Source organism: Microbacterium sp. NPDC089189 (genome assembly GCF_040685095.1).
In the GTDB taxonomy this organism is placed as follows: domain Bacteria; phylum Actinomycetota; class Actinomycetes; order Actinomycetales; family Microbacteriaceae; genus Microbacterium.
In genome coordinates, this window is sequence record NZ_JBFBHG010000017.1 from 1 (window position 1) to 56,574 (window position 56,574).

Annotated in this window: 48 protein-coding genes (1 of these 48 only partly in view); 21 read left to right on the forward strand and 27 right to left on the reverse strand. The window is 72.0% G+C overall.

What is annotated here, in order from left to right:
- Positions 1-76: 76 nt before the first annotated feature.
- The 3 genes from treZ to AB0N73_RS10910 all read left to right on the forward strand — a co-directional run bounded on the left by treZ (position 77) and on the right by AB0N73_RS10910 (position 4,225).
- Positions 77-1,870 carry a malto-oligosyltrehalose trehalohydrolase gene (gene treZ / locus AB0N73_RS10900; protein WP_363563299.1) on the forward strand — a complete coding sequence of 598 codons (1,794 nt, stop codon included), beginning with the start codon at positions 77-79 and terminating at the stop codon, positions 1,868-1,870.
- A gap of 286 nt (positions 1,871-2,156) precedes the next feature.
- A complete protein-coding gene (locus AB0N73_RS10905; RefSeq protein ID WP_363563301.1) occupies positions 2,157-3,200 on the forward strand; it encodes a 2-oxoglutarate and iron-dependent oxygenase domain-containing protein in 1,044 nt (347 codons plus the stop codon).
- Positions 3,201-3,430: 230 nt separating this feature from the next.
- Positions 3,431-4,225 carry a tryptophan-rich sensory protein gene (locus tag AB0N73_RS10910; protein ID WP_363563303.1) on the forward strand — a complete coding sequence of 265 codons (795 nt, stop codon included), beginning with the start codon at positions 3,431-3,433 and terminating at the stop codon, positions 4,223-4,225.
- 7 nt (positions 4,226-4,232) lie between these two features.
- On the opposite strand, the gene AB0N73_RS10915 is transcribed toward AB0N73_RS10910, so the two are convergent.
- From AB0N73_RS10915 to AB0N73_RS10935, 5 genes are read right to left on the reverse strand one after another with little or no spacing between them, the layout of a single operon-like run.
- Complete coding sequence (locus tag AB0N73_RS10915) at positions 4,233-4,961, reverse strand: GMP synthase (protein WP_363563305.1); 729 nt, start codon at positions 4,959-4,961, stop codon at positions 4,233-4,235.
- Positions 4,962-4,970: 9 nt separating this feature from the next.
- On the reverse strand, positions 4,971-6,896 hold the full coding sequence (locus AB0N73_RS10920; RefSeq protein ID WP_363563307.1) for a glycogen debranching N-terminal domain-containing protein: 1,926 nt from the start codon (positions 6,894-6,896) through the stop codon (positions 4,971-4,973).
- Positions 6,893-7,762, reverse strand: a complete 870-nt coding sequence (locus AB0N73_RS10925) for a carbohydrate ABC transporter permease (protein WP_363563309.1) — start codon at positions 7,760-7,762, stop codon at positions 6,893-6,895. Before AB0N73_RS10925 ends, AB0N73_RS10920 begins: the two co-directional genes overlap by 4 nt.
- Complete coding sequence (locus AB0N73_RS10930; RefSeq protein WP_363563311.1) at positions 7,759-8,859, reverse strand: sugar ABC transporter permease; 1,101 nt, start codon at positions 8,857-8,859, stop codon at positions 7,759-7,761. Before AB0N73_RS10930 ends, AB0N73_RS10925 begins: the two co-directional genes overlap by 4 nt.
- Positions 8,860-8,862: 3 nt before the next feature.
- On the reverse strand, positions 8,863-10,113 hold the full coding sequence (locus AB0N73_RS10935) for an extracellular solute-binding protein (protein ID WP_363563313.1): 1,251 nt from the start codon (positions 10,111-10,113) through the stop codon (positions 8,863-8,865).
- 158 nt (positions 10,114-10,271) lie between these two features.
- Here AB0N73_RS10935 and AB0N73_RS10940 point away from each other — a divergent pair, with 158 nt between their 5' ends.
- The gene (locus tag AB0N73_RS10940; RefSeq protein ID WP_363563315.1) at positions 10,272-11,273 is read left to right on the forward strand and encodes a LacI family DNA-binding transcriptional regulator; all 1,002 of its coding nucleotides are present in this window, start codon (positions 10,272-10,274) and stop codon (positions 11,271-11,273) included.
- A gap of 7 nt (positions 11,274-11,280) precedes the next feature.
- On the opposite strand, the gene AB0N73_RS10945 is transcribed toward AB0N73_RS10940, so the two are convergent.
- Entirely contained in the window at positions 11,281-12,003 is a 723-nt protein-coding gene (locus AB0N73_RS10945) for a LysR substrate-binding domain-containing protein (RefSeq protein ID WP_363563317.1), read from the reverse strand.
- Positions 12,004-12,047: 44 nt separating this feature from the next.
- The gene (locus AB0N73_RS10950) at positions 12,048-12,455 is read right to left on the reverse strand and encodes a transferase (RefSeq protein ID WP_363563319.1); all 408 of its coding nucleotides are present in this window, start codon (positions 12,453-12,455) and stop codon (positions 12,048-12,050) included.
- Positions 12,456-12,707: 252 nt separating this feature from the next.
- Between AB0N73_RS10950 and AB0N73_RS10955 the strand changes: the two genes are divergently transcribed.
- Positions 12,708-13,316 carry a YitT family protein gene (locus AB0N73_RS10955; RefSeq protein ID WP_363563461.1) on the forward strand — a complete coding sequence of 203 codons (609 nt, stop codon included), beginning with the start codon at positions 12,708-12,710 and terminating at the stop codon, positions 13,314-13,316.
- Here AB0N73_RS10955 and AB0N73_RS10960 read toward each other — a convergent pair.
- A complete protein-coding gene (locus AB0N73_RS10960) occupies positions 13,310-14,098 on the reverse strand; it encodes a DNA-formamidopyrimidine glycosylase family protein (protein ID WP_363563321.1) in 789 nt (262 codons plus the stop codon). The two genes, AB0N73_RS10955 and AB0N73_RS10960, sit on opposite strands and share 7 nt — an antisense overlap.
- Complete coding sequence (locus AB0N73_RS10965; RefSeq protein WP_363563323.1) at positions 14,091-18,797, reverse strand: ATP-dependent helicase; 4,707 nt, start codon at positions 18,795-18,797, stop codon at positions 14,091-14,093. The genes AB0N73_RS10960 and AB0N73_RS10965 overlap by 8 nt, the downstream gene beginning before the upstream one ends.
- Before the next feature lie 152 nt (positions 18,798-18,949).
- Between AB0N73_RS10965 and AB0N73_RS10970 the strand changes: the two genes are divergently transcribed.
- Positions 18,950-19,258 (forward strand): hypothetical protein, encoded by a 309-nt coding sequence (locus tag AB0N73_RS10970; RefSeq protein WP_363563325.1) that lies wholly within the window; start codon positions 18,950-18,952, stop codon positions 19,256-19,258.
- Positions 19,259-19,346: 88 nt separating this feature from the next.
- On the forward strand, positions 19,347-19,664 hold the full coding sequence (locus AB0N73_RS10975) for a hypothetical protein (protein WP_363563327.1): 318 nt from the start codon (positions 19,347-19,349) through the stop codon (positions 19,662-19,664).
- Position 19,665: 1 nt separating this feature from the next.
- Here the strand turns inward: AB0N73_RS10975 and AB0N73_RS10980 are convergent, their stop codons facing one another.
- Together AB0N73_RS10980 and AB0N73_RS10985 are read right to left on the reverse strand one after the other, a co-directional pair.
- Positions 19,666-20,628, reverse strand: a complete 963-nt coding sequence (locus AB0N73_RS10980) for an intradiol ring-cleavage dioxygenase (RefSeq protein ID WP_363563329.1) — start codon at positions 20,626-20,628, stop codon at positions 19,666-19,668.
- Between the two features lie 111 nt (positions 20,629-20,739).
- A complete protein-coding gene (locus tag AB0N73_RS10985; RefSeq protein ID WP_363563331.1) occupies positions 20,740-22,344 on the reverse strand; it encodes an ATP-binding cassette domain-containing protein in 1,605 nt (534 codons plus the stop codon).
- A gap of 237 nt (positions 22,345-22,581) precedes the next feature.
- Between AB0N73_RS10985 and AB0N73_RS10990 the strand changes: the two genes are divergently transcribed.
- On the forward strand, positions 22,582-22,917 hold the full coding sequence (locus AB0N73_RS10990) for a hypothetical protein (protein WP_363563333.1): 336 nt from the start codon (positions 22,582-22,584) through the stop codon (positions 22,915-22,917).
- Positions 22,918-22,937: 20 nt separating this feature from the next.
- Here the strand turns inward: AB0N73_RS10990 and AB0N73_RS10995 are convergent, their stop codons facing one another.
- On the reverse strand, positions 22,938-23,618 hold the full coding sequence (locus AB0N73_RS10995) for an alpha/beta hydrolase-fold protein (RefSeq protein ID WP_363563335.1): 681 nt from the start codon (positions 23,616-23,618) through the stop codon (positions 22,938-22,940).
- 89 nt (positions 23,619-23,707) lie between these two features.
- Here AB0N73_RS10995 and AB0N73_RS11000 point away from each other — a divergent pair, with 89 nt between their 5' ends.
- Both AB0N73_RS11000 and AB0N73_RS11005 read left to right on the forward strand, forming a co-directional pair.
- Complete coding sequence (locus AB0N73_RS11000) at positions 23,708-24,331, forward strand: NUDIX hydrolase family protein (protein ID WP_363563337.1); 624 nt, start codon at positions 23,708-23,710, stop codon at positions 24,329-24,331.
- Positions 24,332-24,359: 28 nt separating this feature from the next.
- The gene (locus tag AB0N73_RS11005; RefSeq protein ID WP_363563339.1) at positions 24,360-25,205 is read left to right on the forward strand and encodes an ATP-binding protein; all 846 of its coding nucleotides are present in this window, start codon (positions 24,360-24,362) and stop codon (positions 25,203-25,205) included.
- 25 nt (positions 25,206-25,230) lie between these two features.
- On the opposite strand, the gene AB0N73_RS11010 is transcribed toward AB0N73_RS11005, so the two are convergent.
- The 11 genes from AB0N73_RS11010 to AB0N73_RS11060 all read right to left on the reverse strand — a co-directional run bounded on the left by AB0N73_RS11010 (position 25,231) and on the right by AB0N73_RS11060 (position 38,210).
- Positions 25,231-26,355 carry a low specificity L-threonine aldolase gene (locus tag AB0N73_RS11010; protein ID WP_363563341.1) on the reverse strand — a complete coding sequence of 375 codons (1,125 nt, stop codon included), beginning with the start codon at positions 26,353-26,355 and terminating at the stop codon, positions 25,231-25,233.
- Between the two features lie 134 nt (positions 26,356-26,489).
- Entirely contained in the window at positions 26,490-27,938 is a 1,449-nt protein-coding gene (locus tag AB0N73_RS11015; RefSeq protein ID WP_363563343.1) for a DUF6421 family protein, read from the reverse strand.
- A gap of 99 nt (positions 27,939-28,037) precedes the next feature.
- Positions 28,038-29,531, reverse strand: coding sequence for a CoA-acylating methylmalonate-semialdehyde dehydrogenase (locus AB0N73_RS11020; protein WP_363563345.1), 1,494 nt, complete (start codon positions 29,529-29,531; stop codon positions 28,038-28,040).
- Positions 29,532-29,579: 48 nt separating this feature from the next.
- Positions 29,580-30,881 (reverse strand): aspartate aminotransferase family protein, encoded by a 1,302-nt coding sequence (locus tag AB0N73_RS11025; protein WP_363563347.1) that lies wholly within the window; start codon positions 30,879-30,881, stop codon positions 29,580-29,582.
- 77 nt (positions 30,882-30,958) lie between these two features.
- Entirely contained in the window at positions 30,959-32,131 is a 1,173-nt protein-coding gene (locus tag AB0N73_RS11030; protein ID WP_363563349.1) for an ABC transporter substrate-binding protein, read from the reverse strand.
- A gap of 60 nt (positions 32,132-32,191) precedes the next feature.
- Positions 32,192-32,974 carry an ABC transporter permease subunit gene (locus AB0N73_RS11035; protein ID WP_363563351.1) on the reverse strand — a complete coding sequence of 261 codons (783 nt, stop codon included), beginning with the start codon at positions 32,972-32,974 and terminating at the stop codon, positions 32,192-32,194.
- Entirely contained in the window at positions 32,971-33,771 is an 801-nt protein-coding gene (locus tag AB0N73_RS11040; protein WP_363563353.1) for an ABC transporter ATP-binding protein, read from the reverse strand. The genes AB0N73_RS11035 and AB0N73_RS11040 overlap by 4 nt, the downstream gene beginning before the upstream one ends.
- Entirely contained in the window at positions 33,768-34,664 is an 897-nt protein-coding gene (locus tag AB0N73_RS11045) for an ABC transporter permease subunit (RefSeq protein ID WP_363563355.1), read from the reverse strand. Before AB0N73_RS11045 ends, AB0N73_RS11040 begins: the two co-directional genes overlap by 4 nt.
- 113 nt (positions 34,665-34,777) lie before the next feature.
- Positions 34,778-35,794, reverse strand: coding sequence for a TIGR03842 family LLM class F420-dependent oxidoreductase (locus AB0N73_RS11050; RefSeq protein ID WP_363563357.1), 1,017 nt, complete (start codon positions 35,792-35,794; stop codon positions 34,778-34,780).
- Between the two features lie 63 nt (positions 35,795-35,857).
- Complete coding sequence (gene hydA / locus AB0N73_RS11055) at positions 35,858-37,294, reverse strand: dihydropyrimidinase (protein WP_363563359.1); 1,437 nt, start codon at positions 37,292-37,294, stop codon at positions 35,858-35,860.
- 67 nt (positions 37,295-37,361) lie between these two features.
- Positions 37,362-38,210 carry a nitrilase-related carbon-nitrogen hydrolase gene (locus tag AB0N73_RS11060; RefSeq protein WP_363563361.1) on the reverse strand — a complete coding sequence of 283 codons (849 nt, stop codon included), beginning with the start codon at positions 38,208-38,210 and terminating at the stop codon, positions 37,362-37,364.
- A 178-nt stretch (positions 38,211-38,388) separates the two neighbouring features.
- Between AB0N73_RS11060 and AB0N73_RS11065 the strand changes: the two genes are divergently transcribed.
- The 5 genes from AB0N73_RS11065 (at position 38,389) to AB0N73_RS11085 (ending at position 43,912) form a co-directional block, all read left to right on the forward strand.
- Positions 38,389-39,717: an aminotransferase class I/II-fold pyridoxal phosphate-dependent enzyme gene (locus AB0N73_RS11065; RefSeq protein WP_363563363.1), complete on the forward strand. Its 1,329-nt coding sequence runs from the start codon at positions 38,389-38,391 to the stop codon at positions 39,715-39,717.
- 85 nt (positions 39,718-39,802) lie between these two features.
- Positions 39,803-40,957 (forward strand): histidine kinase, encoded by a 1,155-nt coding sequence (locus AB0N73_RS11070; protein WP_363563365.1) that lies wholly within the window; start codon positions 39,803-39,805, stop codon positions 40,955-40,957.
- Positions 40,954-41,598 carry a response regulator transcription factor gene (locus AB0N73_RS11075; RefSeq protein ID WP_363563367.1) on the forward strand — a complete coding sequence of 215 codons (645 nt, stop codon included), beginning with the start codon at positions 40,954-40,956 and terminating at the stop codon, positions 41,596-41,598. Before AB0N73_RS11070 ends, AB0N73_RS11075 begins: the two co-directional genes overlap by 4 nt.
- A 92-nt stretch (positions 41,599-41,690) precedes the next feature.
- A complete protein-coding gene (locus AB0N73_RS11080; RefSeq protein WP_363563369.1) occupies positions 41,691-42,458 on the forward strand; it encodes an ABC transporter ATP-binding protein in 768 nt (255 codons plus the stop codon).
- A 65-nt stretch (positions 42,459-42,523) separates the two neighbouring features.
- Complete coding sequence (locus AB0N73_RS11085; RefSeq protein ID WP_363563463.1) at positions 42,524-43,912, forward strand: FtsX-like permease family protein; 1,389 nt, start codon at positions 42,524-42,526, stop codon at positions 43,910-43,912.
- Positions 43,913-43,925: 13 nt separating this feature from the next.
- Here AB0N73_RS11085 and AB0N73_RS11090 read toward each other — a convergent pair whose 3' ends face one another.
- Complete coding sequence (locus AB0N73_RS11090) at positions 43,926-44,408, reverse strand: hypothetical protein (protein ID WP_363563371.1); 483 nt, start codon at positions 44,406-44,408, stop codon at positions 43,926-43,928.
- 789 nt (positions 44,409-45,197) lie between these two features.
- Between AB0N73_RS11090 and AB0N73_RS11095 the strand changes: the two genes are divergently transcribed.
- Entirely contained in the window at positions 45,198-45,809 is a 612-nt protein-coding gene (locus AB0N73_RS11095; protein WP_363563373.1) for a 2-phosphosulfolactate phosphatase, read from the forward strand.
- Between the two features lie 82 nt (positions 45,810-45,891).
- Here AB0N73_RS11095 and AB0N73_RS11100 read toward each other — a convergent pair whose 3' ends face one another.
- From AB0N73_RS11100 to AB0N73_RS11110, 3 genes are all read right to left on the reverse strand, one after another.
- Positions 45,892-46,380 carry a SprT-like domain-containing protein gene (locus tag AB0N73_RS11100; protein WP_363563375.1) on the reverse strand — a complete coding sequence of 163 codons (489 nt, stop codon included), beginning with the start codon at positions 46,378-46,380 and terminating at the stop codon, positions 45,892-45,894.
- 43 nt (positions 46,381-46,423) lie between these two features.
- Positions 46,424-46,951, reverse strand: coding sequence for a hypothetical protein (locus tag AB0N73_RS11105; RefSeq protein ID WP_363563377.1), 528 nt, complete (start codon positions 46,949-46,951; stop codon positions 46,424-46,426).
- 88 nt (positions 46,952-47,039) lie between these two features.
- Positions 47,040-47,906, reverse strand: a complete 867-nt coding sequence (locus AB0N73_RS11110; RefSeq protein WP_363563379.1) for a fused MFS/spermidine synthase — start codon at positions 47,904-47,906, stop codon at positions 47,040-47,042.
- A gap of 42 nt (positions 47,907-47,948) precedes the next feature.
- On the opposite strand from AB0N73_RS11110, the gene AB0N73_RS11115 reads away from it, so the two are divergent.
- From AB0N73_RS11115 to rpoB, 5 genes are all read left to right on the forward strand, one after another.
- Complete coding sequence (locus AB0N73_RS11115) at positions 47,949-48,704, forward strand: 5-oxoprolinase subunit PxpA (RefSeq protein ID WP_363563381.1); 756 nt, start codon at positions 47,949-47,951, stop codon at positions 48,702-48,704.
- A complete protein-coding gene (locus tag AB0N73_RS11120) occupies positions 48,701-50,272 on the forward strand; it encodes a carboxyltransferase domain-containing protein (RefSeq protein WP_363563383.1) in 1,572 nt (523 codons plus the stop codon). Before AB0N73_RS11115 ends, AB0N73_RS11120 begins: the two co-directional genes overlap by 4 nt.
- Positions 50,273-50,366: 94 nt before the next feature.
- A complete protein-coding gene (locus AB0N73_RS11125; protein ID WP_363563385.1) occupies positions 50,367-50,999 on the forward strand; it encodes a hypothetical protein in 633 nt (210 codons plus the stop codon).
- An 11-nt stretch (positions 51,000-51,010) separates the two neighbouring features.
- Positions 51,011-53,995 carry a hypothetical protein gene (locus AB0N73_RS11130; protein ID WP_363563387.1) on the forward strand — a complete coding sequence of 995 codons (2,985 nt, stop codon included), beginning with the start codon at positions 51,011-51,013 and terminating at the stop codon, positions 53,993-53,995.
- Between the two features lie 265 nt (positions 53,996-54,260).
- A protein-coding gene (gene rpoB / locus AB0N73_RS11135) for a DNA-directed RNA polymerase subunit beta (RefSeq protein ID WP_363563389.1) crosses the window boundary here: on the forward strand, positions 54,261-56,574 show its 5' portion. It continues 1,190 nt past the right edge of the window; the window shows 2,314 of its 3,504 coding nt (coding positions 1-2,314); it begins with the start codon at positions 54,261-54,263; the stop codon falls past the right edge of the window.

Consider the following 56,574-nt stretch of genomic DNA (forward strand, 5'->3'; position numbering starts at 1 on the left):
GTCGAGCGCACATCCCGGAAGATGTGCGCTCGACGACGGGGTGTGCGCTCGGCGCTGACGACACCAGGGAGTTCCGATGATCGAGGTCTGGGCGCCGCGGGCGCAGCGCGTGCGGGTGCGCACTGGGACGGCTGCGGCCGCCGGCGGCGGCGCAGTGGAGGCCACATCCACCCCCGGATCCCGCGCGGGTACGGAGGTCGAGCTCGCGCGTGCGGGCGACGGATGGTGGCGCGCCGATCTGACGCTCGCGGACGGCGAGCGGTACGGCTTCGTGGTGGATGAGGGTGAGCTGCGCCCCGACCCCCGCTCCCGCCGTCAGCCCGACGGGGTGCACGCCGCATCCGCCGCCGTGGACACCGCGCGCTTCGCGTGGACGGATGACGCCTGGACCGGGCGGCAGCTCGCCGACGGTCTGATCTACGAGCTGCACCTCGGCACCTTCACCCCCGAGGGCACGCTGGATGCCGCGATCGACAAGCTCCCCCATCTCGTCGAGCTGGGTGTCAGCCACATCGAACTGCTTCCGGTCAACGGCTTCAACGGCACCTGGAACTGGGGATACGACGGTGTGCTCTGGTACACCGTGCACGAGGCCTACGGCGGTCCCGCCGCCTACGCCCGGTTCGTGGATGCGGCGCACGCTGCCGGCCTCGCCGTGCTGCAGGACGTCGTCTACAACCACCTCGGCCCGTCCGGCAACTACCTGCCCGAGTTCGGCCCGTACCTGCGGGAGGGCAGCCGCAACACCTGGGGCGACTCGGTCAACCTCGACGAGCCGGCGGTGCGGGCGTACATCGTCGAGAACGCGCTCCAGTGGTTGCGCGACTTCCACGTCGACGGGCTGCGCCTCGACGCGGTCCACGCGCTGCACGACGAGCAGCCGGTGCACATCCTGCAGGAGATGGCCGAAGCCGTCGACGCGCTCTCGGCGCATGTCGGGCGCCCGCTCACCCTGATCGCGGAATCCGACATGAACGATCCGACCCTGATCCTGCCGCGCGAGGCGGCGGGCTACGGGCTGACCGCGCAGTGGAGCGACGACTGGCATCACGCCGTGCACGTCGCGCTCACCGGCGAGACCGTCGGCTACTACGCCGACTTCGCGGCATCCGACGCCCTGTCGAAGGTGTGGACGCGCGGCTTCTTCCACGACGGCACGTACTCGTCGTTCCGCGGGCGCACCCACGGCCACCCGGTCCCGACCCAGACGCCCACGTGGCGGCTCGTGACCTTCGCGCAGGACCACGACCAGATCGGCAACCGCGCGGCGGGCGACCGGCTGTCGCAGACGCTGTCGGCCGATCGGCTGGCGGTCGCTGCCGTGCTGACCCTCACCGCCCCCGGAACTCCGATGCTGTTCATGGGGGAGGAGTGGGCGGCGTCGACGCCGTGGCAGTTCTTCACCTCGCACCCGGAGGACTGGCTGGGGGATGCCGTACGCACCGGCCGGACGGCGGAGTTCGCCGAGATGGGCTGGGACGAATCCCTCGTCCCCGACCCGCAGGACCCCGCCACGTTCGAACGCTCCCGGCTCGACTGGAGCGAAGTCGCCCGCGGCGATCACGCCCGCATCCTCGCCCTCTACCGCGATCTCGCACGCCTGCGCGCGGAACGCCCCGAGCTCACCGACCCGGCGTCGGCGCACCTGTCCGCCGAGGACCTCGACCCGGATGCGGCGCCGGACGCCCGACGCTTCCTCCTCGGACGCGGCGCGGTCCGCATCGCCGTGAACCTGACGGCCGAGCCCTGGGATGTCGCGGTCGACGCGGGTGAGGCGCTGCTGCTGTCGACCGTCGCGACCGCGGTCGAGGGCGGCGCCGTGCGGGTGGCAGCGGAGTCCGCCGTCGTGCTCGGCCCGCCGCTCGGCTGACCGCCCCGGGCCCCGCTCGGCGCCGCCCCCGCCCTGCCGCCGAACGAGCATCCATTCCGCGAGCGAGCACCCGATCAGATGCTCACTCGCGGAACGGATGCTCACTCGGCGTGGCCCACAGTGCCCGCACCTCGTAACGTCGGCGAAACAGCAGGGGCCTACTCTGGCCGCAGCGTTCATGTAAACACGCGCCGTGGCTCTTCGAGCCGCGGTGGGAAACCGTGAAGTGGCTAACCCGATACCCATCGGTCGCCCTTCCGAGGGCGATCCCCATCCAGGAGTCGCCATGACATTCCACGTTCCGACCATCGACATCACCCCGTACGTGACCGATGGCTCACCCGAGGCCCGCGCCGACGTCGCCCGGCGGATCGATGAGGCCTGCCGCACCGTCGGCTTCATCCAGATCACCGGGCACGGCATTCCCGCCGACGTCATCTCGGGGCTCACCGAGGCGATGGACGGATTCTTCGCGCTCGACCTCGAGACCAAGAAGACGTACCGCACCCCGCCCTCGATCAACCGCGGCTACAGCCCGCCCAAGTCCGAGTCGCTCAGCCTGTCGCTGGGCGTCGAGCCGGCGAGCCGGATGAACGACTTCTTCGAGGCGTTCAACGTCGGCGCTACCCACGCCGACTACCCCGATGCGTCCGATCTGCCGCAGCCCGACTACGCCGACAACGTGTGGCCGGATGTCGCGCGCTTCGAGGAGGGCGTGCGCACCTACTTCGGCGAGGCCGCTCGGGTGGCGCGCGCGATGACGCGGATCTTCGCCGATGCGCTCGGGGTCGACGCGGACTTCTTCGCCGCCCGCACCGACCACTCCCTCGACGTCATGCGGATGAACAACTACGCGCTGCCCGCGGGCACCGATGTGCGCCTCGACGGCGACCTGATCGGCATGGGCGAGCACACCGACTACGGCATCGTCACGATCCTCTGGGCCGATCAGGTGCACGGCCTGCAGGTGCTCGGTGCGGACGGGTCGTGGAACGACGTGCAGCCGGCCGACGACGCGCTGCTGGTGAACCTCGGCGACGTCACGGCGCGCTGGACGAACGAACGCTGGATGTCGACGCTCCATCGCGTCAAGCCGCCGGTCATCGACGGCACGATCGAACGGCGCCGTTCGGCCGCCTTCTTCCACGACGGCAACGTCGATGCGCTCATCGAGACGCTGCCCTCGTGCGTGGATGCCGACCACCCCGACCTCTACGACCCGATCACGGTCGGCGAGCACATCCGCGCCAAGCTCGACGGGTCGCGGGCGGGCAAGAAGAACAACAACGCCGAGCGGGAGTCCGCGCGGGTGCTCGCCAGCTCCCGCTGACGCACCCCGCACCCCCCCGCCCCGCCGAGTGAGCACCCGATCGGGTGCTCACTCGCGGAATGGATGCTCACTCGCGGTCTCCCAGCCTCGTGGCGGCGGCGCGGCACGGCGGTACGGCGGCGCGGCACGGCGGCGCGGCGGCGCGGTACGGCGGCGCGGCACGGCGGCGGGCAGGGGGGGGCGGTGTCAACCCCTGGCGGGGAGATAGCTAGATTATCTAGCGTTATTGCATGAACGTCACCGCTACGCGCTCATCCGATCTCACCCGCCAGATCGCCGTCCTGTCGGCCACGGGCTTCATGCTGGTCGCCGCCATGGTCGGCACCGGCCTCTTCGGCGGCACGGCCGTGCAGGACCTGCAGGACGGCGCCCTCGACGCGGACGCGAGCTACCTCGCCCCGGCGCAGCAGGCCTTCTCGATCTGGTCGGCCGTCTACATCGGGCTCATCGCCTATGCCGTCTGGCAGGCGCTGCCGGGTCAGCGCGGGAGCGAACGCCAGCGCCGGCTCGGTTGGCTCATCGCCCTCACCGAGGTGCTGAACGGCCTGTGGCTGGTCTCGGCGCAGTACACGACGCTGCCGATCACGGTGCTCGTCATCGTGCTGCTGCTGGCGGCGCTGGCGTTCACCTGGCGCCGCATCGTGCGCGAGCGCGGCGAGGGCGTGGTCTCGGCGGTGCTGATCGACGGAGTGACGGGGCTGCACCTGGGATGGGTGACGTTGGCGACGGTCGCGAACACGGCGGCATTCCTGACGCGCACGCTTCCGGCCGAGACGGAATCGGCCGCCGACGTCTGGGGCGTCGTCGTGCTGATCGCGGTCGCGGCGATCGGCTGCGGCATCGCCTGGTTCGGGCGCATCGCGCCGTCGATCGCGCTGGTCTGGGGCCTCTCGTGGCTCGCGGTCGGACGCCTCGCGGACGAGCCCGAGAGCACGACGATCGGCATCGCGGCCATCGTCGCGGCGGCGGTGATCGCGCTGGTGACGATCGTGCGCGTCGTGGGGCGCCTGCGCGCCCGGCGCTGAGGCCGGGTCAGGCCTCGAAGGCGGCGAACGCGCGCAGGATGCGGGCGGGCTCGGTCACGGGCGCGGCCAGCACGCGTGCGGCGACGGCATCGAACTCGCTCGGCGCGAAGTACCCGCCGTCGCGGTAGAAGGTCATCCGGTCGGTGAAGTCCTGCGGGGTGACCTCGGGATGGAACTGGGTCGTGTACAGCCGCTCGCCCAACCGGTAGGCCTGCACCGGGCAGTCCGCGTTGGTGGCCAGCAGCACCGCGCCCTCGGGCAGCCGCGCGGTCGACTCCTTGTGGGCGGTGAAGGCCTCGAACCGCTCGGGCAGCGCGCCGAAGACGGGATCGTCACGACCCGCGTCCGTGAGCGTCACGGTCGTCGCGCCGGTGCCCTCGGGGTAGTCCTGTGCGACCGTTCCGCCGAACCGCCGCGTCACCACGCCGATGCCGTAACAGGTGAACATCGCCCGGGTGCGCCCGGATGCGGCCGCATCCGCCAGATCCGCCAGATCGGCCTCGAGGCGCTGCTGCGGCGCGTCCTTGGCGGGCGTCGTCACGTTGAACGGGCTGCCGCCCACCACGAAACCCGCGTACCGCTCGACCGCGTCGGCGGGCAGCGGGTCCGCGACCAGATCCCATGCGCCGAGCCGGGTCTCGTCGAGGCCCATCGCCACGCGGAACGAGGCGTACTCCGCGTCCGCGGCGCCCCGCTGCGGGCGCACGCAGAGGTAGAGCAGGGGGCGCGGATCCATCCCTCGATTCTAGGATGCGCCCGCGCGCCGTTCCGCGGCATCGAGGACGGTCACCGCCGCTGCCGCCGACCAGGCCTGCGGACGGCACGCGGCAGGATACGGCGTGGGCCGGGATGTCGTGGCTGCCGGGTCGCCGGAGTGCAGTTCGGGAACGCGGTAGTCGAAGCCCTCCGCGGCGGCGATCAGCTCATCGCCGATGGCGCGCGCGTCGTCGGACAACCCCGCGCGAGAGAGGCCGTGCACGGCGATCGCGCTGTCATGCACCCAGACGCTGCCGCCGTGGTAGGCCAGGGGCCAGTACCCGCCGGCATCGCTCGACATGGTGCGCAGGCCGTAGCCGCTGCTCATCGATGCTCCGCGCAGGAGCGCCGCGACGTGCCGTTCATCGGCGGGGTCCAGGATCCCGGTGCCGATGAGGTGGCCGATGTTGCTCGTCAGAGTGTCGACCGGGCGCTTGTCGCGATCGAGGGCGATCGCCGGGTAGCGGCCCTCGGGCGTCTCGACCCAGTAGGCCTCGGCGAAGCGTGCGCGCAGCGTCGCCGCCCACTCGCGCAGAGCGCGGGGCTCGTGCCGTCCCGAATGGCGGAGGGCCTCGATCACCTCGGCCGCACCGCTCACCGCCTCGTACGCGTAGCCCTGCACCTCGCACAGGGCGATCGGACCGAGCGCGAGAGAGCCGTCCCGCCACTGGATCGAGTCGCCCGAGTCCTTCCAGCCTTGGTTCGCGAGTCCCCGGCCGGTCACGTCGATGTAGTCGAGGAAGCCGTCGCCGTCCGCATCCGCGTCGTCGCGCAGCCACGAGAGGGCGCCGTCGAGGGCGGGCAGCAGGTCTCGGACCTCGGCCTCCGGCATCCCCGCGCGCCACGCGTCGACGAGAAGGCAGACCCAGAGCGCTGTCGCGTCGACGCTGCCGAAGTAGAGCGGCGGCAGCACGACCCCCTCCGCGGGGATCTCGAGCGCCGTGGCGCGCAGTTCGTGCAGGATCTTCCCCGGCTGCTCCGCGGTGTCGGGGTCTGACCGGCTGCCCTGCAGACGCGCGAGCACCCGCAGCGTGGATGCGGCCAGCGATACGTCGACGGGCAGGGTCAAGCGCGCAGCCCACAGCGAATCACGGCCGAACAGCGTGAAGAACCAGGGCGCTCCGGCGGCGTAGAACGCGTCGTCGGGATGGTCGGGGAGCGCCAGGCGCAGCGCCTCGAGGTCGCCGAGCGCCCGGTCGAGCCACCGGCCCAGCCGAGGCTCCGACGCCGCCCCGCGACGGGCGAGGGCCGAGCGATCCCACGGGGCCGGGGCGTCGGTTCCCGCAACGACGAGCGTGTCGTCGTGCAGACGCGCCGTCCAGAAGACCGAGGTCTCGGAGTGCGCCGCGACGTGCACCGCCCAGCGCGCGCGCACCGTGCCGGGCGCGGGGGTCTCGAGCCGCGCTCCCGGAGCGTCGAGGGTGACCGTGCTCGGTGCGAGATGCGCTCGTGCCGACGAGCCGTCGAGGGCGAACACCGTCTCCGTGCCGGCGTCGACCGTCCCCGCCTTGATCTCGTGCAAGGAGGCGAAGTCGACGTCGAGCTCGAGCACGAGCTCGGTGTCGAGCGCGGTGTCGAGGCCCGACACGATCCGCCAGGTCTCCCGGATCTCTCCCGCGGACACGATCCGTTCGCGCAGGAGACGCACGCGCGGATCGGGCAGGGGGTTGTCGAGTCCGCGCAGCAGCGCGCCGAACACCGCCCGGGACGGACCGTCCTCGGCGAGCGACACCCACTCCACCGGCGAGTCAGCGCACCGCAGTCGCAGTCCGCTGATGTGTCGTACGTCTCCGTGGTAGACGCCGTCGATGGGCGCGTCACCCATCTCGCCGCTGGTACGCGACCAGGCCTGAGAGGGCGCACGCAGCAGGATCGTGGCGTCGTCGAGCAGGGGCTGGCGGGGCGAGGGGGTCATTCTTTGACGGCTCCTTCGGTGGTGTTCATGATGCGGCGCTGGAACACGAAGAACATGACGGCGACGGGGATCGTCATGATCGCGGCCGCTGCGAGTTTGAGCGGGTACTGGGTTCCCTGGCTGAGCTGACCGCTCGCGAGCGACGCGACGCCCTTGGTCAACGTCGTCAGCTCGGGCGACTGGGTCGAGACGATGAAGTGGCTCAGCTCGTTCCACGATCCTTGGAACGACAGGATCACGATCGTGATGAGGGCGGGGCGGGCCATGGGCAGGACGACCGACCAGAAGATGCGGAACGGGCCGGCCCCGTCGATGCGCGCCTGCTCCTCGACGGACGCGGGCACCGACTCGAAGAAGTTCTTCATGATGAACACCCCCGCGGCGTCGACGAGCAGCGGCAGCACCATGCCCGCGTAGGAGTCGTAGATCCCGAGTTGATTGATGACCAGGAACTTGGGGATGAGCAGCACGACCGTCGGGACGGCCATGACGGCGACGACCGCACCGAAGACGAGCCCACGACCGCGGAATCGCAGTCGTGCCAGCGCGTAGCCGGCGAGGGAGTCGAAGAAGACGCGACCGATCGTCACGGCGACCGTGACGATCGCCGAGTTGGCGAACCAGACGGGGAAGTCCGAGTTCACGAACAGGCGCTCGTACGCCGCCCACGACCACGGGGAGGGGATGAGCGAGACGGGGTCGGCGGCCGCATCCGCCTCGGTCTTGAAGGAGGTCGCGACCTGCACGAGGAAGGGATACGTGTAGATGAGCGCGAGCGCGATGAGCAGCGCGTAGAGGGCGAGCTGGCCGACCGGAAGGCGGTTCCGTCGGGAGTGCCGGAGGCGCGTGGATGTGGCGGCGCTCATCGGATGCCCTTCGGCTGGTAGAGACGTGCGCGGCGTCGTGAGACGGGGCGATCGCGGAGGACCCATCGCTGCACGAGGGTGAAGAAGACGATGATCGCGAAGAGGATGAACGCGATCGCTGCACCCTGACCCCATTCCTGGGAGCCGAACGCTGCCTGGTAACTCAGGTAGGCGGGCGTGAGTGTGGTCTTGCTCGGCGCCCCCTGCGTGCCGGTGTAGATCTGGTCGAACACCTGCCAGCACCCGATGAGCCCGAGGGTCAGGACGGTGAACAGCGTGGGCTTGAGCTGAGGGAGGGTGATGCGCCAGAAGCGCTGCCAGCCGTTCGCGCCGTCCATCATCGCGGCCTCGTAGGTGTCGGCACCGATGTTCTGCAGCCCCGCGAGGAAGAGCAGCATGAAGGTGCCCGAGGTGGTGAACACCGCCATGAGGATGAAGGCGCTCATCGCCACCGAGGGGCCGCCGATCCAGTCCCACCAGCTCAGGCCCAGGAAGGTCGACTGCGTGAGTGCGTCGGGGCCGGAGGCGATCCCGATCGCCGCGAGGAGGTTCTGGACGATCCCGCTGGGGTCGTTGAACCAGTTCGGACCGTTGATGCCGATCCACGACAGGATCTCGTTGATCGCGCCGGAGGACGAGAACAGGAACAGCCACAGCACCGTGATCGCCACGGTGCTGGTGACCGAGGGGAAGTAGAAGGCGGTGCGGAAGAACCCGCGTCCGCGCAGGACCGCGCGGTTGACGAGCACCGCGAGCAGCAACGAGATCGCGGTCTGCAACGGCACGACCAGCAGGACGTACCAGGCGTTGTTGCGCAACGAGATACCGAAGTTGCGCTCGGCCAGACCGCCGCCGGTGGTCACGGCGGCGTAGTTGTCGGCGCCGACGAACCCCACGTCAGCGGAGAAGGGGCTGCCGCGCCCCTGCCAGTCCGAGACGCTGACCCAGACGGCCATCAGCACGGGGATGAGCATGAAGACGCCGAGGATGATGACCACGGGAAGGACGAAGACCCATCCCGCCCGCGCCTCCCCGCGTCGGATGCCCCGAGGAGATCCGGCGCGGCGAGGCGCGGTGGCGGTGGTGGTGGCGGTCATGACTCAGCCCAGGATCGCCTCGAGGTTGGACTGCACCGAGCCGAGGATCGTCTCCGCGTCCGAGCTCGAGAGGGACTCGAGCTGGGCGTTGAAGTCGCTGATCACCTCGGCGGCGCCCTCCTGCGTGGGCGGGAAGTCGGCGTACTCCGCGCCGTCCAGGAACGCGGCCAGATCGGGGTTGTCGGTGCGCCACTGTTCCGCGGCGGACAGGATCGACGGCATGGGGCCGAAGGCGTCCGAGAAGGCGAGCTGCTGCTCGGTGCTCGTCAGGTACTCGATGAGCTCGAGGGCTGCCTGCTGGTTGGGGCTGTCGGCGGCCATGCCCCAGCAGTTGGTGAACTGCAGGGTGCCCGCTCCCGCCGGGCCCGCGGGGAGCGGGGCGACGACGTAGTTCAGGTCGGGGTAGTCGGCCGAGAGGGCGCCGGTGATCCAGTTGCCCTCGATCGTCATCGCCGAGAGCTGCTTGCCGAAGGCCTCGCCGCCCCATCCCGCACCCAGATCCGCGGCGTACGAGAACGTGCCGTCGGCGAGATGCGTGGCGACGTAGTCGAGCGCCTCGACGTTGGCCGAGCTGTCGGCGACGGCGGTGCCGTCGGTGACGAGCGAGCCGCCCGCCTGGGCCATGAAGGTGCCGATGCGCTGGTACTCCGCGCCGAACGCGAGGCCGGCGCGTCCGTCCGTCGTGAGGGTCGCGGCCACCGAGGCGAGCTGGTCCCAGTCGGTGGGGATGTCGGCGTCCGTCAGCCCCGCGGCCGCCCAGAGGTCGGCGTTGATGATGAGCGACAGGGTGGAGAAGTCCTTGGGCGCGCAGATGAACTGATCGTCGATCGTGAAGTTCTGCACCAGCGAGGGATAGAAGTCGTCCTTGTTGGTGAGCTCGTCGCCGTAGGCCTTGAGCGAGCCGTTGCCTGCGTAACCGGCGATCGCATCGCTCGACAGGTAGAACACATCGGCGGGGTCGCCCGCCGCGAAGCCCTGCGAGAGCTCCTGCGGCAGATCGCTGGCGACCTGCACGCTCGCCGCGGTGCCGGACTGCTCCGACCAGGCGGCGACGGCCGCGGTCACGGCTGCCGTCTCGGCCTCCCCGGACGAACCGATGAGGATGCTCAGCGCGTCGTCGGACGACGTGAGGCCCTCGCTGTCGGACGAGGAGGTGTCGGTGAAACCGGAGCCGCATGCGGTGAGGGCGAGGGCGCCGACGGCGACGAGCGCGGTCGCTCCGAGCGTCGAGCGCAGGGTGCGCGGGATGGTCATGTGTCTCTCTCCTTTGATGAGCCAGGGAACCCGAAGACAAAGTTTGAACGATCAAATTTCGTGTTCGACCGTCACGATACCCCACCACCCGGAGGCGCTGTCAACCCGTCGTCCGGCCCGCTAGGGTAGCGATTTGAACGTTCATGCAAAGGGGTGCCATGACGAAGCCGCCGACGGTCGAAGACGTCGCCCGCCTCGCCGACGTCTCACGGCAGACCGTCTCCAACGTGCTGAACGCCCCGGATGTGGTCAAGGCCGCCACGCGAGAACGGGTGCAGCGAGCCATCTCGGAGCTCGGCTATCGACCCCACACGGCCGCGCGCGCACTGCGCACCCGGCGCAGCTCGACGATCGGCATCCACCTCGATCCCTACGCGGGCGGTGTCTCGGGCGTCGTGCTCGACCGCTTCGTCCACGCGCTCACCGAGCGTGCGGGCGAGCGGGGCATGCGGGTGCTGCTCTACGCCGCGCGCACGCCGGAGGAGGAACTCGAGCGGATGAGGGAGCTCGTGGAGCGAGGGGAGATCGACGCGATCGTGCTGACGGGCACCTTCCACGGAGATCCGCGCGCGCACTGGCTGCTGGCACGTGACGTCCCGTTCGTCGCCTTCGGACGGCCGTGGGGTGAGGACGATGTCGACGCGCCCGCCCATCTCTGGGTCGACGTGGACGGCGCCGCCGGGGTGCGTGCCGCCACCCGGCACGCACGTCGATCGGTCGAGGACCGCGTCGCCTTCCTCGGGTGGCCGTCAGGATCCGGGACCGGCGACGACCGCGAGCGCGGCTGGCGCGAGGAGATGCACGCGCCGGGGCTGCGCCTGGTCGCGGAGGAGGACGTCGCTCAAGCGCGCGCGGTCGTCGCCGCCGCTCTGGCGGACGGCGAGGCCGTCGACGCGATCGTCTGCGCCAGCGACACGCTGGCCATCGGAGCGCGACTGGCGGCGACGGCAGCCGGACGTGAGGATCTCGAGGTGATCGGCTTCGACAACACGCCGGCGGCCGAGGCGCTGGGGCTCAGCAGCGTCGAACAGCTCCCCGAGCAGGTGGCCGAGGGTGTGCTCGGACTGTTGATGGGGGAGACGGGCAGCAGCGTCGTCGCGCGTCCGGCCACGGCCGGCTCGGCGCACGTCCTGGTCGAGCCGCGACTCGTCCTGCGGTGACGTGCGCTCAGCGCGACGATCGCGCGGAGCGCCCGCGCACGATGCCCACGAGCACGTCGACCAGCGGTGAGGCGTCGTCGCGGGGCCACGCGAAGCCGACGGGCGAGAGCGGGCCGCCGCGAAGCGGCCGGTAGGTGACGTCGCGTCGATGGTGCAACCGCGCGAGCGACATCGGAACCACGACGATCCCCGCCCCCGACGCGACCGTCTCGATCGCCTCGGCGGTGTCGAGCGGGGTCGAGAATGCGGGGGGAACGGTGCCCGGCAGCGGCACATCGAGCACGTCGTCGCTCGGCACGAACCGCACTTCACCCTCGAGGTCGGCGAGGGCGAGCTCGTCGGCGGCCCCCAGATGCGAGTCGACTCCGAAGACGACGACGGGCAGTTCGTCGTAGAGCGAGAACGCGTGCCACGCCTCGCGGTCGACGGGGAGCCGCACGATGGCCGCATCCACGACGCCCGCCCGGAGCGCATCCTCCTGGTCGGCGACCGCGAGGGGCACGAGCTCGAGCGGATGCCGCGGCATCCGCTCCTTCCAGGTGTCGATCCACTTGCCGGGGGTCGCCCCCGGGATGGCGCCGAGGCGCAGCGGCCCGATGGGCAGCGCGGCGCGCGCGTCGGGCGCGGTGCGGCGGGCGGGCGCCGGCTTCTTCTTCGCCGGGCGTTGCGCGGGGGTCGCCCCGCGCGCTCCGGCGCGCGGGCGCCGGGGCTTTCCGCCGCTCGTGCTCATGTGTTCAGGCTAACGCGGGCACGCCGCCGTCGTGATCGTCGTGATCAGGCGGCCAGACGGAGTCCTCGTTGGTCGGTGGCGACGCGCTCGCCCTCGGCGATCGTCTGATCGTCGCCGATGAGGGAGCCGCCGGCGACGCTCGCGCCGGTGCCGATCATCGTGCGTACGCCGATCTGCGCTCCGGCCCCCACATGGGCCTTCGCCGCGATGTGCGCGTGCGGGGCGATCTTGACCTTCGGCCCGATGACGACGTCGGTCTCGATCCATGCGCCGCGACCCACGTAGGCCTCGGCGGCGATCTGTGCGCCGGGCTCGACGTAGGCACCCGCTTCGACGATGGCGCTCGGGTGCACCTTCGCGCCGTTCGCGATCAGGCCGCGGCCGTTCGCGTGCTTGCGGTAACGCAGCATCTCGCCACGTTCGTTCTCGATGTCGATGTAGTTCTTGCCCACGATCCCCTCCTCCGGAACCTTGCGGAACCGAGCACTGATCAGAACCCGTCTCGTGCCCATTTCATTCCCCGGTGCTCGCCCGTGCCCTACCTTGTGTTCGTTGCCGACGGCCGAACGGATGAGGCGGCGCACGGCCGGACGGCGAGGCGCGCCCCGCGGTGGCACGATGGAGGCGTGAACACCCCCGCATCCGCGCCCGACGAACCCGACCTGGGCGGACCGGCGGCCACGGCCGAGCGCGCACCGACACTCGTGTTCGATGCGTCCGCGACGGCGCACAGCGTGACCGAGGACGTGCTCGGAATCCTCACGGGAACGTTCGCGGCGTCACTGGGGCTGTACCTGCTGCAGACCAGCGGCGCCGTCACCGGCGGCACCGCCGGCATCGCCCTGCTCGTCGATTACGCGACGTCATGGCCGTTCTGGCTCATCTTCGCCCTCGTCAACCTGCCGTTCGCCGTCCTTGCCATCTGGAAGAAGGGCTGGGACTTCACCCTGCGCACCGCCGTCTCGATCGCGCTCGTGTCGGGCTGGTCGGTCGTGCATCACGCGCTGCTCGACATCGCGTGGATGCAGCCGGTCTACGGCACGCTCGCCGGCAACCTGCTGGCGGGGATCGGGCTGCTCATCCTCTTCCGGCACCGTGCGAGCCTCGGCGGGGTCAACATCATCGCGCTCGTCGTGCAGGAGCGCACCGGCTTCCGTGCGGGATGGACGCAGCTCATCGTCGATCTCGCCATCATCCTGGTCTCGCTGCTCGTGCTGCCCTGGCCGGCGGTGCTGTTGAGCGCGGGCGGCGCCGTGCTGCTGAACGTCGTGCTGGCGCTCAACCACCGGCCGGGGCGCTACATCGGTCACTGAGCGTCGGGAGCGCTCTGGCAGCGAGGGCACCAGTACACCGCGCGCTCCGCGGTGGGGCGGGCGCCCAGGGCGGTCTCGCGCACCCGCGTGCCGCAGCGGCGGCAGGGCTGGCCCGCCCGCCCGTACACCCACATGCGTCGCCCCGGTCGGTCCTCGCCCGTGAAGGTGCGCGCCGACCGATCGCGATTGGCGCGGATCATGCGCGCCCCCGTCTCGACCAGGCCCGCCGTGTCGATGCGGGATGCCGGTGTCTCCGGGTGGATGCCGCGGACGAACAACAGCTCGTTCGCGTAGACGTTGCCGAACCCGGCGACATTGCGCTGATCCAGCACGGCGACGTGCGCGGCCCTGTCGTCGGCGCTCAGCCGCCGCGCCGCCTCGGCCGGATCCCAGTCGCGCGACAGCGGGTCGGGCCCGAGGTGCCCGACGAGCTCGTGCTCGTCGGCGGTGGGCACCACGTCGATCATCGCGAGGTCGAAGCCCACCGCGTCCGCCGTCTGCACACCCACGATCGCGCGGGCGGTGTAGGCGGGCTTGCGCCACCGCTCGCCGGGGGCGTACACGTGCCATTCGCCCTCCATCTTGAGGTGCGAATGGAGGGTCAGCCCGCCGATCCGGGCGAGCAGGTGCTTCCCGCGCGGCACGACGGCGTGCACGGTCTCGCCCCGCAGATCCACCGTCGCGACCTGCGGGACGCGCAGATCGAACCGGGTCACCTCGCGCCCGGCGAGGGCGGCATGCAGACGCTGCGCCGCCCGGAAGACGGTGTCGCCCTCAGGCACGTGAGGCCCGATCCGCGCGGGCGGCGTCACCGGCCGTGAGGCGTCGGAGGGTGAGGCCGCGGGTCGACTCGACGAAGCCCGCCTCGCGCAGCATCCGGCCGATCGGTGCGCCGTAGACGAACGCGCCGTTGACCTGTTCGATCGTCAGCGTCTCGAGCGCGCGGGCGCGGGCGGTCTGCGCCAGCGAGGATGCGGCGGCGGCGAGCACATCGTCGGCGTCGGTGAAGGCGAGGGCGGTCTTGCCGCCCCGCTCGAGGTAGAGCACCAGTGCGCCGTCGACGAGGACGACCAGAGCACCGGCCTTCCGTCCCGGGCGGTGCTTGGACTCGGCGAGGGCGGGCCAGGGGAGGGCGGCGCCGTAGGGGTTGGCCGGGTCGGTCGCGGCCAGAGTGAGCGCGGTGAGGGGCGGCGGGTCGCTCACCGCGGCGAACTCCCGCAGGCGGTCGATCGTGGCGGATGCGGCGAACTGCGATGCGCCGAGCTTCTCGATGAGGTACCCGCGGCGGCAGTGACCCGCCTCTTCGAACGACGCCAGCACGCGGTAGGTCTGGGCGAACCCGCCCGGGACACCCTCGTTCTGCACGGATCCGCGGGTGACCACACCGTAGCGATCCAGCAGCAGCGACGCGGAGGCGGTGGCGCGCAGCGTCGCGTCGGCCTCGGCCACGGGCAGCGCCGACCAGCGTCCGCCTACCGTCGCGGGGCGGGCGGGAGCGGTGGGGCGCGGCATCCCGGTGCCGCGGAACATCCGGGCTCTCGGCGCCTTCCTGGCCACCCGATGCGCCTGCGATCCTCCCGAGAGCAGGCCGCGGACGGGGGTGAAGGTGTCGTTCGTGATCCGCCCGGTCCAGGCGAGCCGCCAGAGCGCCTCGACGACCGACTGCTCGTTCTCGGCGCCGGCGAGCTCGCGCACCTGGCCGGCGAAGTACGCCCCGCCGGCGGCGAGCACGTCGAGGATGCGGGCGTCGAGCGAGTCGGCGGCGATCTCGTCGTCGACGGGGGCGAGGGTCAGGGCCGCCGTGTCTGCCGGGTGGAGGGCGATCCATCCGTCTCGTCCGGGCAGCGAGCCGTGGCCCGACCACAGGACCTCGCCGGTGGCGGTCAGCTCATCCAGCATCGCGGGCGAGTAGTCCCTCACGCGGGACGGGAGGATCAGAGCCTCCCACGCACTGGCGGGGATCGGCACCCCGGCGAGCTGCTCGATGACGGCGAGCGTGCCGTCGACGCCCTCCAGCGGGCGCTGCAGGTGCTGCCACGACGGCAGGAAGCGGGCGAACGCGTCGGGCGCGACGGGCTCGACGCTGCCGCGGATCGCCGCGAGCGACCGCATCCGCAGCCGGCGCAGCACCTCGGTGTCGCACCACTCCTTCTCGTCGGGGCGAGCGGTCGAGGTCTCGGGCAGGAAGAACCCGCTCGTGACGCGTCCGGCCGACTCCAGCCGCGCGAGGGCGTGGCGGGCGACGGCGACGCCGACACCGAATCGCTCCGCCGCCGCGTCGGCCGCGAACGGTGCGTGGGTGCGGGCGTGACGTGCGATCAGGTCGCCGAACGGGTCGGGGAACGGCTCGAGGAACGCCTGCGGCAGGCCCACCGGCAGCGCGACGCCGAGGGCGTCGCGGAGGCGCCCGGCGTCTTCGATCGCGGCGATGCGCTCGGCGCCGGCGATCCCCACTCGGATCGCGCGTCGTGACGAGACCAGCTGGTCGGCCAGCTCCGCTGCCGCGTCGACCGATGCCGGGAGGAGCTCGTCGTCGTCGCTGCGCACCCTCTCGGCGATCTCGGCGACCGACAGAGGCCCGAGCAGACGCAGCAGATCGGCGACCCCCTCGACGCCGCGCACGCGTCGCTCCGGGTCGAGGCGCTGCGCCTCCTGCTCGAACTGCGCCATGATCGCCGGATCGAGCAGCTCCCGCATCTCGATCTTGCCCAGCAGCTCGCTCAGCAGCGCGGGATCCACCGACAGAGCCGCCGCTCGCCGCTCCGCGAGCGGCGAATCGCCCTCGTACATGAACGCGCCCACATACCCGAAGAGCAGGTCGCGGGCAAACGGCGAAGGCTGGGAGGTCGTCGTCTCGATGAGCCGGATGCGGCGGTCGGCGATCCGCCGGGCGATGTCGGTGAGCGCGGGCAGGTCGTACACGTCCTGCAGGACCTCGCGCAGCGTCTCGAGGATGATCGGGAACGTCGGATGACGCCGCGCGACCTCGAGAAGCTGCGCCGAACGCTGCCGCTGCTGCCAGAGCGGGCTGCGGCGGTTCGGGTTGGTGCGGGGCATGAGGAGCGCCCGGGCGGCGCACTCGCGGAAGCGCGAGGCGAACAGCGCGGACCCGCCCACCTCGTCGGTCACGATCTGGTCGAGCTCGTCGGCGTCGAAGACGAAGAGCTCCGCGCCGGGCGGCTCGGCCTCGGCATCCGGGATGCGGGCGATGATGCCGTCGTCGCTCGCGACGGCCGAGCCCTCGACGCCCAGCCGTTCCCGGATCCGGGCGTTGACGGCCAGCGCCCACGGCGCGTGCACCTGCATGCCGTACGGGGAATGCAGGATCACCCGCCAGTCGCCCACCTCGTCGCGGCTGCGCTCGACGGTCAGGGAGCGATCGGTCGGCACGGACCCGGTGGCCTCGACCTGCTCGGCGAGGTAGGCGAGCAGGTTGTCCTGCGCCCACACATCCAGGCCGGCCTCCTGCAGTCGGTCGCGGGCCTTCTCGGGGGTCGCGGCAGACAGCTCGCGCGAGAACGCGCCGAGCGCCTCGCCGAGCTCGGCCGGGCGCCCGATCCCGTCGCCGTGCCAGAACGGCACCTTGCCGGGCTGACCGAACGCGGGCACGACGTTGACGCGGTCGTGGGTGATCTCGACGATGCGCCAGCTCGTGGTGCCGAGCGTGAACACGTCGTTCACGCGCGACTCGTAGACCATCTCCTCGTCGAGCTCGCCGACGCGCGCGTTCTGCGACTCGCCCGCGACGAACACGCCGAAGAGCCCGCGATCGGGGATGGTGCCGCCGCTGGTCACGGCGATGCGCTGCGCTCCCGGGCGACCGGTCAGCGTGCCCTGATCGCGGTCCCAGATGAGGCGGGGGCGCAGCTCGGCGAACTCGTCCGACGGGAAGCGCCCGGCGAGCAGGTCGAGGGTCGCCTCGTAGGCGGAGCGCGGGAGTGTGCGGAACGGGGCGCTCCGCCGCACCGTCTCGAACCACTCCTCGACCTCGATGGCGCCGAGGGCGGACGCGGCCACCGTCTGCTGCGCCAGGATGTCGAGCGGATTCTGCGGCACCCGGATGGCCTCGATCCGGCCGTTCAGCATCCGCTCGGTGACGATCGCGGTGTGCAGGACGTCGCCGCGGTGTTTGGGGAACAGCGCCGCTCGGCTGACCTCGCCGACCTGGTGGCCGGCGCGCCCGATACGCTGCAGCCCCGAGGCAGCGGACGGCGGTGCTTCGACCTGGATGACGAGATCGACGGCGCCCATGTCGATGCCGAGTTCGAGGCTGCTGGTCGCCACGACGCAGCGCAGCACGCCCGACTTCAGTTCGTCCTCGACGATCGCCCGCTGCTCCTTCGACACCGAACCGTGGTGCGCCTTCGCGAGGACCGGGTCGGCGCCCGCGGTGCTGCCCGCCTGCGCCATCATCTGGGCGGGGACGGCCGGCTCGGGCAGGTCGAGGCCGAGCCGTTCGGCGTAGATCTCGTTGAGCCGGCCGGTGAGGCGTTCGGCGAGACGACGCGAGTTCGAGAAGACGATGGTGGATCGCTGCTGCAGGATGCGGTCGACGATCGCCTCTTCGACGTGCGGCCAGAGCGACCCCGTCATCTCGGTGCTCTCGGCCGAGGGAGCGAACCAGTCGCCGTCGCCGTCCGCCGCGTCCGCGGCGGGGGCGGGCGGTGCCTCGCCCGGAGGCGGCGGCGGATGCAGCATGTCGTCGACGGGCACCACGACGGTCACATCGAAGGCCTTCGTGGCGCGGGGAGCCACGATCTCGACCGGTGCCGCGCCGCCCAGGAACCGGGCGACCTCGTCGATGGGGCGCACGGTCGCCGACAGCCCGATGCGTTGCGCGGGGTGCTCGAGAAGCGCGTCGAGCCGTTCGAGACTGACGGCCAGGTGTGCCCCGCGCTTGGTGGCGGCGACCGCGTGGACCTCGTCGATGATGACGGTGTGGACGCCGCGGAGCGTCTCGCCGGCCTGGCTCGTGAGCATCAGGTAGAGCGACTCGGGGGTCGTGATCAGGATGTCGGGCGGGTCGGTGACGAGCCGTCGACGATCCGACGAGCTCGTGTCTCCCGAGCGGACGCCGACGGTGACGTCGGGGGCGGGGATGCCCAGGCGGCGAGCGGACTGACCGATCCCCACCAGGGGCGAGCGCAGGTTGCGTTCGACGTCGACGCCCAGCGCCTTGAGCGGCGAGATGTACAGCACGCGCGTCCGCGGTGTCTCGTCGGCGCTGCGCCGCCGCCGAGGCCGCGCGGCCTCGGCGGCGGGCGTGTCGTTCGCGGCGCTCTGGCGCTCGCGGAACACCGAGTCGATCGCCCAGAGGAACGCCGACAGCGTCTTGCCCGAGCCCGTCGGCGCCACGACCAGGGCGTGCCGCCGCTGAGAGATGGCCTCCCAGGCGCCCACCTGCGCGGCCGTCGGCGCCGCGAAGGCGCCGCGGAACCAGTCCTGCGTGGCAGGGGAGAAGCGTTCCAGGACATCGCCCACGGTTCCATCATGCTCCGCACCACCGACACCGCGGCCCAGATCGGCACCGCGCACGGGCCTGCTACCCTCGCCGGCCGCCGCGGAAGTCTCGCCGGGCTCGCCGCGGGTGTCAACCGGTGGAGGAGCGGACGGCGGGTGCATACCGTGGTCGCATGAGCGAGAACAACGAGAGTCATCGCACGTCCGCGCGCCAGAGCGTCATCGCCGTCCTCCTCCTCGTCGCGGCCTGTGCCGCGGCTGCCGCTCTCGCTGCCTTCCTCACGCAGAGCGTCGTCCTCGTGGTCGTCGTGACGGCGGTCGTCGCGATCATCGGCGGCCTATGGATTCGTCGCACCCATCGGGGGATCCAGGCGCCCTATACGAGCACCCCGGACCGCCGGGTCGAGGGCGGGTACGGCCCGCTCGGCCAGCCCGGCGCCTCCGGGATCGGAGCAGCCGGACGCGACGGCGGCAGAGGCTGACCGCACGCTCCGAGGGCGCACAGGCTAGCGGCGGCGATCCGCCTGTCAACCCGCTGCACCGCACGGGACGCGTGCCTAGCGTGGATGCATGGATGACAACACCGAGATCCGCCGGCTGTCCGCGCGCGGGACGATGCTCGCGGTCGTCGTGCTCCTCGCCTTCTGCGCGGCCGCGGCCGCCGTGGTCGGCCTCCTCACCAGCAGCCTGGGCTTCTCCCTCGCCGCTCTCGCCGTCGTGGCGGTGATCGGCGGACTCCTCATCCGCCGCGCTCGCCGGGGCGGGATCGGGGGCGCGACGAGCGGAGATCCGCAGGCTCACTCCGACGACGCCTACGGCCCGTTGAGCCGTCCGAACACCGTCGGGCTCGGCAATGCCGGCGGCCCCGTGAGCGGCAGCCCGAACTGAGTCAGCGCCCGGCGCCGCCCGGCGCGGCTCCCGCGACCGGCTCGGTGCGGGTGTCGACCCGCACCGTCAACGCGGCGGTGTAGCCCGTGTTCGCATCGCCGGTCACCGCCGCCATCTGCAGCGCGGCCTCATCCTCGCCGAACACGTTGTCGCTCGAGAGCGACACCTGCGCGAGGTTGCGGCTCGACCCCTCATAGCCGTCGAGGGCGTACACGGTGTCGCACACGCTCTGGGGCAGGGCGACCTGCGAGGTCGAGATGGCGTTGCCCGCATCCGTGATCGCGTCCGCGTTCGGATACACCTCGAAGTGGATGTGGGGCCACCGGCCGCTGTAGCAGGCCGGGAAGATCGAGGTGAAGCTCACCTGGCCGTTCGCGTCGGCGATCTGCACACCGCGCAGGTAGGTCTCGTCCTCGATGCCGTCGGAGTACATCGAGTAGCCGCCCTCGGCGTCGCAGTGCCACACGTACACGGCGACGCCCGCGAACGGCGCGTCGCCGCCGGCCATGTCGAGGATGGTGAGGCGCAGTGTCATCGGCACGCCGGCGGCCGTCGTCCCGCCGTCGAGGCTGGACCGGATGTCGCTGCGGACGATGCCGGAGCGCTCGAGCACGTCGGCGCCGTTGGAGCCGTCGCCGGGGTACGGTCCGGCGGTCTCGTCGGGGATCTCGCCGGCGGGCAGCGCGGCGTCGGTGGTCGACGCCGAGGCGGAGGGCGTCGAGGAAGCGGTGGCCGACGGGGTCGCGGAGGACGACGTGGCGCCCGAGGCGAGGGGAGCGCAGGCGGCGAGCGCCGCCGTCCCGACGCCGATCCCGAACAGGCCCAGCAGACGGCGGCGCGTCACCAGGGTGCGCACGTCGAACGCGGCGCCCTGATCGACGACCTCCTCGTCGGGTCGGTCGAGCGGGCGTCCCTCGTAGGCGGGGCCTGCGGGGGTCGGGTCGGGTTCGGGGATGCGGCTCACGATCGGTCTCCTCGGGTGGTGTCGGAACATCAGGATGGCGGTGCGCCGCATCCATCCGCTATGCGCGATCTATGTCCCGGCTATGCATGCCGGCGATCGTCGCGCCCCGCGTCAGCGTTCGGTGAGCGTGCCGTCACGCAGCTCCAGCGTGGTGTCGAGGTCGAGCCGTGCGAGGAACGCGTCGTCGTGGCTGACCACCACGAGGGCGCCCCGATACGCGGACAGCGCGTCGACGACCCGCTCGACCGTGTCGAGGTCGAGGTTGTTGGTCGGCTCGTCGAGCACCAGCAGCTGGGGCGGCGGATCGGCGAGCAGCAGCGCGGCCAGCGCCACGCGGAAGCGCTCGCCGCCGGACAGGGTCGCGGTCGGGCGTTCGACCGTCGCCCCGCGGATGAGGAATCGGGCGAGCCGGTTCCTCAGCTCCGCGGTGGGGACGGAGGGGGCGCCCGCGCGCACGGCATCGAGAACGGTGACCCCGTCGTCCAGGTCGTCGAGACGCTGCGGGAGGTAGCCGATGCGCTCGGTGTGCGCGACCGCACGGCACGCCGTCGCCGCGTCGGGCGCGCCGTTCGAGGGCCCGTGGACGAGCTGTTCGAGCAGCGTGGTCTTGCCCGAGCCGTTCGGCCCGGTCAGGGCGATGCGTTCGGGCCCCTGCACGACCCAGGTGCGGTCGCGGTCGCCGATCTCGGCGATCCGCCGCGCGGACGACACCCCCGGGTCGGCCAGGTCGATCCGTACCGAGTCGTCGTCGCGGACGCGACGCTCCGCCTCGTCGAGCGCCCGGCGCGCGGCGCTCTCGCGATCGGCGACGGTCGCACGCAGTCTGCCGGCCGACACCTGCGCGGCGTTCTTGCGACCTCCGGCGATGATCGGCGGCACGCGCTTCTCGAGCTGCGCCTTGCGGCCCATCTGGCTGCGGCTGGCGAGCGTGGACTCGGCCTCGATGCGCTGCCGCTTCTCGCGGCGCACGCCCTGGGCCGCCGTGCGCTCGGCCTGGCGCGCCGCCTCCTGCTCGGTGTCGAGCCAGGTGCGCCAGGCGCTGTACCCGCCGCCGAACGTGCGCAGGGTGTGGTCGTAGAGCTCCGTGGTCTCATCCATGTCGTCGAGCAGGGTCGTGTCATGGCTGACGACGATGAGTGCGCCGGGCCAGTCCGCGACGAGTCCGCGCAGGCGCGCGCGGGCATCGCGGTCGAGATTGTTCGTCGGCTCGTCGAGGAGCGTGACGGGCCGGCGCCCGGCGCGGATGCCCGCCACGGCGACGAGGACCGCCTCACCGCCCGACAGGTCTCCCACGCGGCGGTGGAGGGCGTCGGCGGGGAGACCGGCCGCATCCAGGGCGGCGACCGCACGCGCCTCGGCGTCCCAGTCGTCGCCGACGATGTCGAACCACCGGGCATCCGGGTCGCCCGACTCGATGGCAGCGAGGGCGCCGAGGACGTCGGTGAGGCCCAGCAGGTCGGTCACGGGGCGGGCGACGTCGAGCGTCAGCCGCTGAGGGAGGACGGCGACCTCACCGGCCGTGCGGATCCGTCCGCCGGTGGGCGCCCAGCGCCCTTCGATGAGGCCGAGCAGCGTGCTCTTGCCCGAGCCGTTGCGTCCGATGAGCCCGGTGCGGCCCGCGCCGAACGTGCCCGACACGTCGTCGAGCACGGGCGAGCCGTCGTCCCAGGAGAAGGTGACGCGGTCGAGGACGACCGCAGGGGTGATCGCGGGCATGGCTGCCTCCGGGTGGTGTCGGTGGAAGCACTGACGCCCGGGCGCCCGCCGATGCGGGCACGGTGATCGACGGGGGTCAGCGCGCGGACGCGGAACCGTCGGAAGAATTCACCGGATCGACCTTCTCGAGAGGACAGGACTCGGTCACATTACCTCCTCCGGTCGGGTGAGGGAAGAGGAGGCGGGTTCCGCCGCGCGGGGGATCCGTCGCGCACCCCGCGCTCGTAGCGTCGGGGCATGGATGAGGCAGACGGGAAGAAGAAGGCCGGGTCGAATGCCTGGAACTGGGGCGCCGGGATCGCACTGGGCGTCGGGATGGGCGTGGCGCTGGGCGCCGTTTTCGGGAACATCGGCGTGGGCATGGCCTTCGGCGTCGGGATCGGGATCGTCTTCGCCGCGGCGTTCGGATCGTCGACCCGCCGGGGACGCGCGGCGACCGACGCCTCCGACGGCGGTGCGGGTGGTGCCGCGGCGCTCGGCGGCCGACGCCACGACGTCGAGGGCGGGGATCCGGGCGGCCCGTCGGACGCGGGCACGTCGGACGGCGGCGGAGGCGGAGACGGCGCCGGCTGACGCTTCGACGCGCGTCGCCGTCAGGACGCGTCGGGTGCCGGGGCGTCGGCGGGCGCTGTCAGCGCGTCGAGACGGCGGTCGAGGAACGTGCGCACATCCGAGAGCTCCTGCTCGGAGACGCTGTGCCCCAGGCCCGGGTAGACCCGCCCCGTGAGGTCGGTGTGTTCGGGCAGCCACTGCACGGTGTGCGCGATGAGCGGCTCGGGGATCACCTCGTCGGCCGAACCGCGGCCCCAGAACACCGGCGGGCGGCGCTCCTTCACCGCATCGTCGCCGGGCAGCGCGTCGGGGGCGGCGTAGCCGCTCAGCGCGACGGCGAAGACGAAGCGATCGGGGTGCAGACGCAACGCCTGCAGCGCGACGGCGCCGCCCTGCGAGAAGCCGAGCAGCCCCACGGTCGTCGCGTCCGAGACCTCGTCGATCCATTCGGTGAGCCGGGTGGCGGCGTCGGTGACGCGCTGGCCGTCGCGGCCGTTCAGGCCCTCGATCGGGTACCAGGAGTGGCCGGGGCTCGGCCACGGCGGGGTGAGCGGCGCGCGGACCGCGGCGATCGCGAAGGCGTCGGGCAGGTACGGCACGAGCGAGAACAGGTCTCCTTCATGGCTGCCGTAGCCGTGCAGCAGCACGAGCAGGGGGCGGCCGGTGCGGTCGCCCTCCGACCACAGCACGGCGTCTCCGTCGAGGGGCGGCGTGATGTCCATGCCTCCATCCTCCCGCAGGCCTCCGACGCGGTCCAGGCCGCACGGCCGGAGCGTTCGGCCCGGGCGGAGCGGTGAGGTATACAGGACACATGCCCGTCCGTACCCCCGACCCCGATCCGAACGAGCCCTCCGACGACGCCTCGCGCGATCCGCTCGGGCTCGGCGACGGCATGGGGTCGCTGCCGGGCAGCGCCGCCAACCCGGCATGGCTGAGCGATGTCGAGCTCGCCGAGATGCGCCGTCGTCTGCCGATGCTCTACGTCGAGGCGATCCCCGTGCGCACCGACGGCGCCGGCATCGTCACGCAGGTGGGCATCCTCCTCCGCGCCACCCCGCTGGGGGAGATGACCCGCACGATCGTGTCGGGGCGCGTGCGCTACGGCGAGACGGTGCGCGACGCGCTGTTCCGCCACCTCGAGAACGACCTCGGTCCGATGGCGTTCCCGCTGCTGCCGCCGCAGCCGACGCCGTTCACGGTCGCCGAGTACTTCCCCATCCCGGGCGTCAGCGCCTTCCACGACGACCGCCAGCACGCCGTGTCGCTGGCGTTCGTGGTGCCGGTCACGGGCACGTGCGAGCCCCGCCAGGACGCCCTCGAGGTGACCTGGATGGAGCCGGCCGAAGCCGCATCCGATGCCCTGTCTGCCGAGATGGAGGGCGGCCGCGGCACGCTCGTGCGTCTCGCGCTGGCCAGCGTCGGCGCGCTGCGCTGAGATCCGCCGCACCCCCGACGGTCCGCTGATGTTCCCCGATGCCGCGAGCCCGATGCTCGTCGACTTCGCCCTCGCGCTGCCGGTCGTGCTGCTCCTGTCCTACGGGATCGCGCGGCTGCTGCGGCGGGTGTTCGGCGCGCGTCTCTCGCTCGGCACCGCCACCATGACGCTCGTGGCCGTGCTCGGCGTCAGCATCGGCATCCTGTTCGCGGGCCTGTTCCTGGCCGGGCAGCGACTGTGGATGCCCACGACGCTCCTGCTCGGCATCGGCGTGAGCATCGGCCTCTCGTTCGCGACGGCCGGGATCGTGGCGGGCGTGCGCCGGCGGGTCGGCACGGTCGATGTGGCCGCCGTCCTCGCCTCGGGCGAGTCCGAGCGCACCGAGTTCAAGGAGACCGCGCGCTGGAACGTGCGCGAGGCGAAGAAGGACCCGCGGATGGAGCTCGCCGTCGCCAAGACGGTGGCGGCCTTCCTCAACTCGCGCGGCGGGGTGCTGGTGATCGGCGCCGACGACGAGGGGCACGGCGTCGGGCTGGAGCGCGATCTCGCGACGCTGCGCACCCCCGACCACGACCGGTTCGAGCTGTGGCTGCGCGACATGCTGTCGACGTCGCTCGGTCGCAACGCCGCCGCGCTCCCGCGCATACGGTTCGGCGCGGCGCCCGGAGGCGCGACGGTGTGCGTCGTGCAGTGCCGGCCCGCGGCGAAGCCGGTCTTCCTCACCGCGCCGAAGGACGGCGGGTCCACGACCGACCTCTGGGTGCGCGTGGGCAACTCGACCCGGGCGCTGGGCGTCGACGAGGCCGTCGAGTACGTGGCGCGCCACTGGCGACCGACGGTGGGTTCGTTCCTGCTCGGGCGTCCGACCGGCTGAGCCGGTCGATCGGCGGCGGGGCGCGTCAGGCCGTCTCGCGCGCGACGGCGGCGATGAACGCGTCGATGTCGTGCTCGGTCGTGTCGAACGAGCACATCCAGCGCACCTCCCGGCGCGCCTCATCCTCCCCACGTCCACTCGAAGCAGCGCTGTCGCGCTCCTCCGAGCCTCCGGACGCGGGGCCCCAATCGTAGAAGCGGAAGCTCTCGCGCAGTCGGTCGGCGACGCCGGCGGGGAGCGTGGCGAACACGCCGTTGGACTGCGTGGGCTGTGTGAACGCGACCCCGCGGATCGTTCCGTCCGCGATCCCCGCCTCGATGCCGGCGCGCAGCCGTGCCGCCATCGCGTTGGCGTGGCGGGCGTTGCGCAGCCACAGGTCGCCCTCGTACAGCGCCACGAGCTGCGCCGAGACGAACCGCATCTTCGACGACAGCTGCATGTTGAGCTTGCGCAGGTAGGTGAGACCCGTGGATGCCGCCTCGTCGAGCACGACGATGGCCTCCGCGCCGAGGGCGCCGTTCTTCGTGCCGCCCAGGCTCAGCACGTCGACGCCGGCGTCGCGCGTGAAGGCCGAGAGCGGCAGATCGAGAGAGGCGGCAGCGTTCGAGATGCGCGCCCCGTCGAGGTGCAGCCGCATCCCGCGCTCGTGGGCGTGGTCGGCGAGGGCGCGGATCTCGCCCGGCGTGTAGAGCGTGCCGAGCTCGCTCGACTGGGTGATCGAGACCACGAGCGGCTGAGCGCGGTGCTCGTCGCCCCATCCCCAGGCCTCGCGGTCGACCAGCTCGGGGGTCAGCTTGCCGTCGTCGGTCGGGACGGTGAGCAGCTTCATCCCGCCCACCCGCTCGGGCGCGCCGCCCTCGTCGACGTTGATGTGCGCCGTCGACGCCGCGATCACCGCGCCCCAGCGCGGCAGCATCGACTGCAGGCCCGTGACGTTGGCGCCGGTGCCGTTGAAGACGGGGAACCCCGTGACGCCGTCGCCGAAGTGCGCCGTCAGCACCTGCTGCAACCGCGCGCTGTACTCGTCCGCTCCGTACGCGGTCTGGTGGCCGCCGTTGGCGTCCGCGATGGCGGCGAGCACCTCGGGGTGCACGCCGGAGTAGTTGTCGGAGGCAAAGCCGCGCACGGCCGGGTCGTGAAGGGTGCTCATGGTGTCTCCAGCCTAGAGGCGCGGCCCGCGGCATCCCCGGGTCGTCGCACGTCTCGTGCGCAGGAGGTGTCCGTCGTGCAGGACGATCGGGAGGGGATCGTCCTGCACGACGGAGATGTCCTGCAGAAAGGGCGTCAGTCGCCGGCGCGGATGCCGGAGGTCGACGCGATGACGGGTCGCATCTTCTTCTCGAGCGCCTCGAAGAACATCGACAGCGGGAACTCGTCGGCCAGCACGGCGTCGGTGAAGCCCGCGGGCGGCCCCGAGAGCACGTCGTCGCCGAGACCCCGCGCCCACTGCGAGGCGGGATGCGGGGTGACCACCGAACGCACGAGCTCGTACGCCGCCAGCCAGTGGGCGGTCTTCGGGCGGTCGATCGACTCCCAGTACAGCCCGTCGATCGCGTCGGCGAGAGCCACGACGGCGCCCGGCACATCCGCCCAGTCCACGGTCAGACGGGTGTCCGTCCAGTGCAGCACGCCCCGGCGGTGCAGCCACGCGAACAGCAGCTGACCGCCCAGTCCGTCATAGTTGCGCACCCGGGTGCCCGTGATCGAGAACCGGAAGATCCGGTCGAACAGCACCGCGTACTGCACGAGCGCCGCGTGCTCGCGCACCTCGGCATCGACGGCCGACAGCTCCTCGCCCGCCGCGACCCGCTCGTCGAGCCGCGCCTGCAGGCGCACGCACTCGCGGAACGCGGTGAGGTCGCACCGCAGCTCCTCGAGCGCGTAGAGGAAGTACGGCATCCGCTGCTTGATCATGAACGGATCGAACGGCAGGTCGCCGCGCATGTGCGTGCGGTCGTGGATGAGGTCCCACATCACGAACGTCTGCTCGGTGAGCTGCTGGTCGGTGAGCATGCGCGCGGCGGCCTCGGGCAGCTCGAGCTTGGTGATCTCGGAGGCGGCCGCCACCACCCGGCGGTACCGGGCGGCCTCGCGGTCCTGGAAGATCGCTCCCCACGTGAACGTCGGGATCTCGCGCATCGCCACGGTCTCGGGGAACAGCACCGCCGAGTTCGTGTCGTACCCGGGGGTGAAGTCCACGAGCCGCAGCGAGACGAACAGCCGGTTCGTGTACTCCGATTCGAGCTGCGCCACGAACTCGGGCCAGATGACCTCCACGAGCACGGCCTCCACGAACCGGTCGCGCGATCCGTTCTGGGTGTACATCGGGAAGACCACGAGATGACGGAGGCCGTCGACGCGGTGCTGCTGCGGCTGGAACGACACGAGCGAGTCGAAGAAGTCGGGCACGCCGAAGTCCTCCGCCGACCATCGCGCGAAGTCTCCGACCGACGCCTCGAGGTACTCGGCGTCGTGCGGGAAGAGGGGAGCGAGCTCGCGGATCGCGCCGACGATGCGCTCGACCTCCATCCGGGCCACCGGCCGGTCGTGCTCCTCGGGCACCGACCCGTCCGCGGCCTGGATCGCCTGCAGCGCGGTGGCCGCCTCCTTCAGCGTCAGCCAGGCCTCGCTGTTCTCGACGTCGGCCGCGAGGTCGCCGGCGTCCTCGACGACCTCGGGTTCGCCGATGATCGCCTTGAGATCACGGGAAGTGTGAACGGCGTCGATGGACATGGGAACCTCCGATCCGAGGAGTCGTGCCGAGCGGATGTCGGCGCTGACGGGTTCCCGACAGGGTATCCCGAGCCCCGGCGCGCGGCACGGCCCGCCGGGTCAGGCGTTCTGCGGGAAGCCGAGGTTGAGCCCGCCGTGCGAGGGGTCGAGCCATCGGCTCGTGACGGCCTTCTCGCGCGTGAAGAACGCGAAGCCCGCCGGACCGTACGCCTTCGCGTCGCCGAAGAGCGACGCCTTCCAGCCGCCGAACGAGTGGTAGGCCACCGGCACGGGGATGGGGACGTTGATCCCCACCATGCCCACCTCCACCTCGCGCTGGAAACGCCGGGCGGCACCGCCGTCGTTCGTGAAGATGGCGGTGCCGTTGCCGTACACGCTCGCGTTGATGATGCCCACGCCCTCTTCGTAGCCGGGGACGCGCACGACCGACAGCACCGGCCCGAAGATCTCGTCGCGGTACACGGCGGACTCCAGCGGGACGCGGTCGATCAGGGTCGGGCCGAGCCAGAAGCCGTCGGCCGCGCCATCCACCTCCACACCGCGCCCGTCGACCACGACGTCGGCGCCGTCGGATGCGGCGATGTCGAGGTAGCCGGCGACCTTGTCGCGGTGCTCGCGGGTGATGAGCGGGCCCATGTCGCATCCGCGGGTGCCGTCGCCGGTGCGCAGCGTCGCCATGCGCTCGGTGATCTTCGCCACCAGCTCGTCGGCGATCGACTCGACCGCCAGCACGACCGACACCGCCATGCAGCGCTCGCCGGCCGAGCCGAAGCCCGCGTTGACGGCGGCGTCGGCGGCGAGGTCGAGGTCGGCGTCCGGCAGCACCAGCATGTGGTTCTTCGCGCCGCCGAGCGCCTGCACGCGCTTCCCGGCGCCCGCCGCCGTCGTGTAGATGTACTGCGCGATCGGGGTCGATCCGACGAACGAGACGGAACGGATGTCGGGGTGCACGAGCAGGGCGTCGACGGCTTCCTTGTCGCCGTTGACCACCGTGAACACGCCGTCGGGCAGGCCCGCCTCGCGCAGCAGCTCCGCAAGCCAGATCGACGCCGTCGGGTCCTTCTCGCTCGGCTTCAGCACGACCGCGTTGCCGGCGGCGAGGGCGATCGGGAAGAACCACATCGGCACCATGGCCGGGAAGTTGAAGGGGCTGATGACCCCGACGACGCCCACGGGCTGGCGCAGCGTGTAGACGTCCACGTCGGTCGAGGCGTTCTCCGAGTACGTGCCCTTCAGCAGGTGTCCGACGCCGCAGGCGACGTCGACCACTTCGAGCCCGCGCGCGATCTCGCCGAGCGCGTCCGAGAGCACCTTGCCGTGCTCGGCGGTGAGGATGGCGGCGAGCTCCTCCTTACGGGCGTTGAGGAGCTCCCGGAAGGCGAACAGCACGGTCGTGCGCTTGGCGATCGACGCGTCGCGCCACGCCGGCCAGGCCGCCGCCGTGGCGGTGACGGCGGCATCCACATCCGCGGTGCTGGCCAGCCGCACCTGCTTCTGCACGGTGCCGAGCGCCGGGTTGTAGACCGGTGCCGTGCGGGTCGACGTGCCGTCCCAGGCAGCGCCGTGCACCCAGTGTCCGAGGGTCTCGCTCATGATGTCGTCCTTTCCTCCGGGGGCGGCGTCGCCCCCGGTCCGTGCGGGTCAGAGGGCGGCGAGGGCCGCGTCGTAGATGCCGATCGCCTCGGCGACGTCGTCGTCCGTGACGACGCAGGGCGGGACGACGTGGATGCGGTTGTCCTGCACGAAGGGCAGGAGCCCCCGGCCGATGAGGTCGTTCTTGAGCCTGCCCATGTCGGCGGACGGAAGGGGGTCGCGGGTCGTGCGGTCGGCGACGAGCTCGAGCGCCCAGAAGACGCCCTCGCCGCGCACCTCCCCGATGACGTCGTGGCGCTCGGCGAGAGACCGGAGGGCGGGGCCGAGCACGTCGGCGCCGATGCGCCGGGCGTTCTCGACGATGCCCTCGTCCGCCATCGCATCGAGCGTCGCGACGATGGATGCCGCCGCGAGCGGGTGCCCGGAGTAGGTGAGGCCGCCGGGGAACACCCGGTCGTCGAAGGTCGCGGCGATCGGGTCGGAGATCAGCACGCCGCCCACCGGCACGTACCCGGAGTTCACCCCCTTGGCGAACGTGATGAGGTCGGGCACGACGTCGTGGCCCTCGAACGCGAACCAGCGGCCGGTGCGCCCGAACCCCGCCATCACCTCGTCGAGGATGAGCAGGATGCCGTAGCGGTCGCAGATCTCGCGGACGCCGGCCAGGTATCCGGGGGGCGGGATGAGCACGCCGGCCGTGCCGGGGATCGATTCGAGCAGGACGGCGGCGATGCCGGTGGGCCCCTCGGCCTGGATGACGCGCTCGAGGTGGTGGAGGGCGCGAGCGGACTCCTCTTCCGGTGTGCTCGCCCAGAACTCGGAGCGGTACAGGTACGGCCCGAAGACGTGCACGTGCCCCCGCGCGTACTCGTTGGGGATGCGCCGCCAGTCGCCGGTGGCGACGATCGCGGCGCCGGTGTTGCCGTGGTACGAGCGGTAGCGCGAGATCACCTTGTCGCGGCCGGTGTGCAGCCGCGCCATGCGGATGGCGTTCTCGATCGCGTCGGCGCCGCCGTTGGTGAAGAAGACCTTCGAGAACCCTTCGGGGGCGCGGGCGACGATGCGCTCGGCGGCCTCGCCGCGGGCGAGGTTCGCGGTGGCCGGGCCGATCGTGGTCAGCTGCGCGGTCTGCGCCTGGATCGCGGCGACGACCGCGGGATGCTGGTGCCCGATGTTGACGTTGACGAGCTGGCTCGAGAAGTCGAGGTAGCGGGTGCCCGCCGAGTCCCACACCCGCGTTCCCTCGCCGCCGGCGATGACGAGCGGGTCGAGGGCGGCTTGGGCCGACCAGGAATGGAAGACGTGCGCGCGGTCGAGCTCGTAGGCGCGACGGTCGAGATCGTGACTCATGGGTGTCTCGCTTCCTCGGGAGTGTCCGACGGGTGCCCGGGGCGGCCGTGGGATGCGGCCGCCCCGGACGGGTGTCTCTACTGTCCGCCCTCGGTGAGGACGACGTCCAGCGGTGTGTAGGTTCCTTCGACGCTCACGCCTTCGGCCTCGAGCTCCTGCAGCGCCTGCTGGATGTAGGTGTTGTCGTAGGCGCTGTCGGCCGGCTCGGCGGTGATGAGGTTGAGGCCGTCCTGGTTGGTCGCGGCGAGCGCGCCGGCCACGGTCTGGGCCCACGCATCCTCGTTCACGACGCCGAACGGGTCGTCGGTCCAGATGAGCTTGTTGACCTCGTTCATCTGCCACAGCTGGTGCGTCGGGCCGACGGGGAAGGCCGCCTCGGCGTTGATCGCCGCGTCGTAGGTGATCTGCGCCGCTTCCTCGGGGTTGTCCCGGGCGAAGATCCATCCCTTGGTCACGGCCTTCAAGAAGCGCACGGCGGCATCCGCGTACGCCGGGTCGTCGGCGAGTCGCGCCGTGTCGGCCCAGATCGCGTCCTGCAGCATGGCCCCCGCGGTGTCCTCGTACGAGATCACGTCGAAGTCCTCCGGCTGGTACAGCTCACCGGTCTCGGGGTTGACGACCTCGAGCACCTGCGCCCACTCGTTGTAGGTCATCGCCTGGGCGGCGTCGACGTCGCCGTCGAGCAGCGCGTTCATGCTGAAGTCCTGCGTCGTGATCGAGACGCCGGTGGAGTCCAGTCCCTCGTCGGCCATCGCGGCGAAGATCTCCCACTCGTTGCCGAAGCCCCACGAGCCGATCCGCTTGCCTTCGAAGTCGGCGACGGAGTCGATGCCGCTGTCGGCCCACGAGACCTGCAGCGTGCCCGACTTCTGGAACACCTGGGCGATGTCGGTGAGCTCGGCGCCGGTGGCCTCGAGCGTGCCGAGCACCTTGGGGACCCACGCGACGGCGAAGTCGACGTCGCCGGCGACGAGGGCGTCCTGCGGCACGATGTCGCCGCCCGAGGGGACGATCTCGACGTCGTCGAACCCTTCCTCCTCGAAGTAGCCCTGGTCGAGGGCGACGTAGTAACCGGCGAACTGCGCCTGCGGCAGCCACTGCAGCTGCAGCGAGATCGAGGTCAGGGGCTCGAACTCGCCGTCGGGGTCGGTCGCGGGGTCGGTACCGCCGCCGGCGCAGGCGGCCAGCGCCAGCGAGGCGATGCCGACGGTGGAGACGGCCACGAGGGTGCGTCGAATGCTGTGTCTCATGCTGTTCCTTTCGGGTTCGGTGGTGCCTGGTGGTGCGGTGGTGCGGTGGGACGCCGCCGGTCAGACCGGGGCCCGCCTCGTGGCGAGCCGCTCCAGGAGCGAGGTCACGAGGAAGAAGAGGAGGCCGATGAGGATGCCGCCCACCACGAACGCCCAGGCCAGGGCGGCGCGGCCGGATTTGGCGTAGGTCGCGATGGCGGTGCCGATGCCGTCGGCGGGACCGCCGAAGTACTCGGCCACCAGGGCCGAGATGACGGCGAGCGACGCGGCGATCCTGATGCCGGAGAGCAGGTACGGCAGGGCGGTCGGGAAGGTGAGGAGGCGGAAGGTCTGCCCGCGGGTCGCGGCGGAGGCGCGCAGGACGTCGCGGTGCACCGGCCGGGTCTGGCGGAGTCCGCGCAGCGTGTTGACGAACACCGGCACGAAGACCGCGATCGCCGCCACCGCCTGCCGCCCGAACTGGCTCGACGCCCCGAACATCGTGTTGAGGATGGGGGTGAGGGCCACGATCGGGACGACGGCGAGCGCCGCCACCAGCGGCGCCAGCATCCCGTCGAGCGGGCGGGCGGATGCGGCGAGCCCGGCCAGGAGCACGGCGATGACGGTGCCCGCCACGAGCCCGACGAGCGCGTTGGTGGCGGTGATCATCATGTGCGGCGCGATGATCGGCCAGCGCAGCACGAACTCCGCGGCGATCGCGAACGGGCTCGGGAGCATGCGGGGCGCGGCCTCGAACACGTCGACGACGAGCACCCACAGCAGCAGCCCGATCAGCGCGACGACCAGCGGTGCCACGATGCGCAGCCAGCCCGGCAGGGGGCGCGGCGCGCCGACGGTGCTCATCGCTCGTTCGCCCGTTCGACGGGGGCTCCGTGGAGCGCCTCGCGCACCGCGGTGACGCGGGCGAAGTAGTCGGGAGATTCCCGCAGCCGCTCGTCGCGGAGCGGCCCGAACCCCGTCGTGACGATGTCGGTGATGCGCCCGGGACGCGGACTCATGACCACCACTCGGTCCGAGAGGAAGACCGCCTCCGGGATGGAGTGCGTGACGAAGACCACGGCAGCTCCCGTCTCGGCGGCGATCCGGGTGAGCTCGCCCTGCAGGTACTCGCGGGTCATCTCGTCGAGGGCTCCGAACGGCTCGTCCATGAGCAGCAGTCGGGGGCGCGAGGCCAGCGCGCGGGCGATGGCGACGCGCTGCTGCATCCCGCCCGAGAGCTGGTCGGGGTAGCGGTCCACGAACTCGGTGAGTCCCACGAGCGCGGCGAGCTCGGCCACGCGCGCGGCGCGCTCCGCCTTGCCGACGCCGTGCACCTCGAGGGGCAGGGCGATGTTCGCGCCGACCGTCCTCCAGGGCAGGAGCCCCGCCTGCTGGAACGCCATGCCGTAGTCCTGCGCGCGGCGGGCGTCGGCCGCCGGGCGACCGAAGATCTCGAGGGTGCCCGAGCTGGCGCCGTCGAGGTCGGCGATCAGCCGCAGCAGGGTCGACTTGCCGCATCCCGAGGGGCCGATGAGCGAGACGAACTCGCCGGCCGCGACCTCGAGGTCTACGCCGGTGAGGGCGATCACGTCGTCGGTGCGCGTGGCGAACACCTTGCCGACGCCGCTCGCGCGGACGGCGGGGGCCGTGGCCTCTGTCATGTCGTCTCCTCGCCTCGGCGATAGTTCTTGAGTCCCCGGCCCATCAGCGCCACGGTGCCCGCGGCGACCAGCCCCAGCGCGATCGTGCCGAAGGTGGGTCCCCAGGGCGCTGCCGGGTCGGATGAGGCCTGACCCGCCAGCTGGATGAGCATGCGGCCGATGCCGCCCCGCATCCCGATCGACACCTCGGCGACCACGGCGCCCACGACCGCGGCGGCGGCCGCCAGCCGGAGCGCGGGCAGGAGGTGGGGGACCGCGGCGGGCAGCCGCAGACGGCGGAGCGTCGTGCCGTAGCCCGCGGCGTAGGTGCGCATGAGGTCGAGGTGGATGCGGTCGGGGGCTTCGAGGCCGCGCAGCATCCCCACCGCGACCGGGAAGAACGCGAGATACGACGCGATGACGGCCACCGACAGCCATTGCGGCCACGGGATGCCCTCGCGGTCGAGCTGTCCGCCGAGCGCGTTGATCACCGGGGCGAAGGCGATGAGAGGGACGGTCTGGCTGACGACGATCCAGGGCAGCAGGCCCCACTCGACCAGTCGCCAGCGCTGCATGGCGAGCCCGAGGAGTCCGCCGACCAGCACGCCCATGATCCAACCGGCCGCGGCGATGCCGAGGGTCAGCAGCCCCGCGGTGGCCACCGACATCCACAGGGGTGGGGTGTCGCCGCCGCTCGTCGAGGCGAACAGCCGCGCGACCATCTCCCAGACGTGCGGCATGGCGCGGTCGTGCGTGCGCGGCAGGATCATGACGCCCGATCCGGCGCTGCCGTCCGACCCGAGGGTCACCCCGTCGGCGGGCCCGAGGAACTTGTACAGCTCCCACAGCACCACCACCGCCGCGACCCCCGCCACGCCCCACAGCACGCCCGCCCCGCCCCGCCGCCCCCGCATCCCCGACCCGCGAGACAGCGCTTTCGCGCCGAGACCGTGGGTTGAACCCGCTGTTTCGGCGCGAAAGTGCTGTCTCGCGGGTGCGGGGGTGGGAGTGGGGGGAGGAGACGAAGTCATCGCGTGGCCGTGATGTGCTCGGAGAGCGCGGGGATGACGGTCTCGCCGTACACCCGCATCGTCTCCTCCTTGTTGTCGTGCTGGAGGTAGCCGGCGAACTGGGTGACGCCGATCTCGCGCAGCTTCTCGAGCTTCGCGATGTGCTCCTCGGCGGTGCCGAGCAGGCAGAAGCGGTCGACGATCTCGTCCGGCACGAAGTCGACGTGGTCGTTGCCGGACTTGCCGTGCGAGTTGTAGTCGTACCCGGTGCGCCCGGCGATGTAGTCGGTCAGCGCCTCGGGAACCTCGCCGTGCGTGCCGTACTTCGCGACGATGTCGGCCACGTGGTTGCCGACCATCCCGCCGAACCAGCGGCACTGGTCGCGCATGTGCTCGCGGTCCTCGCCGATGTACATGGGCGCTGCCACGCAGAACGCGATCGATTCCGGGTCGCGCCCCGCCGCGGCCGCCGCGTCCTTGACGACCTTGATCATCCACGCCGCGATGTCGAGGTCGGCGAGCTGCAGGATGAAGCCGTCGCCCACCTCGCCGGTGAGCTTCAGCGCGAGCGGGCCGTACGCGGCCACCCACACGTCGAGCTCGGATCCCCGGCTCCACGGGAACTGCAGCGTCGCACCGTTGTACTCCACGGCGCGCGAGTTGCCGAGCTCGCGGATCACGTGCACCGACTCGCGCAGGTCGGCCAGCGACACCGGCTTGCCGCCCGTCACGCGCACCGCGGAATCGCCGCGGCCGATGCCGCAGATCGTGCGGTTGCCGTACATCTCGTTGAGGGTCGCGAACACCGACGCCGTCACGGTCCAGTCGCGCGTGGCCGGGTTGGTCACGAACGGCCCCACGACGATGCGCTTGGTGGCGTTCAGGATGGCGGAGTGCACCACATACGGCTCCTGCCAGAGCAGGTGCGAGTCGAAGGTCCAGACGTGGCTGAAGCCGTGCGCCTCGGCGAGCTGGGCGAGCTGCACGGTCCGCGCCGCGGGAGGGTTCGTCTGCAGGACGACGCCGAAATCCATGTCATGCCTTCCGGTCGTGAGGGGTGGCCGTGCGGCCGGGGCGGGATGGGGCGGGTCGGGGCATCAGATGAGGTACTGGCTGAGGCCGCGGCGCACGAAGCGTCCGTCGCCCTTCGTGCCCAGGTACCGGCCGTCGTCGACGACGACCTTGCCGCGGGCGATGACGGTGTCGACGTGCCCGTCGATCTCGAACCCCTCCCACGCGGAGTGGTCCATGTTCATGTGGTGCGTCTTCTCGTAACCGATCGAGGTGTGCCCGTTCGGGTCGTAGATGACGACGTCGCCGTCGGCACCGGGCGCGATGACGCCCTTCTTGCCGTACATGCCGAACATGCGCGCCGGCGTCGTGCTGGTCAGCTCCACCCAGCGCTCGAGGGTGATCTCGCCCGTCACGACCCCCTGGTACATGAGGTCCATCCGGTGCTCCACCGACCCGATGCCGTTGGGGATGGCGCGGAAGTCGTCGCGCCCGAGCTCCTTCTGGTCCTTCATGCAGAACGGGCAGTGATCGGTCGAGACCATCTGCAGGTCGTTGGTGCGCAGCGCCTGCCACATGTGGTCCTGGTGACCTTCCGCGCGAGAGCGCAGCGGTGTCGAACACACCCACTTCGCGCCCTCGAACGCCCCCCACTGGTCACTGGATGCCCCGAGCTGCTCCTCGAGCGAGAGGTAGAGGTACTGCGGGCACGTCTCGCCGAAGACGTTCTGCCCCTTGTCGCGCGCCCACGCCAGCTGCTCCACGGCCTGCTTCGCGCTCACGTGCACGACGTAGAGCGGCGCGCCGGTGATGTTGGCGAGCATGATCGCGCGGTGCGTCGCCTCCTCTTCGGCCTGCCACGCGCGGGCGATGCCGTGGAAGTAGGGGTCGGTCTTGCCGCTGGCGACCAGCTGCTCGGCCAGCACGTCGATGACGGGGCCGTTCTCGGCGTGCATCATCGTCAGCAGCCCGGTCTCGGCCGACACCTGCATGGCTTTGAGCACCTGGGCGTCGTCCGAGTAGAAGACCCCCGGGTAGGCCATGAACATCTTGAAGCTCGTGATGCCCTCGTCGATCAGCCCGGGCAGCGCGGCGAGCGAGTCCTGGTCGACGCCGCCCACGATCTGGTGGAAGCCGTAGTCGATCGCGCAGTTGCCGGCGGCGAGTTCATGCCAGCGGGCGAGGCCGTCCTGCACGCGCTCGCCGTAGCGCTGCACGGCGAAGTCGATGATCGTCGTCGTGCCGCCCCAGGCCGCCGCGCGCGTGCCGGTCTCGAAGGTGTCCGACGCGCTCGTGCCGCCGAACGGCAGCTGCATGTGGGTGTGCGCGTCGATGCCGCCCGGGATGACGTACTTGCCGGTCGCATCGATCACGGTGTCGACCGCTGCGGCCAGGTCGACGCCGAGCAGCTCGGATCCGGGGTGCAGCACCGCGACGATGGTCTCGCCGTCGATCAGGACGTCGGCCGGCCCGCGGCCGGTCGCCGAGACGACGGTGCCGCCGGTGATGAGTGTCGTTGCCATGTCGTGTTCCTCTCGAACGCGGACGGTCGTGCGCCCGCGGCGCACGCCGCGGACACCGGCGGGACGGTTACGGGGCGGTGATCTCCCCGTAGGTGTCGGGACGGCGGTCGCGGAAGAACTGCCAGTCGTCGCGCATCTGCTGCACGAGGTCCATGTCGAGGTCGCGGATGAGCAGCTCCTCGTGCTCGCCCGATCCGAGGTCGCCGACGTAGTTGCCGCGCGGGTCGACGATCTGGCTGCGGCCGTAGAAGGTGACCGCCTCGTCGCCGTACTCGTTGTCCTCGCGTCCCACTCGGTTCGGGGCGAGCACGAAGTACCCGTTCGCGACGGCGGCGGCGGGCTGCTCGACCTCCCACAGGCGGTTCGAGAGCCCGGGCTTGGTGGCGTTCGGGTTGAACGCCAGGTGCGCGCCGTTCAGGCCGAGCTCGCGCCATGCCTCGGGGAAGTGCCGGTCGTAGCAGATGATGACGCCGACCTTGCCGACCGCCGTGTCGAAGACGGGGTAGCCCAGGTTGCCCGGGCGGAAGTAGAACTTCTCCCAGAACTTCTCGACGTGCGGGATGTGGTTCTTGCGGTAGACGCCCGCGATCGAGCCGTCCGCATCCACCACGACCGCGGTGTTGTAGTAGACGCCGGTCTGCTGCTCCTCGTAGATCGGCAGCACCATGACGATCGAGAGCTCCTTCGCGAGCGCCGCGAAGCGCTGCACGATGGGGCCGTCGACCGGCTCGGCGTAGCGGTAGTACTTCTGGTCCTGGGTGATGCCGAAATAGGGCCCGTAGAAGAGCTCCTGGAAACACACCACCTGCGCGCCCTGCGCTGCCGCATCCCGGGCGAAGCCCTCGTGTTTGTCGAGCATGGACGCCTTGTCGCCCGTCCATGTCGTCTGGGTGATCGCTGCACGTACCGTCGTCATCATTGCCTCCCGGTGGTCGGAACCGTACCGTTCAGGTCCCCCCGCCGCTACGGGATGCGAGGGGTTCGGGGTGGGTCGTTCCCGTTCTGTTATCTTTCTCGCTGAACATTTCTCTTCGGTTTCGGCCTGTGACGTGATGGTTAATGTCCGGTCGCCTCGCTCTCTCGGAAGGATGCCGGTGCCGCTGCCCGCCGCGTTCCCCGACCGCTCGCCGCAGGGCATCGCGGGCGTCATCGCACGACTCGTGACCGAGGGCGTGCTCGCCCCCGGCGACCGCCTGCCGACCGTGCGCGAGATCGCCGCGGAGCTGGCCGTGAGCCCGGCGACCGTCAGCGCCGCATGGCAGGCGCTCGCGCGGGCCGGCGTCCTCGAATCGCGCGGACGGGCGGGGAGCTTCGTGCGCGCGCCGCGGCGGGAGTGGCTGACGCCGCGTGTGCAGGGGCTGTCGGGGGCGAGCGCCGCGGGCCTCGACCTGGCGTCCGGCACGCCGGACCCGGCGCTGCTGCCAGCGCTCGGCTCGGCCTTCGACCACGTGGCGCTGCGGGCGGATGCCGGCCGGTACCACGATCTCCCCGTGCTGCCGCAGCTCGCCGAGGTGCTGCGCGACAGCTGGCCGACCCGCGTCGAGACCCTCACCGTCGTCGACGGTGCGCTGGACGGCATCTCGCGGGTGCTCGAGCAGATCGTGCGGCTCGGCGACCGCGTCGCCGTCGAGTCGCCGGGGTTCCCGTACTTCTTCGACCTGCTCGATGCGCTGGGGGCCGAGGCGGTGCCCCTCGACCTCGATGACGAGGGGGTCGTGCCCGCCTCGCTCACCCGCGCGCTGGCGCGCCACCCCGTCGCCGTCATCCTGCAGCCGCGGGCGCAGAACCCGACGGGCGCGTCGATGACGACGGTGCGCGCGCGCCAGCTGGCCGGCGCGGTGCGGTCGGCGCGCGACGGCGAACGGGTCGTGATCATCGAAGACGATCACTCCGGGCTCATCGCGATGGCGCCCGACGCGACCCTCGCCCGGTGGCTCCCGGCGCAGGTCGTGCACGTGCGGAGCTTCTCGAAGTCCCACGGGCCGGACCTCCGGATCGCGGCCATCGGCGGCCCCGCCCGGGTGCTCGACCGGGTGATCGCGCGGCGCATGCTGGGACCCGGATGGACCTCGCGGCTCCTGCAGGGCGTCATGCTCGACATGCTCACGCGGCCCGCCGCGATCGACGCGGTCAGCGCCGCCCGCCGCGCCTACCGCGACCGGCAGGAGGCCCTCGTCGGGGCCCTGCGTCAACACGGCATCGTGCTCCCGCCGCCCGACGGCATCAACCTCTGGCTGCCGGTCGCCGACGAGCGTGCGGCGCTCGTGCACCTCGCCGCCGCGCGGATCTCGGTGGCGGCGGGCGCGCCCTTCATGGTCGGCGAACACCGTGCGCCGCACATCCGCGTGACCGCCGGTCTCGTGGCCGAGGACGCCGCCGGTGTCGCCGCGGAGCTGGCCGCCGCATCCCGCGCGCGCCGCTGACGCCGCATCCGCGGTCGGGCCGACGACGCCGGATACATCTCGAGACGGATGTGGCCGGCCCGGCGGTGCGCGTAGCGTGGCAGGGATGTTCCGCCCGCTGAAGCCGTACCAGATCGCGATCGACGCCCTGATCGCCGTCGTGTTCCTCGGCACGTTCGGGGTCTTCTTCACGATGGCCGCCGCGGCCGGCGGGGCCGAGGTGCTCGTGGCGCTCGGGATGTCGGCGGCCGTCGCCGTCCGCCGATGGTCCCCCGGTCTGTCGCTCGGGATCGCGTGGGTCACGGCGCTCGCGCAGATGCTCGCCGGCATGCCGCCCGTGCCGAGCGACGTCGCGGTCTTCGCGGTCCTGTACGTCACCGCGGCCTACGGCGGCCGGATCGTCTTCTGGTCGGGGCTCGTCTCGGCCTTCGTCGGCGCGATCGCTATCGCGGTGTACCTCGTCTTCGTCACGTCGCTGCTCAGCGGCGGCACCGCCGACATCCGCAGCCTGCCGTTGGCGGTGTTCGTGCTGGTCGCCGCCGTCTTCGCCCTCGGACTGGCGTGGACGGCCGGGGCGCTGGTGCGCACGGCGGTGCGGGCGCGCGAGAACCGCATCGCTCGCGACGCGGCCCAGGCCGACGCGATCGCCGAGCAGGAGCGGGTGCGGATCGCCCGCGACATGCACGACGTCGTCGCCCATTCGCTGGCCGTCGTGGTCGCGCAGGCGGACGGCGCGCGGTACGCGGCGGCGGCGGATCCGCAGATCGCGACGGACGCCCTCGCGACGATCAGCACGACGGCCCGTGCCGCGCTGACCGACGTGCGGCTCCTGCTCACCCAGCTGCGCCACAGCCAGGGCGACGGTCCGCAGCCCTCGCTCACCGACCTCGACGCGCTCTTCCGGCAGGTGCAGTCGGCGGGGGTCGACCTCCGGGTCGCCATCTCCCCGGTGCCGCCGGCCGCGGTGCCGGCCTCGGTGCAGCTCGCGGTCTACCGCATCCTGCAGGAGGCGCTCACGAACGCGCTGCGCCACGGGGGAGCGGGCCCGGTGGAAGTGTGGGTGTCGTGGTACCCCGATCGGGTGCGCCTGGCGGTGCGCAACGTCGTCGCCGCCGAGGCGCCCGCGCCCCCTCCCTCCCGCGGCCACGGGATCGTGGGTATGCAGGAGCGCGCCCAGCTCGTGGGCGGCGGGCTGCGCGCCGGCGCCGCCGACGGGGCCTTCACCGTCGACGCCGAGCTTCCGATCGGAGTGATCGTATGAGTGGGCCGATCCGCGTCGTGCTGGTCGATGACCAGGGACTGTTCCGCGCCGGCATCCGTATGCTGCTCGGTTCCCAGTCCGACATGGAGGTCGTGGGCGAGGCGGCGGATGGGCGGGAGGCCCTCGACGTCGTCCGGCGGGAGCGCCCCGATGTCGTCCTTATGGACATCCGCATGCCGGTCATGGACGGGCTCGCCGCCACCGCCGAGCTGCTGCAGGACGAGGCGCCGCCGCGCATCGTGATGCTGACGACGTTCGATCTGGACGAGGCCGCCGCGCGCGCGATCCGCCAGGGCGCCAGCGGGTTTCTGCTGAAGGACGCCGAGCCGGAGTTCCTGCTCGCCGCCGTCCGCACCGTGCACGCCGGATCGGCGGTCATCGCGGCCTCGGCCACGCGCGAGCTCTTCAGCCGGTTCACCGCGCCCGTCGTGCCCGTCCCCGCGGCGTTCGCGGAGCTGACCGACCGTGAACGCGAGATCTTCGCGCTCGCCGCCCGTGGGCTCTCGAACGCCGAGATCGCGACGCACGAGTTCCTCTCCGAGGCCACCGTGAAGACGCACATCAGCCGCATCCTCGCCAAGCTCGCGCTGCGTGACCGCGTGCAGCTGGTCGTGTTCGCGTTCGAGCACGACCTGACCTGACCTGACCGCGGATCGCACGTCATCCGAGCGACGGATGCGGACGCGACCAGCGACCGATGTGTCGGGATGGCGCCCGTTCGTACGGTCGGATCATGCACATCTCCTCGAGCGATCTGGGCCTCGCCGCCCGCGTCCAACGACTCACGAAGACCTTCGGAACCGGCGCCGGCGCCGTGCGCGCGCTCGACGACGTCGGCGTCGGCATCCGGCGCGGCGAGTTCACCGCGATCATGGGGCCGTCGGGGTCGGGAAAATCCACCCTCATGCACATCATGGCCGGGCTCGATGCGCCCACCAGCGGGACCGCATGGATCGGCGACACCGATATCACCGGCCTCAGCGACGACGAGCTGACGGTGCTGCGCCGGCGCCGCGTGGGCTTCGTGTTCCAGGCGTTCAACCTGGTGCCCACCCTCGACGTGCTCGGCAACATCACGCTGCCCTTCGACCTGGACGGCCGCCGACCGAGCGCCCTCGAACGCGCGCGCATCGACATGCTCGTCGAGACGCTCGGGCTGACCGGCCGCGTGCGTCACCGGCCCCACGAGCTGAGCGGCGGGCAGCAGCAGCGCGTCGCGATCGCCCGTGCGCTGAGCACGGCGCCCGATCTGCTGTTCGCCGACGAGCCCACCGGCAACCTCGACTCCCGCACCGGACGCGACGTGCTGGCGCTCCTGCGCGCCGCCAGCCGCGAGCACGGGCAGTCGATCGCGATGGTGACCCACGATCCGCTCGCCGCGGCCCACGCCGACCGGGTGATCTATCTGGGCGACGGGCGCGTGATCGCCGATCACCGCGGCCAGAGCGCCGAGCAGATCGCGGCGTTCATGCTCGCCGCCGAGCAGGGAGCCGCCGCGTGAGCGCCGCGACCGCTGTGGCTCCGCCGGCGCCGCGCGCCGCGCTCGGGTGGCTGCGCGAGCGCGGGATGGGGGCCAGCGTCCTCGTCTCCGCCATCTCGGCCGCCTTCGGGGTGCTGCTCATCTCGGCGACCGGCTACATCGCGGCGCTGCTGCGCGCCGACCCGTACATCGGCGACAGCGACACGCTCGCGCTCGTGCTGATGATCCTGACGACGCTGCTCGTCGGGGTCAGCGTCTACGTGGCCGGCATCGTGACCGCCAACACGTTCTCGACCGTCGTCGCCGGCCGCACGCGGCAGATCGCGCTGCTGCGGCTCATCGGGGCATCGGCGCGGGCGCAACGGGCGGCGATCGCGCGTCAGGGCCTCATCGTCGGCGCGATCGGCGCGGCGATCGGGCTGCTCGCGGGCACGGCGGCCGCGGCGGCCGGCGTGGCGCTCGCGGGGCGTCTTCTCGCGCTCGACCACCTCGAGTTCGCGGTGGTCACGCCGACGCTCCTCATCCCCGCGGCGATCGTGGCCGCCACGACGTGGCTCTCGGCGTGGCTCGGCGCGCGCCGTGTGCTCACCGTGACCCCGCTCGAGGCCATCGGCGGATCCGTCGAGGCCCCCTACGAGCGCGCGGCCCGGCGCACCGGGCGCAATGCGACCGCCATCAGCCTCCTGGCGATCGGCGCGCTCTTCCTGGCCGGCGGCATCCTGGTCGGTTTCGTGACACCGCTCGGGGTCGTCGTCGCGTTCGTGGGCGGCATCCTCTCGTTCACGGGGCTCGCGCTGGGGGCGACGCTCGTGATGCCGCCCGTCCTGCGCCTGGTCGGCCGGCTCTTCGGCACCTCGGCCACCGCGCGCCTGGCCGCCGAGAACGCCCTGCGCTACCCGGAGCGCTCCAGCCGGATGGCGATCGGCGTCGTCATGGGAGTGACCCTCGTGACGATGTTCGCCGTCGCGCTCGAGTCCACGAAGGCGGTGTTGACGGCTGCCGGGGGCGGATCGCTGCCCACCGAGATGGCGACGCTCCTCGACGCGTTCGCGGGCATCATGATGGGCCTCGTCGCCGTGTCCGCCGTCATCGCCGCCGTGGGGCTGGTCAATCTGCTCACACTCGGGATCGTGCAGCGTCGCCGCGAGCTCGGGCTGCTGCGCACCCTCGGGGTGTCGAACCGCCAGGTGCGGGGCATGGTCCTCCGCGAGGCCGCCCACATCACGATCGCGGCCACCGTGACCGGCATCGTGCTGGGCGTCTTCTACGGCTGGGCCGGTGCGCAGTCGCTGCTCGCCACCGTGCCCGTCGACCTGACGCTGCCGCGCGCGGTGACGTTCGTCCCACCGGCGTTGCCGGTGTGGCCGATGGTGGCCGTCGTCGGGGCGACGGCCCTGCTGACACTCATCGCCGCCGTCGTGCCGACCCGCCTGGCCACCCGCGTCGCACCGATCGCCGCGCTCGCCGACGCCTGACGCCCGGTCCGCATCACTCCGGGTCGTGCGACCAGGTCGGTGCGAGGGCGCGGATGCGGGCGCCCCGCCACTGCCAGGTGGCCCAGAGCAGGGGCCACAGGGCCGGGGCGGCGCGCCCGCCGATGACCAGGCGGTCGCGCCAGAGCGTGCGCCCGTCCGGCGTGGGGCTGATCGCCATCTGGTGGTCCCACACGTCGAGCGCGGCCAGCGGACCGGTCAACGGCATCCCACTGTCGCGGAAGATGCGCACCTCGCCGGCCGGCTCCGACACCGTGCGGTCGGTCGCGGCGATCAGCTGCGTCCCCACCGGGATCAGCCCGCCGGCGAACAGTCCCACCGCGACCTCGTCGCCGCTCTCCCAGGTCGGAGGGAGCGCCGTGAGCGGCTGCATGTCGAGGAACGGGCCGTAGATCTCGGCCACGGCGCGGGGCGAGTGCAGGGCCCGCCACGCCGCATCCGGATCGCAGTCGATGACGAACTTGAGGAGGATGCGCATGCGCCCAGTGTCGCACCGCGACCACCCCCCACCCAGCGGCTTGCCATCCCCTTCCTGTTCCCCATCCCCTTCCTGTTCCCCATCCCCTTCCTGTTCCCCGTCCCCTTCCCCGTCCCCTTCCCCGTCCCCATCCCCATCCCCGTCCGTCTCCCCATCCCCTTCCCCGTCCCCGTCCCCTTCCCCATCCCCATCCCCATCCCCATCCCCATCCCCATCCCCGTCCGCGTCCGCCTTGTCAGGTCGGTGTCGCCTCCCCGCGCAATCGGAGGGAGGAGATCGGGCGAGCGGAGGAGCCGCATCGGGTTTCAGGTCCTCCGCTCGCTCGATCTCCTCCGCTCGATGGCGGCAGAGCACGGAAGCCTCGCTCCCGGCTCCGAGTCCCGCCGCTCTCGCCCCCTCGGTTCATCAGCGCCGGGCTGTCCGAAACCGCCCCATGCGGAATCGGGGGGAGGGGATCGAGCGAGCGGAGGATCGGAACAGGGCAATCGGTCCTCCCTTGCGCAGATCTCCTCCGCTCAGCGGCGCCAACCGGGGGCGGATGCGTGTGCCGCCCCATCCGCCCCGCGTGCCGCCCCATCCATGCCTGTCTGCAGCCCCCTCCGCCCCTCCTGCGAATCGGAGGGAGGGGATCGAGCGAGCGGAGGATCGGAACGGGGCAATCGGTCCTCCCTTGCGCAGATCTCCTCCGCTCAGCAGCCGCGGCGGGGCAGCAGCGTCGGCACCGACCCGGGGCCGTCGCGGGGCGTCACGTGGGCGGTCGCCGCGGGCGACCCGTTCTACGCTGGATGGATGAGCTCCCCGCACGACCAGTCGCGCTACCAGATCCGGTTCGAGTGGGGGGCTGCGGGTCTCGCGCGGCTCGCGCCCTCCGACGTCGTCGTGGTGGTCGACGTGCTGTCGTACTCGACCGAGACGGCGGACGCGCTCGTCACCGCCGACCGGGTGGATGCGGCCGGATCCGCCCCCGCCGCGGTCCTGGCCCGTGCCGCGCACGACACCGGCTCGACGGTTCTCCTCGGCGGGCTGCGCAACGCCGGTGCCGTCGCGCGCGCCGTGCTGGCCGAGCAGCAGCGCCGCGCCGCCCGCACCTCGATCGCCGTCATCGCCGTCGGCGACGTCGACGACGCGGGCAGTCGTTTCGCGGTCGAGGACCAGCTGGGCGCGGGTGCGATCATCGACGCGCTGGGGACACTGGGCCTGGATCACACCTCGCCCGAGGCCGCCGCGTCGTGCGAGGCCTTCCGTGGCCTGGGCGGCGCCGTCCGCCACCTGCTCACCGCCAGCGGGTCGGGGCAGGCGCTGCTCGACGCCGGCGCCCGCGAGGCGGTCGTCGCCGCGGCTCTGCTCGATCAGGTCGACACGGCGCCCGTGCTGCGCGACGGCGCCTTCGTCGCGTCCTGACGCCTGACGCCTGCGGTCTGAGCCCTGACGCCTGAGATCTGACGCCTGACGCCTGATCCGCCGAGTCCGAGCGCCTCGCGCCTCAGCGCGGGGTGGATGCGGCGAGCCGCTCGGCGCGCGAGATCTCGCGCCGCGTCCACGTGAACACGTGACGGGCGTCGAACCGCGGCGCGCACTTCGCGCACGATGTGGCCCGCGTCGCGCGGCGGTGCCGGTAGGCCACGTGTCCTGCCGGGCACACGCCCACCCAGGGGGCGAGCTCCACGGCCGTCTCGCCGTGATGCGTCGTGCCGCCGACGTAGCCGAGCTCGCGGGCGGTGCGCTGCCAGCGGACGCCGTGGCCCGCGGCGGAGCCGGCGAGGGCGTGCGCGACCTCGTGGAGGAGTGTCTGGTGGTTGGTGTCGTCGTCGTAGCGGGCGGCGAGGTAGCGCGACAGGCTGATGCGCTGGCGGCCGAAGTCGCACAGGCCCGCCCGGCGTTTGGCGTTGTCGAAGGCGAACGTCCACGAGTCGTCGAGGTGGAGTGCGATGAGGGCATCAGCCCAGGTGCGCACGCGCTGCAGTTCGGACATGCGACGACGATAGAACGTATCTACGACACTCGGATGCGCGGCGTCAGCTCGCCACGCTGGCGGCGATCCGGCGACGGTCGACGGCGTCGATCGCGAGCAGCGTGGTCTCGAGCTGCTCCTCGGGGGCTCCGGCCTGCTGACGCAGGAACAGCGTGCGCTTGAAGTCCTCGCGCGACGCCTCCAGATCCTCGGCGTCGAGGTGCACCTTGCCCCGGTGCTGGTAGGCGAAGGCGGCGATGCTGGCCCAGCCCTGGCCCTCCGCCTCTTCGGCGCAGGCGGTGAGCTCCTGTTCGGCGGCGCCCAGCTGCCCGCGTTCCTGCTGCACCGTGGCGTGCAGGATGCGGGCGCGCAGCAGGTCCTTGCGCGTGCCGGCCATGCGGGCGGTGCGCACGGTCTGCTCGGCGACCGTGAGGGCGTCATCGAGCTGATCGGTGACCTTCAACAGCCACACCCGCTCCATGAGAGCGGGCAGGCTCCGCTGCGATCCGATCTCATCGAGTCGGTCGATGCACTCGCGAGGGTCGACGATCTCGCGCAGCGTGTCCGGGTGGTGTCCCCTGATGTAGCTCACGTGTCTCCCTCCAAGCACGGCCTCATCCAGTGTGCGTGGTCGTCGGCGAGCAGGGCGTGTGCCACGCCGCCGCCCGTCGACCGCGCGGTCAGAGCTCGAAGACCGAGGCCGCCGGCTTGGGGGAGGGCGTCGCGTCCGCATCGGTCGCGGGCGTCGCGCCGCGCACGAACTCGTCGAGCTCCGCGCCGTGCGCGACCTTGGCCGGATGCGGCCCCGCGGCCATGAGCCGAGGCAGCCATTCGGTGGGGAGCGGGGCGGCGGAGGCGGCGATCACGAGGTTGCCGAAACGCCGGCCCTTGAGGGTCTGCACCTCGGCGAGCAGGGCGATCTCGGGGAGCACGGCCCGCACGGTCGCCACCTGGCGCCGGGCGAAGGCCAGTCCCGCGCCGTCGGCCACGTTCACGAGCAGCACGCCGTCGGGGGCGAGCAGCGCCGCCGCTGCCCGGTAGAACTCGACCGTCGTGAGGTGCGCGGGCGTCTGCGCCCCGGCGTACACATCTGACACCAGCAGGTCGACGTTGCCCGTGAGGGCAGCGGGGAGGCGACCGAGCCCCGCGCGCGCGTCGCCGATGCGCACCCGGATCTGCGCCCCGCGCGGCAGCGGCAGGTTCTCGCGCACGAGGTCGACCAGCGCCTGCTCGAGCTCCACCACCTGCTGGCGCGACCCGGGGCGCGTGTGGGCGATGTAGCGGGGGATCGTGAGGGCGCCGCCGCCCAGGTGCACCGCGGTCAGCGGCTGCCCCGGCATCTTGAGCCGGTCGATGACGGCCCCCATCCGCGCCACGTACTCGAAGTGCAGGTGGGTCGGATCGTCCAGGTCGACGTGCGACTGCGGGGTGCCGGCGACATCCAGCTCGAACCCGCCGGCGAAGCGCGAGGGCACGATGCTCGCGAGCGAGCCGTCGCTCAGGCGCGCCTCGGGCCGGGGGACCTCTTCGAGCCGCATCCGTGCCATGCGTCCACGCTACCGGCCGCGCGCTCGCGCTAGCGTGGCCGCATGAGGGCGATCGACCTGAACGCGGATCTGGGCGAGACGGTCGACGGTCGCCCCACCGCGGACGACGAGGCGATGTTCGCCGTCATCTCCAGCGCCAGCATCGCCTGCGGCGGACACGCTGGCGACGCGGCGTCCATGCGCGAGGCGGTCGCCCGGGCCGAGCGCCACGGGGTGGCCGTGGGCGCGCATCCGTCCTACCCCGACCGCGCCGGCTTCGGCCGAGTGGCCCAGTCCCTCGACGACGCCGCGCTCCGCGCCGAGCTCGCGGGTCAGCTGCAGGCGCTGGATGCGGCCGGCGCCGACATCCGCTACCTCAAACCGCACGGTGCGCTCTACCACGCGGCCGGGGCCGACCCGGTCGTCGCGCGCGCGGTCGCCGACGTGGTCGCCGCGCACGCGCGTGCCCGGGGGCGCGCGATCCCGGTGCTCGGGCTCGGCGACGCGTTGCGCGACGCGGCGCATGCGGCCGGTGTGCCGTTCGTGCGCGAGGCGTTCCTCGACCGCGGCTACCGCGCGGACGGCACCCTGGTGCCGCGAGGGGAGCCGGGAGCGTTGCGCACCGATCCGGATGAGGTCGCCGCCCGCGCGGTGCGGCTGGTGCGCGAGGGGCGGGTCGACACGGTCGACGGCGGCGAGGTCGCGGTCCACGCGGCATCGCTGTGCCTCCACGGCGACACCCCGGCCGCCGTCGCGATGGCCCGCGCCGTCCGCCGCGCTCTCGATGCGGCGGGTGTCGCGGTCAGGGCGTCCTGGTGAGGATCCTCCCCTTCGGAGGCGACGCCGTGCTCGTCGAGACGGCGTCGCTCGCGGCATCGGTGGCGCTCCACCGCCGGCTCGTGGATGCGGCGCCGCCGGGTCTCATCGACGTCGTGCCGGCGGCGCGCAGCGTGCTGCTCGTGCTCGACCCGGCGGTGCTGTCGCCGGCCGCCGCGCGGGCATGGGTCGAGGCGCAGGCCGCCGCACCCGCGCGCACTCCGGCCCCGGGCGAGCTCGTGGAGGTCCCGATCGTCTACGACGGCGAGGACCTCGGCGACACGGCGCGCCTGCTCGGACTCTCCGAGGACGCACTCGTCGCGCGCCACCTGGGCGCCGAGTGGACCGTCGCCTTCACCGGCTTCGCTCCGGGGTTCGGCTACCTGACCAGCGCGGAATGGGACCTCGACGTGCCGCGCCGTGCGTCACCGCGCAGTCGCGTCCCGGCCGGCGCGGTGGGGCTGGCGGGCGGGTTCAGCGGGGCCTATCCCCGTCCGACCCCCGGCGGGTGGCAGCTCATCGGACGCACCCCGGCCGTGTTGTTCGACCCGCACGCGTCGACCCCCGCTCTGCTGCGCCCCGGCATGCGCGTGCGGTTCGTCCACGACGAGGCGACCGCTCGCCGCTCCGCCGCGACGGGTGCGCCGGGAGTCGCGGCCGACGCCGTCGAGCGGGAGGCCGCCGTGCCTTCCGCGGCGATGGACGAGCGCGCGGCGCTGCGCGTCGTCGCGCCGGGGGCGCGGTCCACCCTGCAGGACGCGGGCCGGCCCGCGCGCGCGTCGGAGGGGATCGCGGTGTCGGGCGCGGCGGATGCGGAGGCGCTCCGACGGGCCAATCGTCTGGTCGGCAACAGTCCCGCGGCGGCGGGCGTCGAGGTGCTTCTCGGCGGCTTCCGCGCGGTGGCCGAGACCGATCTCTGGATCGCGCTGACGGGAGCGTCGGGGCGGGGCCTGATCGACGACCGTCCGGTGCCGTGGAACGAGGCCGTGCCGTGGCCCGCCGGCGCCGAGCTCGCCCTCCCGCCGTTCGCTCACGGTGCCCGGGCGTACCTCGGCGTCCGCGGGGGAGCGGGCGGACCCCTGATCGCCGGGTCGCGGGCCACCGACACCCTCGCGGGGATCGGCGGTGCCGACCTCGCCGCGGGCGACGTGATCGCGCTCGCCGACGACATCGACGGCGAGATCCCGGCGCTCGACATCCGGCCGTGGACGCTGCCGGATGACGGCGAGCTGATCCTGGACCTCGAGCCCGGTCCGCGGGCCGATTGGTTCGCGCCCGAGGCGCTCGCCCTGCTCCGCTCCGCCACGTGGACCGTGTCGGACGCGGCCGACCGCGTCGGTGTGCGACTGGACGGTCCCGAGCTGGTCCGCACCCGCGCCGGTGAGCTGGTCAGCGAGGGGATGCGCCCGGGCGCGCTGCAGGTGCCTCCTGCGGGCCGTCCCGTCGTGCTGGGCGTCGACGGTCCCGTCACCGGGGGCTACCCCGTGATCGCGGTGGCCACCCGGGCCTCTCTCGACGCGCTCGCGCAGGCCCGTCCGGGCGTGCGGATACGGTTCCGCACCGCGCGCTGACGCGCGCTGGGCAGAACTACGTGCCCGCGCCGAGGGGCGTCACGTCGGCTGTTACCGTGCTGAACGACCCGACCGATCGACCCTGGGGAGCGGCATGATCCGACGTGGATGGCGTGCGTCCGCGCGCACGACGATGCTCGCCCTGATGGTGGCCGCGGGGGTGCTGCTGGCGCCCGCCGCGGTCGCGCACGCGGCCGAGGAGTCGTTCACCGTCGATGCCCCGGCGGGCGCCGCGACGGCATGGGTCGAGCTCGAGCAGGCGGGCCTCGGCGCCGACGCCGTCGTCGTCTCCGTCCGCACCGGCTCGGGACCGTGGCGGACGGTCGCGCTCGCGCCGACGACCCTCGGGCTGCACGGCGAGGTCGCCGTCGAGCCCGGAGCCCTGCAGGTGTCGGTGCGCGCCGCCGCCGGCGCCGCCGCGAGCAGTCCGGATGCCGCCGTGACGGTCCTCGACGCCGCATCCTCGCCGCTCGCGGCCCTGAACGTGCGTCTCGCGGTGCCCGCCGCGAGTGGCGGTGGGGGCGGCGGTGCCGGCGGTGGGGGCGGCGCCGCGGTCGTGGTCACGCCCGCGGACGGCGCCGCGACGGCGCCGCGCACGGGGGCGCTGGCGCTGACCGGCGGGCAGGGTGTGTTGATCGCTGCCCTCGTCGGCGGGGCCGTTCTCGCTGTCGGCGTGGCACTCGCCGTGCGTGCCCGACGTCGCGCGCGTTCCGGAACGGCGGCCTGACCGTGCGCATCGTGCTCCAGAGCGTCCTCGGCGTCGTCACCGCCGCAGCCCTCGTCCTCGCGGGCGGCGTGGCCGCCTCTGCCGAGGTGCCCGACACCCCCGAGATCGCACACGCCGACGTGAGCGGAGCGATCGGTCACCGCGTGTCCGACCGGTCGGCGCTCCCTGTCGTGGAGTCCGAGATCGGCCGCGGCGCGGCGCTGACGGATGTGGCCGGCACCACGGTCGCCCTCGGCGATGCCGTCGCGGGCAGCGACGCGGCCCTCGTGCGGATTGCGGCGCTGTCCGCTCCGGTCGACACCCGCGTCCTCCGCGCCGGCGCGGTGCCGGTGCTGGACGTCGTCGCCGGGGCCTCCGCATCCACGACCGTGCTGCTGCCGCTCGAGGACGGCGCGGTGCAGCTCTGGGCGGACGCCGCGGTCGACGTGCGGATCGAGGTGCTCGCAGCCTTCGACTCGGACCCGCTTCTGCCCGGGTCGATGATCGCCCTGCAGGAACCCGTGCTTCGCGCCGACACCTCGGCCGGCCTCGCCGGCACGGTGGTCGGCGCCGCCGAGGTACCGGTGGGCGTCGTGGGCGCCGGCGGCGTCCCGAGTGAAGACGTCCGTGCCGTCTACGCGACGCTGGTCGTCGACGCGCCGTCGCCGACGACCGTGATCGCCGGCGGTCAACGTCTGCCGGTGCCGGCCGGTCGCACCACGCTGACCACGATCGTCGCCCCCGATGCGACCGGCGCGGTCGGCCTCACCGCCGACGTGGATGTGGCTGCGCAGCTGTACGTCACGGGGTGGATCCCGGACGAGCCGCCGTTCGCCTCGCAGGTGAGCCTTCCCGGCAGCTTCGTCGTGACCGCCGACCTCACCGACGGTGCCACGGTCGACCTGTCCGAGCGCGAGCCGGAGAGCGTCCACATCACGCGCCACGCCGATGCCGCCTACGGCCTGGCGGTCGTCGCCGCCACGGGCGCGTCCGAGACCACGCTGCTCGATCTCGGCCCCGCCTACGAGGGACGCGCGCGCGGCGCCGTCGTGGATGCGCGGCGCGGCGCCATCCCCCAGCTCGTGCTCACGGCGCAGAGCCCCGATGACGTCCTGACGCTGCGGCGAGGACAGGCGAGCGTCTCGTGGGCGCCGGTGGGCGACATCCTGGGCGAGGAGCACGTGCGTCCCTTCGACGCGCGGCCCACCGTCACCATCGACTCGCACGACGACGGTCACGACGTCGACCTCGGCGACCACGGCTTCTTCACGCTGTCGGGCGCGCTCACGGCGCCGGGGTCGAGCATCGACCGCGTCGAGATCTCCGGCCCCGACGGGCTCATCGGCACCGCGGACGTCCGCTCGGACGAGGACGGCATCCACTGGGAGTTCGGCGCAGCGGCCCCCACCGACGGCAGCTTCACCTACACCGCGACGGTGTACGACCGTGCCGGGCACTCGGCGGCCGACGACGTGGTGGTCGATGTGGTCGCCGTCGACGCCGACGACACCGTCACGGCGCCCGACGTGCGCGTGTTCAACCAGGATCCGCGGCAGCAGTGGTTGCATCAGCGCGGCGACACCGAGGCTCTGCTCGATGTGGAGCCCGATTTCGCGCCGGGCGACGTCCTCATCGGCGCGGTCCCCGCCGGGGTCGACGAGAGCGCCATGGGCACACCCGACGGGTGGCTCGTCCGGGTCGTCGCGATCGATCGGGTGGCCGAGGGCTGGCGCATCGCCGTGGAGCAGGCGGGTCTCGACGAGGCGTTCTTCCAGGTCGACATCTCCGAGACGGAGCAGCTCGATGACGGCGCACGGATGTCGGTCGACGATGATCCGTCCGCGGTGGCCGCCCCCGTCGATGAGGCGGGCGTGCCGATCGCGTACCCGGAGGTCGAGTTCGCGGATGGCGACGGCGAGCGCGCCTGGGTCGCCACCGGCTCCGAGGTGGACCTCGACGACATCGCCGAGGACGCAACGGGAACCGGCTTCGCGCCGGCCTCCGACGTCCGGCCGATGGCGGGCGACAGCGTCGCGTCCGGATCGATGTCGATGCAGGCGAACCTCCTGTGGGAATGGAAGGACGGCGCCAAGACGCCGAACATCAAGGAGTTCTCCAAGAAGGCGGCGACTCCCGAGGAGGCGCAGAGGATCCTCGACAGCGAGTACACGGCCGCATCCGACATGGACAGCCTGACGCTGGCCCTCGCGATGAAGGCGCAGGTCGGCGCCGATCTCGAGTTCGTCTTCCGCACCCATTTCACCTGGGAGTGGGGATTCTCGCCGGTGAAGATCGTCGTCGACGACCTGACGATGAAGGTGATCGCGACGGTGAAGGGGTCGCTGCAGCTCAAGGCGTCGATCGCGACGAAGGTCGAGTCGGTCACATGGGTGCCTCTGGGCGCCTTCGTCCTGCCGACGGTGACGTTCCTCGCCGGCCCGCTGCCCGTCGTCATCACGAACGACGTGCTGACCTCGCTCAAGAGCTCCTACGGCGCCGAGGCGAAGATCGCGCTCCCGGAGATCAGCTGGAAGCGGGTGTACACGTACGGGTTCACCTACTCGACGGCGAAGGGCTTCCAGACCCTCTCCGAGGAACCGAAGACGACCTCGAAGCTCGGGCCGTTCGAGGGCCTGAACGGCCTGACGCTCTCGGCGTCGATCACGGCCGGGGTGGGGCCGGAGATCGTCGCATCGGCGAAGTTCTACGGGGCGCTCGGCGGCGAGCTCGTCATCGGCGGGCAGGTCAAGTTCGAGATCACCGCGGGCGTCGAGAACGTCGGGCACTGGCGGGCGTTCATCCAGTACAAGCTGCTCCTGGCCCTCGAGATGAACGGCAACGTCAAGCTCGAGTTCAAGCTCTTCGGGAAGAAGCTGGAACTCGGCAAGGCCAAGTTGTTCTCGTACGTGCTCGAGATCCCGATCTTCACCGGCAGGTGGACCACCGATGCGCTGTCCGCGGCCGCGGCGGCCGGCGGGGGATCGTCGTCACCGCCCGGCCGGATCACCGCGGTCTGAGCCGCGTCACGCACCGCCGCCGGGGCTCGCGCCTGCGTTTATACCGCAGGTCGGGAAACTCGTCAAGAATTCGACTGGACATGGCGCGTCATCCGACCTATAGTTGGTAGTTGCGCTCCGGATTCCCCTGCCCTCATATGGTGGTCGGCTGTGCGTACGTGCCCCCGCAGATCGCGGCGTGTGGTGCGAACGCGTCGGGAAGATCGAGCACTCCATCTGACACCAGGATCACGAGGCCCCACCGGGCCCCATGGAGGTTATACCCTTGGCTGCCGCGCCCAACGCAAGCACCCCCACCACCAAGACCCCCAAGAGCGGACGCGGAGCATCGCGTCTTTCGTTCGCCAAGATCTCCGACACGCTGACGGTCCCCGACCTTCTGGCGCTGCAGACGGAGTCCTTCGACTGGCTCGTCGGCAACGACGCCTGGAAGGCCCGCGTCGCCGAGGCTGAGGCTGCCGGTCGCACCGACGTGCCGAACACGAGCGGCCTCGAGGAGATCTTCGAGGAGATCTCCCCGATCGAAGACCTCAGCGAGACGATGCAGCTGAGCTTCACGAACCCCTACCTCGAGCCCGAGAAGTACTCCATCGAGGAGTGCAAGGAGCGCGGCAAGACCTACGCCGCCCCGCTCTACGTCGAGGCCGAGTTCATGAACCACCAGACCGGTGAGATCAAGACGCAGACCGTCTTCATGGGCGACTTCCCGCTGCAGACCGGGCGCGGAACGTTCATCATCAACGGCACCGAGCGTGTCGTCGTCTCGCAGCTCGTCCGCTCGCCCGGCGTCTACTTCGACAAGACGCCCGACAAGACCAGCGACAAGGACATCGTCTCGGCGCGCGTCATCCCCAGCCGTGGTGCCTGGCTCGAGTTCGAGATCGACAAGCGCGACCAGGTCGGCGTGCGCATCGACCGTAAGCGCAAGCAGTCGGTCACCGTCTTCCTGAAGGCCCTGGGCCTTTCCAGCGAGGACATCCTCAACGAGTTCGCCGGTTTCACCTCGATCGAGGAGACGCTCGAGAAGGACACGATCCTCACCAAGGAGGACGCCCTTCGCGACATCTACCGGAAGCTCCGTCCGGGCGAGCAGGTCGCCGCCGAGGCCGCCCGCGCGCTGCTGGACAACTTCTACTTCTCGTCCAAGCGCTACGACCTGGCGAAGGTCGGTCGCTACAAGATCAACCAGAAGCTCGGACTCGACAAGCCGCTGAGCGACTCGGTGCTGACGGTCGAGGACATCGTCGCGACCATCAAGTACCTGGTGCGCCTGCACCGCGGCGACGCGACCTTCGAGGGCCTGCGCGGCGGCAAGACCGCCGACATCCGCATCGACGTCGACGACATCGACAACTTCGGCAACCGTCGCATCCGCGCGGTCGGCGAGCTCATCCAGAACCAGGTCCGCACCGGTCTGTCCCGCATGGAGCGCGTCGTCCGCGAGCGCATGACCACGCAGGACATCGAGGCCATCACCCCGCAGACCCTGATCAACGTGCGCCCCGTCGTCGCCGCGATCAAGGAGTTCTTCGGCACCTCGCAGCTGTCGCAGTTCATGGATCAGAACAACCCGCTCGCGGGCCTGACCCACAAGCGCCGTCTGTCGGCGCTCGGACCCGGTGGTCTGTCGCGTGAGCGCGCCGGCGTCGAGGTGCGCGACGTGCACCCCTCGCACTACGGCCGTATGTGCCCGATCGAGACCCCGGAAGGCCCCAACATCGGCCTGATCGGTTCGCTCGCATCGTTCGCGCGGATCAACTCGTTCGGCTTCATCGAGACCCCGTACCGCCGCGTCGTCAGCGGCCGGGTCACGAGCGACATCGACTACCTCACGGCCAGCGTCGAGAACGACTTCATCGTCGCTCAGGCCGGTGCCGCGCTGGATGCCGAGGGTCACTTCACCCAGGACCGCGTCCTGGCCCGCCGTGGCCAGGGTGGCGAGGTCGACCTGTTCCCGGTCGACGAGATCGGCTACATGGACGTCTCGCCGCGCCAGATGGTGTCGGTGGCGACCTCGCTCATCCCGTTCCTCGAGCACGATGACGCGAACCGCGCCCTCATGGGTGCCAACATGCAGCGCCAGGCGGTTCCGCTGGTGCGCAGCGAGTCGCCCGTCGTCGGTACCGGTATGGAGGGCTTCGCGGCCGTCGACGCCGGTGACGTGGTCACCGCGCAGAAGGCCGGTGTGGTCGCCGAGGTCTCGGCCGACGTCGTCACCGTCCAGCTCGACGAGGGCGGCACGCAGGACTACTTCCTGCGCAAGTTCGACCGCTCCAACCAGGGCACGTCGTACAACCAGCGCGTCGTGGTCTCGGCCGGTGAGCGCGTCGAGGTCGGCGAGGTCATCGCCGACGGTCCCGCCACCGAGAACGGCGAGCTCGCCCTCGGCAAGAACCTGCTGGTCGGGTTCATGACGTGGGAGGGTCACAACTTCGAAGACGCGATCATCCTCAGCCAGGAGCTGGTGAAGGACGACACCCTCTCCTCGATCCACATTGAGGAGTACGAGGTCGACTCGCGCGACACGAAGCTCGGCAAGGAAGAGATCACGCGGGACCTCCCGAACGTGAGCCCCGACC

What these genes read in the sequence shown, in the direction of transcription:
- AB0N73_RS10990 (WP_363563333.1), top strand. Translation starts at nt 22,582, where the DNA reads ATGGATGAGGCAGACGGGAAGAAGAAGGCCGGGTCGAATGCCTGGAAC.
- AB0N73_RS11075 (WP_363563367.1), top strand. Translation starts at nt 40,954, where the DNA reads ATGAGTGGGCCGATCCGCGTCGTGCTGGTCGATGACCAGGGACTGTTC.
- AB0N73_RS10935 (WP_363563313.1), bottom strand. Translation starts at nt 10,113, where the DNA reads ATGACCATCCCGCGCACCCTGCGCTCGACGCTCGGAGCGACCGCGCTC.
- AB0N73_RS11010 (WP_363563341.1), bottom strand. Translation starts at nt 26,355, where the DNA reads ATGAGCACCCTTCACGACCCGGCCGTGCGCGGCTTTGCCTCCGACAAC.
- AB0N73_RS10925 (WP_363563309.1), bottom strand. Translation starts at nt 7,762, where the DNA reads ATGAGCGCCGCCACATCCACGCGCCTCCGGCACTCCCGACGGAACCGC.
- AB0N73_RS10905 (WP_363563301.1), top strand. Translation starts at nt 2,157, where the DNA reads ATGACATTCCACGTTCCGACCATCGACATCACCCCGTACGTGACCGAT.
- AB0N73_RS11070 (WP_363563365.1), top strand. Translation starts at nt 39,803, where the DNA reads ATGTTCCGCCCGCTGAAGCCGTACCAGATCGCGATCGACGCCCTGATC.
- AB0N73_RS10920 (WP_363563307.1), bottom strand. Translation starts at nt 6,896, where the DNA reads ATGACCCCCTCGCCCCGCCAGCCCCTGCTCGACGACGCCACGATCCTG.
- AB0N73_RS10975 (WP_363563327.1), top strand. Translation starts at nt 19,347, where the DNA reads ATGGATGACAACACCGAGATCCGCCGGCTGTCCGCGCGCGGGACGATG.
- AB0N73_RS10970 (WP_363563325.1), top strand. Translation starts at nt 18,950, where the DNA reads ATGAGCGAGAACAACGAGAGTCATCGCACGTCCGCGCGCCAGAGCGTC.
- AB0N73_RS10985 (WP_363563331.1), bottom strand. Translation starts at nt 22,344, where the DNA reads ATGCCCGCGATCACCCCTGCGGTCGTCCTCGACCGCGTCACCTTCTCC.
- AB0N73_RS11095 (WP_363563373.1), top strand. Translation starts at nt 45,198, where the DNA reads ATGAGCTCCCCGCACGACCAGTCGCGCTACCAGATCCGGTTCGAGTGG.
- hydA (WP_363563359.1), bottom strand. Translation starts at nt 37,294, where the DNA reads ATGGCAACGACACTCATCACCGGCGGCACCGTCGTCTCGGCGACCGGC.
- AB0N73_RS11110 (WP_363563379.1), bottom strand. Translation starts at nt 47,906, where the DNA reads ATGGCACGGATGCGGCTCGAAGAGGTCCCCCGGCCCGAGGCGCGCCTG.
- AB0N73_RS10945 (WP_363563317.1), bottom strand. Translation starts at nt 12,003, where the DNA reads ATGAGCACGAGCGGCGGAAAGCCCCGGCGCCCGCGCGCCGGAGCGCGC.
- AB0N73_RS10940 (WP_363563315.1), top strand. Translation starts at nt 10,272, where the DNA reads ATGACGAAGCCGCCGACGGTCGAAGACGTCGCCCGCCTCGCCGACGTC.
- AB0N73_RS11000 (WP_363563337.1), top strand. Translation starts at nt 23,708, where the DNA reads ATGCCCGTCCGTACCCCCGACCCCGATCCGAACGAGCCCTCCGACGAC.
- AB0N73_RS10930 (WP_363563311.1), bottom strand. Translation starts at nt 8,859, where the DNA reads ATGACCGCCACCACCACCGCCACCGCGCCTCGCCGCGCCGGATCTCCT.
- AB0N73_RS11025 (WP_363563347.1), bottom strand. Translation starts at nt 30,881, where the DNA reads ATGAGTCACGATCTCGACCGTCGCGCCTACGAGCTCGACCGCGCGCAC.
- AB0N73_RS11125 (WP_363563385.1), top strand. Translation starts at nt 50,367, where the DNA reads ATGATCCGACGTGGATGGCGTGCGTCCGCGCGCACGACGATGCTCGCC.
- AB0N73_RS11030 (WP_363563349.1), bottom strand. Translation starts at nt 32,131, where the DNA reads ATGAGACACAGCATTCGACGCACCCTCGTGGCCGTCTCCACCGTCGGC.
- AB0N73_RS11090 (WP_363563371.1), bottom strand. Translation starts at nt 44,408, where the DNA reads ATGCGCATCCTCCTCAAGTTCGTCATCGACTGCGATCCGGATGCGGCG.
- AB0N73_RS10915 (WP_363563305.1), bottom strand. Translation starts at nt 4,961, where the DNA reads ATGGATCCGCGCCCCCTGCTCTACCTCTGCGTGCGCCCGCAGCGGGGC.
- AB0N73_RS11015 (WP_363563343.1), bottom strand. Translation starts at nt 27,938, where the DNA reads ATGTCCATCGACGCCGTTCACACTTCCCGTGATCTCAAGGCGATCATC.
- AB0N73_RS11020 (WP_363563345.1), bottom strand. Translation starts at nt 29,531, where the DNA reads ATGAGCGAGACCCTCGGACACTGGGTGCACGGCGCTGCCTGGGACGGC.
- AB0N73_RS11050 (WP_363563357.1), bottom strand. Translation starts at nt 35,794, where the DNA reads ATGGATTTCGGCGTCGTCCTGCAGACGAACCCTCCCGCGGCGCGGACC.
- treZ (WP_363563299.1), top strand. Translation starts at nt 77, where the DNA reads ATGATCGAGGTCTGGGCGCCGCGGGCGCAGCGCGTGCGGGTGCGCACT.
- AB0N73_RS10910 (WP_363563303.1), top strand. Translation starts at nt 3,431, where the DNA reads ATGAACGTCACCGCTACGCGCTCATCCGATCTCACCCGCCAGATCGCC.
- AB0N73_RS11035 (WP_363563351.1), bottom strand. Translation starts at nt 32,974, where the DNA reads ATGAGCACCGTCGGCGCGCCGCGCCCCCTGCCGGGCTGGCTGCGCATC.
- AB0N73_RS11060 (WP_363563361.1), bottom strand. Translation starts at nt 38,210, where the DNA reads ATGACGACGGTACGTGCAGCGATCACCCAGACGACATGGACGGGCGAC.
- AB0N73_RS11045 (WP_363563355.1), bottom strand. Translation starts at nt 34,664, where the DNA reads ATGCGGGGGCGGCGGGGCGGGGCGGGCGTGCTGTGGGGCGTGGCGGGG.
- AB0N73_RS10995 (WP_363563335.1), bottom strand. Translation starts at nt 23,618, where the DNA reads ATGGACATCACGCCGCCCCTCGACGGAGACGCCGTGCTGTGGTCGGAG.
- AB0N73_RS11080 (WP_363563369.1), top strand. Translation starts at nt 41,691, where the DNA reads ATGCACATCTCCTCGAGCGATCTGGGCCTCGCCGCCCGCGTCCAACGA.
- AB0N73_RS11100 (WP_363563375.1), bottom strand. Translation starts at nt 46,380, where the DNA reads ATGTCCGAACTGCAGCGCGTGCGCACCTGGGCTGATGCCCTCATCGCA.
- AB0N73_RS11040 (WP_363563353.1), bottom strand. Translation starts at nt 33,771, where the DNA reads ATGACAGAGGCCACGGCCCCCGCCGTCCGCGCGAGCGGCGTCGGCAAG.
- AB0N73_RS11115 (WP_363563381.1), top strand. Translation starts at nt 47,949, where the DNA reads ATGAGGGCGATCGACCTGAACGCGGATCTGGGCGAGACGGTCGACGGT.
- AB0N73_RS11085 (WP_363563463.1), top strand. Translation starts at nt 42,524, where the DNA reads ATGGGGGCCAGCGTCCTCGTCTCCGCCATCTCGGCCGCCTTCGGGGTG.
- AB0N73_RS11005 (WP_363563339.1), top strand. Translation starts at nt 24,360, where the DNA reads ATGTTCCCCGATGCCGCGAGCCCGATGCTCGTCGACTTCGCCCTCGCG.